The sequence below is a fragment of the Shimia sp. genome (assembly GCF_049116215.1).
In the GTDB taxonomy this organism is placed as follows: Bacteria; Pseudomonadota; Alphaproteobacteria; order Rhodobacterales; family Rhodobacteraceae; genus Shimia.
This window is the reverse complement of sequence record NZ_JAGDZB010000004.1, coordinates 115343-171872: the sequence shown is the minus strand read 5'-3', so window position 1 is coordinate 171872 and position 56530 is coordinate 115343. Positions and strand designations below refer to the sequence as shown.

Annotated in this window: 56 protein-coding genes and 1 tRNA gene (2 of these 57 cut by a window edge); 18 read left to right on the top strand and 39 right to left on the bottom strand. The window is 57.9% G+C overall.

The features are described from left to right. The 3 genes in view from JXR15_RS14240 to JXR15_RS14230 are tightly spaced (at most 2 nt apart) and all read right to left on the bottom strand, a layout consistent with a single transcriptional unit that may run on beyond the window. On the bottom strand, positions 1-1162 hold the 5' portion of the coding sequence (locus JXR15_RS14240) for an MATE family efflux transporter (protein ID WP_422053877.1). 173 nt of this gene lie to the left of the window's left edge; only the first 1162 of its 1335 coding nucleotides appear in the window; the start codon lies at positions 1160-1162; its stop codon lies off the left edge, out of view. Then, a complete protein-coding gene (locus tag JXR15_RS14235) occupies positions 1155-1664 on the bottom strand; it encodes a PaaI family thioesterase (RefSeq protein ID WP_422053876.1) in 510 nt (169 codons plus the stop codon). Before JXR15_RS14235 ends, JXR15_RS14240 begins: the two co-directional genes overlap by 8 nt. 2 nt (positions 1665-1666) lie before the next feature. Further along, entirely contained in the window at positions 1667-2089 is a 423-nt protein-coding gene (locus JXR15_RS14230) for a PaaI family thioesterase (protein WP_422053875.1), read from the bottom strand. 116 nt (positions 2090-2205) lie between these two features. On the opposite strand from JXR15_RS14230, the gene JXR15_RS14225 reads away from it, so the two are divergent. The 7 genes from JXR15_RS14225 (at position 2206) to JXR15_RS14195 (ending at position 9454) form a co-directional block, all read left to right on the top strand. Next, positions 2206-2583, top strand: coding sequence for a MerR family transcriptional regulator (locus tag JXR15_RS14225; RefSeq protein WP_422053874.1), 378 nt, complete (start codon positions 2206-2208; stop codon positions 2581-2583). Positions 2584-2817: 234 nt separating this feature from the next. After that, entirely contained in the window at positions 2818-3219 is a 402-nt protein-coding gene (locus JXR15_RS14220) for a MerR family transcriptional regulator (RefSeq protein ID WP_283427207.1), read from the top strand. 48 nt (positions 3220-3267) lie between these two features. Continuing rightward, complete coding sequence (locus JXR15_RS14215) at positions 3268-5043, top strand: acyl-CoA dehydrogenase C-terminal domain-containing protein (RefSeq protein ID WP_422053873.1); 1776 nt, start codon at positions 3268-3270, stop codon at positions 5041-5043. A gap of 62 nt (positions 5044-5105) precedes the next feature. Beyond that, entirely contained in the window at positions 5106-5318 is a 213-nt protein-coding gene (locus tag JXR15_RS14210) for a hypothetical protein (protein ID WP_295175263.1), read from the top strand. A 37-nt stretch (positions 5319-5355) separates the two neighbouring features. Next, positions 5356-5994: a glutathione S-transferase family protein gene (locus JXR15_RS14205; RefSeq protein WP_422053872.1), complete on the top strand. Its 639-nt coding sequence runs from the start codon at positions 5356-5358 to the stop codon at positions 5992-5994. 25 nt (positions 5995-6019) lie between these two features. After that, the gene (locus JXR15_RS14200; RefSeq protein WP_422053871.1) at positions 6020-7231 is read left to right on the top strand and encodes an acetyl-CoA C-acetyltransferase; all 1212 of its coding nucleotides are present in this window, start codon (positions 6020-6022) and stop codon (positions 7229-7231) included. A gap of 24 nt (positions 7232-7255) precedes the next feature. Then, positions 7256-9454 (top strand): 3-hydroxyacyl-CoA dehydrogenase NAD-binding domain-containing protein, encoded by a 2199-nt coding sequence (locus JXR15_RS14195; RefSeq protein WP_422053870.1) that lies wholly within the window; start codon positions 7256-7258, stop codon positions 9452-9454. Between the two features lie 67 nt (positions 9455-9521). Here the strand turns inward: JXR15_RS14195 and JXR15_RS14190 are convergent, their stop codons facing one another. Continuing rightward, positions 9522-10187, bottom strand: coding sequence for a Hint domain-containing protein (locus JXR15_RS14190; RefSeq protein ID WP_422053869.1), 666 nt, complete (start codon positions 10185-10187; stop codon positions 9522-9524). 346 nt (positions 10188-10533) lie between these two features. On the opposite strand from JXR15_RS14190, the gene JXR15_RS14185 reads away from it, so the two are divergent. Continuing rightward, entirely contained in the window at positions 10534-12162 is a 1629-nt protein-coding gene (locus tag JXR15_RS14185; RefSeq protein ID WP_422053868.1) for an AMP-binding protein, read from the top strand. A gap of 93 nt (positions 12163-12255) precedes the next feature. Here JXR15_RS14185 and JXR15_RS14180 read toward each other — a convergent pair whose 3' ends face one another. Next, positions 12256-13434, bottom strand: a complete 1179-nt coding sequence (locus JXR15_RS14180; RefSeq protein WP_422053867.1) for a trans-sulfuration enzyme family protein — start codon at positions 13432-13434, stop codon at positions 12256-12258. A gap of 262 nt (positions 13435-13696) precedes the next feature. Between JXR15_RS14180 and JXR15_RS14175 the strand changes: the two genes are divergently transcribed. Further along, the gene (locus JXR15_RS14175) at positions 13697-14407 is read left to right on the top strand and encodes a DUF484 family protein (RefSeq protein ID WP_422053866.1); all 711 of its coding nucleotides are present in this window, start codon (positions 13697-13699) and stop codon (positions 14405-14407) included. After that, the gene (locus JXR15_RS14170) at positions 14404-15318 is read left to right on the top strand and encodes a tyrosine recombinase XerC (protein ID WP_422053865.1); all 915 of its coding nucleotides are present in this window, start codon (positions 14404-14406) and stop codon (positions 15316-15318) included. The genes JXR15_RS14175 and JXR15_RS14170 overlap by 4 nt, the downstream gene beginning before the upstream one ends. A gap of 129 nt (positions 15319-15447) precedes the next feature. Here the strand turns inward: JXR15_RS14170 and JXR15_RS14165 are convergent, their stop codons facing one another. From JXR15_RS14165 to JXR15_RS14140, 6 genes are all read right to left on the bottom strand, one after another. Beyond that, positions 15448-16035, bottom strand: coding sequence for a hypothetical protein (locus JXR15_RS14165; protein ID WP_422053864.1), 588 nt, complete (start codon positions 16033-16035; stop codon positions 15448-15450). Positions 16036-16102: 67 nt separating this feature from the next. Next, positions 16103-17050, bottom strand: coding sequence for an NAD(P)-dependent oxidoreductase (locus JXR15_RS14160; RefSeq protein ID WP_422053863.1), 948 nt, complete (start codon positions 17048-17050; stop codon positions 16103-16105). Between the two features lie 84 nt (positions 17051-17134). Beyond that, entirely contained in the window at positions 17135-17878 is a 744-nt protein-coding gene (locus JXR15_RS14155; protein ID WP_422053862.1) for a maleate cis-trans isomerase family protein, read from the bottom strand. Between the two features lie 5 nt (positions 17879-17883). Beyond that, positions 17884-19041 (bottom strand): M24 family metallopeptidase, encoded by a 1158-nt coding sequence (locus JXR15_RS14150; protein WP_422053861.1) that lies wholly within the window; start codon positions 19039-19041, stop codon positions 17884-17886. Then, positions 19034-20086 carry a pyridoxal-phosphate dependent enzyme gene (locus JXR15_RS14145; protein WP_422053860.1) on the bottom strand — a complete coding sequence of 351 codons (1053 nt, stop codon included), beginning with the start codon at positions 20084-20086 and terminating at the stop codon, positions 19034-19036. The genes JXR15_RS14150 and JXR15_RS14145 overlap by 8 nt, the downstream gene beginning before the upstream one ends. Further along, the gene (locus tag JXR15_RS14140) at positions 20083-20499 is read right to left on the bottom strand and encodes an acyl-CoA thioesterase (RefSeq protein ID WP_422053859.1); all 417 of its coding nucleotides are present in this window, start codon (positions 20497-20499) and stop codon (positions 20083-20085) included. Before JXR15_RS14140 ends, JXR15_RS14145 begins: the two co-directional genes overlap by 4 nt. A gap of 187 nt (positions 20500-20686) precedes the next feature. Between JXR15_RS14140 and JXR15_RS14135 the strand changes: the two genes are divergently transcribed. Further along, on the top strand, positions 20687-21151 hold the full coding sequence (locus JXR15_RS14135; RefSeq protein WP_422053858.1) for an Lrp/AsnC family transcriptional regulator: 465 nt from the start codon (positions 20687-20689) through the stop codon (positions 21149-21151). A gap of 293 nt (positions 21152-21444) precedes the next feature. On the opposite strand, the gene JXR15_RS14130 is transcribed toward JXR15_RS14135, so the two are convergent. From JXR15_RS14130 to glpD, 4 genes are all read right to left on the bottom strand, one after another. Next, positions 21445-21585: a hypothetical protein gene (locus tag JXR15_RS14130; protein WP_422053857.1), complete on the bottom strand. Its 141-nt coding sequence runs from the start codon at positions 21583-21585 to the stop codon at positions 21445-21447. 459 nt (positions 21586-22044) lie between these two features. Continuing rightward, positions 22045-22614, bottom strand: coding sequence for a hypothetical protein (locus JXR15_RS14125; protein ID WP_422053856.1), 570 nt, complete (start codon positions 22612-22614; stop codon positions 22045-22047). Positions 22615-22745: 131 nt separating this feature from the next. Then, the gene (locus JXR15_RS14120; RefSeq protein WP_422053855.1) at positions 22746-24962 is read right to left on the bottom strand and encodes an NADP-dependent isocitrate dehydrogenase; all 2217 of its coding nucleotides are present in this window, start codon (positions 24960-24962) and stop codon (positions 22746-22748) included. Between the two features lie 180 nt (positions 24963-25142). Then, positions 25143-26744 carry a glycerol-3-phosphate dehydrogenase gene (gene glpD, locus JXR15_RS14115; RefSeq protein ID WP_422053854.1) on the bottom strand — a complete coding sequence of 534 codons (1602 nt, stop codon included), beginning with the start codon at positions 26742-26744 and terminating at the stop codon, positions 25143-25145. A gap of 126 nt (positions 26745-26870) precedes the next feature. Between glpD and JXR15_RS14110 the strand changes: the two genes are divergently transcribed. Both JXR15_RS14110 and JXR15_RS14105 read left to right on the top strand, forming a co-directional pair. Then, entirely contained in the window at positions 26871-27626 is a 756-nt protein-coding gene (locus JXR15_RS14110) for a DeoR/GlpR family DNA-binding transcription regulator (protein WP_422053853.1), read from the top strand. Positions 27627-27734: 108 nt separating this feature from the next. After that, a tRNA-Arg gene (locus JXR15_RS14105) sits at positions 27735-27811 on the top strand. 21 nt (positions 27812-27832) lie between these two features. On the opposite strand, the gene JXR15_RS14100 is transcribed toward JXR15_RS14105, so the two are convergent. The 9 genes from JXR15_RS14100 to JXR15_RS14060 all read right to left on the bottom strand — a co-directional run bounded on the left by JXR15_RS14100 (position 27833) and on the right by JXR15_RS14060 (position 35699). After that, positions 27833-28450, bottom strand: coding sequence for an exonuclease (locus JXR15_RS14100; protein WP_422053852.1), 618 nt, complete (start codon positions 28448-28450; stop codon positions 27833-27835). Between the two features lie 40 nt (positions 28451-28490). Continuing rightward, on the bottom strand, positions 28491-29750 hold the full coding sequence (nagA, locus tag JXR15_RS14095) for an N-acetylglucosamine-6-phosphate deacetylase (RefSeq protein ID WP_422053851.1): 1260 nt from the start codon (positions 29748-29750) through the stop codon (positions 28491-28493). Continuing rightward, positions 29743-30531 carry a glucosamine-6-phosphate deaminase gene (gene nagB / locus JXR15_RS14090; protein ID WP_422053850.1) on the bottom strand — a complete coding sequence of 263 codons (789 nt, stop codon included), beginning with the start codon at positions 30529-30531 and terminating at the stop codon, positions 29743-29745. Before nagB ends, nagA begins: the two co-directional genes overlap by 8 nt. Continuing rightward, a complete protein-coding gene (locus JXR15_RS14085; RefSeq protein ID WP_422053849.1) occupies positions 30528-31436 on the bottom strand; it encodes an ROK family protein in 909 nt (302 codons plus the stop codon). Before JXR15_RS14085 ends, nagB begins: the two co-directional genes overlap by 4 nt. Next, a complete protein-coding gene (locus tag JXR15_RS14080) occupies positions 31420-32121 on the bottom strand; it encodes an N-acetylmannosamine-6-phosphate 2-epimerase (protein ID WP_422053848.1) in 702 nt (233 codons plus the stop codon). The genes JXR15_RS14085 and JXR15_RS14080 overlap by 17 nt, the downstream gene beginning before the upstream one ends. Positions 32122-32123: 2 nt before the next feature. Then, positions 32124-33398, bottom strand: a complete 1275-nt coding sequence (locus JXR15_RS14075; RefSeq protein ID WP_422053847.1) for a TRAP transporter large permease — start codon at positions 33396-33398, stop codon at positions 32124-32126. A 2-nt stretch (positions 33399-33400) separates the two neighbouring features. Then, positions 33401-33877 carry a TRAP transporter small permease gene (locus JXR15_RS14070; protein WP_422053846.1) on the bottom strand — a complete coding sequence of 159 codons (477 nt, stop codon included), beginning with the start codon at positions 33875-33877 and terminating at the stop codon, positions 33401-33403. Between the two features lie 66 nt (positions 33878-33943). After that, positions 33944-34903, bottom strand: coding sequence for a sialic acid TRAP transporter substrate-binding protein SiaP (locus JXR15_RS14065; RefSeq protein WP_422053845.1), 960 nt, complete (start codon positions 34901-34903; stop codon positions 33944-33946). 46 nt (positions 34904-34949) lie between these two features. Beyond that, positions 34950-35699, bottom strand: coding sequence for a FadR/GntR family transcriptional regulator (locus JXR15_RS14060; protein WP_422053844.1), 750 nt, complete (start codon positions 35697-35699; stop codon positions 34950-34952). A gap of 222 nt (positions 35700-35921) precedes the next feature. Between JXR15_RS14060 and JXR15_RS14055 the strand changes: the two genes are divergently transcribed. Continuing rightward, positions 35922-36818: a dihydrodipicolinate synthase family protein gene (locus tag JXR15_RS14055; protein WP_422053843.1), complete on the top strand. Its 897-nt coding sequence runs from the start codon at positions 35922-35924 to the stop codon at positions 36816-36818. Between the two features lie 877 nt (positions 36819-37695). Here JXR15_RS14055 and JXR15_RS14050 read toward each other — a convergent pair. Both JXR15_RS14050 and uraH read right to left on the bottom strand, forming a co-directional pair. Beyond that, the gene (locus JXR15_RS14050; protein ID WP_422053842.1) at positions 37696-38931 is read right to left on the bottom strand and encodes a urate hydroxylase PuuD; all 1236 of its coding nucleotides are present in this window, start codon (positions 38929-38931) and stop codon (positions 37696-37698) included. Positions 38932-39122: 191 nt separating this feature from the next. Continuing rightward, on the bottom strand, positions 39123-39476 hold the full coding sequence (gene uraH, locus JXR15_RS14045; protein ID WP_422053841.1) for a hydroxyisourate hydrolase: 354 nt from the start codon (positions 39474-39476) through the stop codon (positions 39123-39125). Between the two features lie 181 nt (positions 39477-39657). Here uraH and JXR15_RS14040 point away from each other — a divergent pair, with 181 nt between their 5' ends. After that, positions 39658-40416 carry a sulfite exporter TauE/SafE family protein gene (locus JXR15_RS14040; protein WP_422053840.1) on the top strand — a complete coding sequence of 253 codons (759 nt, stop codon included), beginning with the start codon at positions 39658-39660 and terminating at the stop codon, positions 40414-40416. A gap of 35 nt (positions 40417-40451) precedes the next feature. Here the strand turns inward: JXR15_RS14040 and guaD are convergent, their stop codons facing one another. From guaD to bhcA, 7 genes are all read right to left on the bottom strand, one after another. After that, positions 40452-41810, bottom strand: coding sequence for a guanine deaminase (gene guaD, locus JXR15_RS14035; protein ID WP_422053839.1), 1359 nt, complete (start codon positions 41808-41810; stop codon positions 40452-40454). Between the two features lie 85 nt (positions 41811-41895). Continuing rightward, complete coding sequence (locus JXR15_RS14030; RefSeq protein WP_422053838.1) at positions 41896-43476, bottom strand: xanthine/uracil/vitamin C permease; 1581 nt, start codon at positions 43474-43476, stop codon at positions 41896-41898. A gap of 68 nt (positions 43477-43544) precedes the next feature. Further along, complete coding sequence (locus JXR15_RS14025) at positions 43545-43814, bottom strand: hypothetical protein (RefSeq protein WP_422053837.1); 270 nt, start codon at positions 43812-43814, stop codon at positions 43545-43547. A 214-nt stretch (positions 43815-44028) separates the two neighbouring features. Next, positions 44029-44994 (bottom strand): iminosuccinate reductase BhcD, encoded by a 966-nt coding sequence (gene bhcD / locus JXR15_RS14020; RefSeq protein WP_422053836.1) that lies wholly within the window; start codon positions 44992-44994, stop codon positions 44029-44031. 111 nt (positions 44995-45105) lie between these two features. Continuing rightward, positions 45106-46269 (bottom strand): 3-hydroxy-D-aspartate aldolase BhcC, encoded by a 1164-nt coding sequence (gene bhcC, locus JXR15_RS14015; protein WP_422053835.1) that lies wholly within the window; start codon positions 46267-46269, stop codon positions 45106-45108. A gap of 4 nt (positions 46270-46273) precedes the next feature. Next, positions 46274-47278 carry a beta-hydroxyaspartate dehydratase BhcB gene (gene bhcB, locus JXR15_RS14010; RefSeq protein ID WP_422053834.1) on the bottom strand — a complete coding sequence of 335 codons (1005 nt, stop codon included), beginning with the start codon at positions 47276-47278 and terminating at the stop codon, positions 46274-46276. Continuing rightward, positions 47278-48468 (bottom strand): L-aspartate--glyoxylate aminotransferase BhcA, encoded by a 1191-nt coding sequence (gene bhcA / locus JXR15_RS14005; RefSeq protein ID WP_422053833.1) that lies wholly within the window; start codon positions 48466-48468, stop codon positions 47278-47280. The genes bhcB and bhcA overlap by 1 nt, the downstream gene beginning before the upstream one ends. 169 nt (positions 48469-48637) lie before the next feature. Here bhcA and bhcR point away from each other — a divergent pair, with 169 nt between their 5' ends. From bhcR to gndA, 3 genes are all read left to right on the top strand, one after another. Next, positions 48638-49480 (top strand): HTH-type transcriptional regulator BhcR, encoded by an 843-nt coding sequence (bhcR, locus tag JXR15_RS14000; RefSeq protein ID WP_422053832.1) that lies wholly within the window; start codon positions 48638-48640, stop codon positions 49478-49480. A gap of 48 nt (positions 49481-49528) precedes the next feature. Then, positions 49529-50056 carry a gluconokinase gene (locus JXR15_RS13995; protein ID WP_422053831.1) on the top strand — a complete coding sequence of 176 codons (528 nt, stop codon included), beginning with the start codon at positions 49529-49531 and terminating at the stop codon, positions 50054-50056. Between the two features lie 95 nt (positions 50057-50151). Then, entirely contained in the window at positions 50152-51552 is a 1401-nt protein-coding gene (gene gndA / locus JXR15_RS13990; RefSeq protein WP_422053830.1) for an NADP-dependent phosphogluconate dehydrogenase, read from the top strand. 152 nt (positions 51553-51704) lie between these two features. On the opposite strand, the gene folD is transcribed toward gndA, so the two are convergent. From folD to ftsH, 6 genes are all read right to left on the bottom strand, one after another. Continuing rightward, positions 51705-52607 carry a bifunctional methylenetetrahydrofolate dehydrogenase/methenyltetrahydrofolate cyclohydrolase FolD gene (gene folD, locus JXR15_RS13985; protein ID WP_422053829.1) on the bottom strand — a complete coding sequence of 301 codons (903 nt, stop codon included), beginning with the start codon at positions 52605-52607 and terminating at the stop codon, positions 51705-51707. Between the two features lie 70 nt (positions 52608-52677). Beyond that, positions 52678-52974 (bottom strand): chorismate mutase, encoded by a 297-nt coding sequence (locus JXR15_RS13980; protein ID WP_422053828.1) that lies wholly within the window; start codon positions 52972-52974, stop codon positions 52678-52680. A 59-nt stretch (positions 52975-53033) separates the two neighbouring features. Further along, complete coding sequence (locus JXR15_RS13975) at positions 53034-54710, bottom strand: formate--tetrahydrofolate ligase (RefSeq protein ID WP_422053827.1); 1677 nt, start codon at positions 54708-54710, stop codon at positions 53034-53036. Positions 54711-54894: 184 nt separating this feature from the next. Beyond that, on the bottom strand, positions 54895-55494 hold the full coding sequence (locus tag JXR15_RS13970) for an MOSC domain-containing protein (protein WP_422053826.1): 600 nt from the start codon (positions 55492-55494) through the stop codon (positions 54895-54897). A 152-nt stretch (positions 55495-55646) separates the two neighbouring features. After that, entirely contained in the window at positions 55647-55796 is a 150-nt protein-coding gene (locus JXR15_RS13965; RefSeq protein ID WP_422053825.1) for a hypothetical protein, read from the bottom strand. Between the two features lie 171 nt (positions 55797-55967). Then, a protein-coding gene (gene ftsH, locus JXR15_RS13960; RefSeq protein ID WP_422053824.1) for an ATP-dependent zinc metalloprotease FtsH crosses the window boundary here: on the bottom strand, positions 55968-56530 show its 3' portion. 1354 nt of this gene lie beyond the right edge of the window; 563 of the gene's 1917 nt are visible here — the last part of the coding sequence; the start codon falls outside the window, past its right edge; the stop codon is at positions 55968-55970.

The following is a 56530-nucleotide window of genomic DNA, read 5'->3' as shown; positions in this document are numbered from 1 at the left end:
CTTTGGTTTGAGTGGCGCCAATGAAGACGCCGTCCAACATGAAGGGGGCGACGCCTAGCAAGGGAGACACGATCACCCAGGGCAAAAAATCACGCGCCAATGATCGCAGCGCATCGGAAGTTGTCATCGCGTCGATGATCATTCCGCCAAAAATCCAGTAGATTGCCGCTATTAACAGAGACCCAACCACAGCCCAAATCGATGCCATGTAGGTGGCACGTCGCAGGCCTGCTCGGTCCTTACCGCCAAAGGCTTGTCCCGCGAGGGTTTCCACCGCAAAGGCAAATCCGTCGAGCGCATGTGCGGTGATGTACAAAAACTGCAGCAGCACTTGGTTGGCCGCCAATGTATCATCGCCAAAGTCAGCCCCGAGAAACAGGAACGACATAAAGATGGCCTGTAACATCAACGAGCGCAGCAGAATGTCGCCATTTACGGCCGCCATTTCACGCAGGGCGGCAGGGTCCAGCACACGCGCCTTTTCTCTCCATGCAGGGTTTTGAAACACATCCCGACACAAATAAACCGCCATAGCGCAGCCCGTCACTTCGGCAAAGACCGTGGCAATGGCCACCCCCTCGACGCCCCAGCCAAGCCCCAACACAAACCACAGATCGAGTATGATGTTGACGCCGTTCATCCAAAGCTGAATGACCAAAACAGCCTTTGTGCGCTCCTGTGCAATCAACCACCCTGTAAGGCCGTAGATTGCAATCGCCGCAGGGGCCGACCAAATACGGATTTGGAGATATTGCTGGGCCAGCGTCTCCACTTCTGGGGAAGCCGGGGAAAGCCAAAACGCGGCTCGGAAGAACCACACCTGACCAAGGATCAAAAGCACACCGGCGGCAACGCCGATCATCACTGCGCGGGTGAGCATCGCGGCCACTTCACCGTGCCGCCCTTCCCCTTTCGCACGTGCGGTTAGGCCGGTTGTGCCCATCCGCAGGAAACCAAAAATCCAATAGAGGCCAGCGAGAACAACTGCGCCAATGCCTACAGCACCAATGGGCGCAGCTTCGCCCAACTGTCCAACCACACCTGTGTCCACCGCACCAAGGATAGGCACTGTGGCATTGGACAGAACAATCGGAAGGGCGGTGTGCAGAATGCGCCGGTGCGTGATATCGCCGACGCCACTTGCTTGTGGTGTTTCACTCATCTTTGGATGGCATCAAGAAGTGGCCCGTGGCCTGTGCAAACAACACGTCGCGCTGGTCTTGCCAGGCTTCGACATGCACAGAGGCATAGCGACGGCCCGAGCGGTTCACCCGCGCCCGCGCATAGGCATCGCGAGGCAAACCGGATCGCAGGTAGTCCACTGTGAAGTCGATGGTCTTGGGCAAACGGGGCAAATGGCCTTCGGTCAGGCTTTCCATGGAAATCTGACCGCTCTCGATGTCATCCCACAAGCCAGACCAAGCCAACCCAATCACCGCCGTAGTCTCAAGAAAGCCCGCCGTCACACCGCCATGAATGGCGGGCAAAAGTGGGTTGCCAATCAGCTTGTCATCAAACGGCAGGATTGCTGTGAGTTCATCGCCACGGCGCTCAAACTCGATGCCGAGGAAATTGATATATGGCACACCATGCACAAGCGCAGAGAGCGCAGCGTCACGGCGTTGCTTGACCACTTGAACGGGTTCAGGACGGGGACGCGGCATACTCAGCTCCTCTGCACGGTAAAGGCGCCGGTTGCCGTGGCAACGGGACGAGTGTCGTCATCATCAAACGCAGTAGCACGCACAAAAGCCACCGAACGGGTGATGTGATAACACTCCGCTTTGGTGCGCACATTTTGCCCCGGCGTCGCCGCGCGCATGTAGTCAATTCTCAGATCAATTGTGGCTGTGCCCGACGGAGAGGATGGGTGGCACATGGCGGCCGCTCCACAACACGTGTCCATCAAGGCCGAGACCGCGCCGCCGTGCAAAACCCCAGTTTCCGGATCGCCAACAATTTTGGCGTCATAGGGCAATTCCATCTCTGCTTTGCCGGCGCCAATGTCCGTCAGCCGCATGTTCAACGCCTTGCAATGGGGAATCGCATTGATGAAATGCTCCGCCATTTTTGCCTTATCCGGGTCCATGCCCTGCCTCCGACTGATTTTTATCCTTTATGAGCGCCATTTGTCGCTGGCTTCAAGGGGGCGGTTGCTCTTGCTGCGGATGCAAACTAAGTTTCGCCTCCAAGGAGGCCCCGCAAATGTCTGATACTCGCATGACTTTTAAGGAAATGTGCGCCCGTTTTGACGTCACGCCGAGAACGCTGCGTTACTATGAGTATATCGAGCTCTTGCAGCCGGAACGTGAAGGACGCAGCCGGTTTTTTGGCCCCCGTGAGATCGCCCGCATGACCCTTATCATGCGCGGACGCCGTTTCGGTATTAAGCTGGAAGACATCCGCCAGTGGCTCATGATTTATGAAAACGATGGCACCTCCGCACAGATGCAGGCTTTTGTAGAAATGGCTGACCGCCAGATGGCAGAGCTTGAAGAGCAGCGCCAACAATTGGATGAGGCGATGCGGGAATTAAAGGAACTGCGGGACGAAACCGCGGGTTTCCTCACCAAAGCCACCTAAGCGGTCATCTCCTCCTGAAACACATTGACCAGCCATCAGGGCGCCCATTGGGCGCCTTTTCTTTTGCCACCCCGCGCTGCTTTGATGCGCAGGATATCGCTTAAGCTGAAAAAACTGATCCTACGTCACTTCAATTTGTGACGTGACGTCTTACTTACGTTAACGTCAAGCTGTATAGTAACCCAGCTCCCGAAGCCCATTTTGTTCCCAACTTCCGTAAGAAAGGACGCAACGATGAGCGAAGAAACGATGACCATTCGCGAGATGTGTGACGTCTATGACGTGACTCCTCGCACCCTGCGTTTTTACGAGTCCAAGGAACTTTTGTTCCCCGTTCGCGAGGGCCAAAAGCGTTTGTTCACCAAACGTGACCGCGCCCGTTTGAAACTGATCCTACGTGGCAAGCGTTTTGGATTTTCTCTCGAGGAAATTCGCCAGCTGCTCGACCTCTATGACATGGGCGATCAACAGGCGACGCAGATGCAACGCACCTATGAGGTGGCCAAGCACCGCCTCAAAGACATGGAAGAACAACGCGACGAGTTGAACGAAGCGATCGACGATCTGCGCGAACAACTCAAATGGGGTGAACAGTTCCTCACCGATCTCACAACGCAAAAAGACGCCGCTCAGTAAGCGACGCACACCAAATTCCGTCTCGGATCATCCAAAGGGAAGAGCTATATGCCGATCTATACCGCGCCCGTAAAAGACCTGCAGTTTGTACTGCACGACGTACTGAACGTCTCCAACTCAGACATTCCAGGCTATAGCGACCTGGACGCTGATTTCACCAACGCCGTGCTTGAAGAAGCTGGCAAGTTGACCGGCGAAGTTTTGGCCCCTCTCAACGTCGTTGGCGATCAAGAAGGCTGTCGTTTGGAAAACGGTGTTGTCTATACACCAACAGGTTTCAAAGCGGCGTTTGAGCAAGTGAAAGAAGGCGGCTGGCCGGGTTTGGACATGCCCGAAGAATACGGCGGACAGAACATGCCGCAGGTGCTCGGCACCGCTGTTGGTGAGATGTTCTCCTCATCCAACCAGGCGTTCACCATGTATCAGGGCCTGACCCACGGTGCGGCGGCGGCGATCCTAGCCCACGGCACCGATGAGCAAAAAAACAAATGGCTGCCAAAGATGGTCTCTTGTGAGTGGACCGGCACCATGAACCTGACCGAGCCACACTGTGGTACAGATCTGGGTCTGATGCGCACCAAGGCAGAACCACAAGACAACGGCACTTACAAAATCTCCGGTCAGAAGATCTTTATCTCCGCAGGCGACCACGACATGGCCGACAACATTGTGCACCTGGTGCTGGCGAAAGTGCCCGGCGGCCCGGAAGGCATCAAAGGCGTGTCCCTCTTCATCGTGCCCAAGTTCATTGTGGATGACGAAGGCACCATTGGCGCCCGCAATGGCGTCTCCGTTGGCAGCATCGAAGAGAAGATGGGCATCCACGGCAACTCCACCTGCGTGCTGAACTATGATGAGGCCGAAGGCTACCTGCTGGGCGACTTGAACAAAGGCATGCGCGCCATGTTCACCATGATGAACGAAGCGCGTCTGGGCGTGGGGATGCAAGGCCTCTCCGCCGCTGAAGTGGCTTATCAAAACGCCGTCGACTATGCGAAAGACCGCCTACAGGGGCGCGCCGTGACCGGTGTAGAAAATCCGGATGGCCCGGCAGATCCGCTAATCGTGCACCCGGATATCCGTCGCTCCCTGATGGATCAGAAATCCTTTGTCGAAGCAGGCCGCGCGTTCATCCTGTGGGGGGCAAAACTGCTCGATGAATCCCACCGCATAGGTGACAAAGACGCGGACGGTTTGGTATCCCTGATGACACCGGTCATCAAAGGCTTCCTGACCGATGAAGGCTACGACATGACTGTCAAAGCGCAGCAAGTTTACGGCGGCCACGGTTACATCGAAGAGCACGGCATGAGCCAGTTCACTCGCGATGCGCGTATCGCGATGATCTACGAAGGTGCCAATGGCGTTCAGGCGCTGGACCTAGTGGGGCGTAAGCTGGCGGCGGATGGCGGCAAGCACGTTATGGCCTTCTTTGAACTGGTAAAAACTTTCTGCAAGGAAAACGGCGAAGACGAAGCGCTGAAAGACTTTGTTGGGCCGCTGAAGCAAGCTTCTAAGGATCTGCAGGCCGCTGGCATGTACTTCATGCAGGCTGGAATGAAGAACCCGAACGATGCGCTGTCCGGTTCCAACGACTTCATGCACCTCTTCGGTCATGTCTGCCTCGGCCTAATGTGGGCGCAGATGGCCAAAGCTGCAAACGCAGCACTGGCTTCTGGCGCTGAAGACAAGGACTTCTACGAAACCAAGCTGATCACCGGCCGCTACTACATGGCGCGCCGTCTGCCAGCGACCGGGATGCACCTTGCGCGTATCCAATCCGGTGGCGACACCGTGATGGCGCTGGCTGCAGACCAGTTCTGATCCGGTTGGGCGGGGACCTCCCCGCCCTCCCTCTCATTTGCTGGCGTCATAATGGAGGACAGATGCCCAAACGTTTTCGACTGACCCGCCGTTTCCCTGTTGCCATGACAGAGGATGGCTATCGCAAGCTCAGAAGTTTTGCGACGGAGGCAGGTCTGGACGAAGGTGAGGCGCTGTCGTTTCTATTTGAGAACTTCGACGCTGTAACAGACGACGACCAACTGGCGCATCGGTTGCGCCAGTTCAACGCGACTTTGGATGACCGCAAACGGTGATCAAGCCCGCGCAGAAATTTGCCAAGGGGAGGACGGCATGACAATCAAACTCTACTGTTTTGGAGAAAGCGGCCATTCTTACAAAGCCGCTTTGGCATTGGAACTTTCCGGCCTCGACTGGGAACCGGTGAAGGTGGACTTCTTTGCAGGCGAAACCCGCTCCGATGAATATCGCCAAAACGTCAATGAGATGGGTGAGGCGCCTGTGCTTGTGGATGGCGACTTTAGCCTGACACAGTCCTCGGTCATTCAGGATTACATTTCAGAGAAAACCGGGAAATTTTCTGGCCGTGACAACGACGAACGCCGCGAAATCCTGCGTTGGCAGTTCTGGGACAACCACAAACTGAGCTCGTTTGCGGGCATGACCCGGTTTCTGCTCAACTTCATGCCAGAAGACAAACAGCCCAAAGAGGTGATTGCCTTCAACCAAGGCCGCCTCAAAGGCGCCTATGACATACTGAACAAACATCTTGAGGGACGTGATTGGATTGTGGGCGACGGCCTGACTAACGCGGACCTGACCTGCTGTTCTTACCTCTACTATCCAGAGCCCTTTGGCTTTGACCGCGCCGAGTGGTCCAACATCGACCGCTGGCTGACCAATATTTCCGACACGCCGGGGTGGAAACACCCCTACGACCTGATGCCCGGTTCCCCTGCGGACCGCGCCTGATCTCGCCTGATAATAGGAGACCACAATGACTGAAGCCTATATCTATGACGCCGTGCGCACCCCGCGCGGCAAAGGCCGCAAAGATGGCAGCCTGCACGAGGTGACCTCTGTTGCCCTGTCCAAAACGGTTCTGAACAGCCTGAAAGAGCGCAACGGCCTGGAAGGCCACGCCGTTGAAGACGTGATTTGGGGCAATGTGACTCAGGTGAAAGAACAAGGCGGCTGCCTCGCGCGGACCGCCGTTTTGGCGTCTGACCTAGACGAAATCATTCCAGGCCTGTCGATCAACCGCTTCTGCGCTTCTGGTATGGAAGCCGTGAACCTCGCGGCCAACCAGGTCAAAGGCGGCGCAGGCGATGCCTATATCGCCGGTGGTGTGGAAATGATGGGGCGCGTACCGATGGGCTCTGACGGGGCTGCCATTGCCGTGGACCCGTCCGTCGCAATGGACATGTATTTTGTGCCGCAGGGTATTTCGGCGGACATCATCGCAACTGAGTACGGTTTCACCCGTGATCAAGCAGACCAACTGGCTGTAGAATCCCAACGCCGCGCCGCAGTGGCCTGGGACGAGGGCCGGTTTGATAAGTCCATTGTGGCTGTCAAAGACATCAACGGCCTGACCATTCTCGACAAAGACGAGTACATGCGTCCGGGCACCGACATGCAGTCGCTTGGTGGCCTGAAAGCTGCGTTTAAGGAACAAGGCGAAGTGATGCCGGGCTTTGATAAACTGGCGATCATGAAGTACCCGCATCTTGAGAAGATCAACCACATCCACCACGCCGGGAACTCCTCCGGTATCGTGGACGGCTCTGCGGGCGTGCTGATCGGCAACAAAGAGTTTGGTGAGAAATACGGCATCAAGCCACGTGCGGTGATTAAACAGACCTGCAAAATTGGTCTGGACCCAACCATCATGCTGACCGGTCCGGTGCCTGCGACACAGAAGATCCTGAAAGACGCAGGCATGGCAATCAGCGACATCGATCTGTTTGAGGTCAACGAAGCTTTCGCTTCGGTTGTGATGCGCTTCCAGCAGGCGTTTGATGTTGATCCGGCGCTGGTAAACGTGAACGGCGGCTCCATCGCCATGGGTCACCCTCTGGGCGCGACCGGCGCAATTATCATTGGTACATTGCTGGACGAGTTGGAGCGTCAGGACAAAGAAACCGGTCTGGCCACTCTTTGCATCGCGTCCGGCATGGGCGCGGCCACCATCATCGAACGCGTGTAACCGGCTGACGTTAGGATAAAAGACATGACTGATTTCACAATGAAAGTCGGCGACAATGGTGTCGCCATCATCACCTGGGACGTGAAGTCCAAATCGATGAACGTGCTAAGCCGTGAGGCCTTTGGCGACCTGGAAGCCTGCATCGACGAGGTGCTGGGCAACGACGACATCAAAGGCGCGGTGATCACCTCTGGCAAAGACACCTTTGCCGGCGGCATGGACCTGAACGTGCTTGGTTCCATTCGTGCGGACGCCGGTGATGAACCTGCGCAGGCGCTGTTTGACTTCACTATGATGGGTCACAAGTTCTTGCGCAAAATCGAGCGTGCAGGCATGGACCCAAAAACCAACAAGGGCGGCAAGCCAATTGCTTCCGCGCTGCCCGGCACCGCACTTGGCATTGGCCTGGAACTGCCTTTGGCAACCCACCGCATCTTTGCTGCGGATAACCCAAAAGCCAAAATCGGCCTGCCGGAAATCATGGTTGGCATTTTCCCTGGCATGGGCGGCACCACACGTTTCATCCGCATGATGGGTGCGATGGCGGCCTCGCCGTTCCTGCTGCAAGGCAAGATGGTTGATCCTAAGAAAGCCAAATCCGCGGGCATCATCCACGAAGTGGTCGACGATCCTGTTGCGGCCGCGACCGAGTGGGTGCTGAACGCCACGGACAAAGACATCCTGAAGCCTTGGGATGCCAAGGGCTACAAAATGCCGGGCGGCGAGCCTTATCATCCTGCCGGTTTCATGACCTACGCTGGTGCCTCGGCCATGGTGAACGGCAACACCTGGGGCGTGTACCCAGCGGCCAAGGCGCTGCTGTCTGCAGCCTACGAAGGCGCACAGGTACCGTTTGACACCGCGCTGAAGATCGAAGCGCGCTGGTTTGTAAACGTGCTGATGAACCCATCGTCTTCGGCGATGATCCAATCCCTGTTCATCAACAAAGAGGCGCTGGAAAAAGGTGCCAACCGTCCAGACGTGCCGGATCAGTCCGTCAAGAAAGTGGGCGTTCTGGGCGCAGGCATGATGGGTGCAGGCATCGCGCTGGTCTCCGCACAGGCCGGCATGGATGTTGTGTTGATCGACACCAACCAAGAAGCGGCGGATCGCGGGAAAGCCTACTCCGAAACCTATCTCGACAAAGGCATTAAGCGCGGCAAAGTCACGGCGGAGAAGAAAGAGGCCATGCTGGGCCGCATCAACGCTACCACCGATCTGGACAACCTGTCTGATGTCGACCTGATCATCGAAGCCGTCTTCGAAGATGTGGGCGTGAAAGCCGAAATGACCAAGAAGGTTGAGGCGATCATCCCTGAGGATGCGATCTTCGCCTCCAACACCTCCACCCTGCCAATCACTGGCTTGGCGGAAGCTTCTGTTCGCAAAGAGCAATTCATCGGCATCCACTTCTTCTCCCCTGTGGAGAAGATGGCGTTGGTGGAGATCATCAAAGGCAAGGAAACAGGCAACCGCGCCGTGGCCAAGGCGCTCGACTACGTGCGTCAGATCCGCAAGACGCCAATTGTTGTGAACGACGAGCGCTTCTTCTACGCCAACCGCTGCATCATTCCGTACATCAACGAAGGTGTGATGATGGCAGGTGAAGGTGTCGGCCGTCCGCTTCTGGATCACGCCGCACAGCTTCTGGGCTTCCCTGTGGGGCCAATCCAGTTGGTGGATGAGACGTCCTTGGACCTTGGTGCCAAAATCGCGAAAGCCACCAAAGCTGCGATGGGTGATGCCTATCCAGCGTCTGTTGCGGATGACGTGACTTTCTGGATGGTTGAAGAAGGTCGCTTGGGCCGCAAGGCAAAGGCTGGCTTTTTCGACTATGACGAAAAAGGCAAGCGCGGCGATTACTGGACCGGCTTCAACGAGAAGTTCCCGCTTCTGGAAGAGCAACCGGACCTGATCGAAGTGCAGCACCGCCTGATCTTTGCGCAGGTGTTGGAAGCTGTGCGCGCGCTTGAAGCTGGTGTTCTGGAAGACATCCGTGAAGGTGACGTGGGCGCAATTCTGGGCTGGGGCTTCATGCCATGGTCCGGCGGGCCATTCAGCTGGCTCGACATCGTTGGCGCGGCCTGGGCGGCGGAACGCTGTGACCAACTGGCGGAGAAGTTTGGCGACCGCTTCGCCTGCCCACCATTGCTGCGCGAAATGGCTGACAAAGGTCAGACCTTCTATGGCCGCTTTGGACCACAGGCTAAGGCCGCGGCCTAAGATGCTCTAAGAAACACGCAAAACGCCCGGGAGCTTTCGCTGCCGGGCGTTTTCTTTCGAGCATCCTCTAAGCTGCGGCGAGCATCATCTCTGGCTTCACGGATACATTCCGCACGGCGCCAGTCTCCAGCATTGTCATCGCCCTTTGCACCGGCACCATATTGTAGTTGGCCGCAGTGCCAAACCGAGGCCGCACCCCGGCGCGCACGCCCCAGATACACTGGGAAAACAACAACGCCCCGCCGTTGACAAACACCATCTGATCTTCGGAAAATACCGGGAGGATTGCGTTCAGCGGTGTAGCCGGCTCGACACGGTATGTGCCGTCAATCACATCCAATGCGGCACCTGGAATGACCGCATAGGGGTCTCCCCATTTGTCACGGACCGTTGGGCTTTCCACCAAGACACCCTCTCCCGGTTGCACCAGAAGATCACGCCGATTTTCCAGTGCCCCGGCAGGGACAAACACCGGCCAGAGATTTCGCGGCGTCACGTGATCGTGGCTAAAGATCGGATCAAACACCATGGCCATGATGCGCTGAAATCCAGCATCAAATGTGAGCACCTCGTCACCGACATGCAAGCTGTCCACGGTAGCCCACCCGCCCGGCGTGGCCACGCGGGTGCCTGCCACAAACCCACACCCCGTGGTTGTGATCACCGGCCGCAAGTTAGATTGGCGACGCCTGGCCGCCAGTGCCACCCGGGCCTTGTCGCGAAGTGTTCCCACCGTATGTTCCATCGAGTATTCGGCCCCATCCAAATAGTCATACGGCTCTTCATTGGTTTTGAGCCGCAGGTCCGATTGTTTGGTGCCAGCCTCTACAATTCGTAAACAATCTCAGAAGGCTGTCCTGCATTTAGTTCAACTGAGAGAAGGCTCAAACTAAATGAAATTTGAAACAGCGACCGCTTGCCCATACATTTGCTGCAGCGCCGCGCCCGACCTTGGAAATGGCACCCAAAACGCATGATTGTTTCAATAATACCAACTTCTGCGTGCGTATTATTACCGTCTTCCCTTTTGAAACGACATCCGCAAGATTGCATCCAGCATGAAATGGGAGGGTTCGCCGATGGGTTGGATGTCTGATGAAACTGGTTTGGAAAAATGCGCGGCAAATTATGTGCCCTTGTCCCCGCTGTCGGGGCTGAAGCGTGCGGCAAAAATCTTCCCGGACCGCCTCGCCTTGGTCGATGGCGAGATTCGCCGAACCTATCGTGACTACCATGACCGATGCAGCCGACTGGCCAGCGGCCTTGTCAGTTTGGGTGTGAAACCCGGTGATGTGGTTGCTGCGCTGCTGCCCAACACGCCTGCGGCTTGTGAGGCGCATTTTGGAGTGCCCGCCTGCGGGGCTGTGCTGAACGCGATCAACATCCGCCTGGATGTCGCCACGGTGACCTACATCTTTGAACATGGCGAAGCCAAAGTGGTGCTGGTGGACAGCGCGTTTTTGGAACTAGCAGAAGCAGCTTGCGCTGCGATGAGCACGCCCGCGCCCACATTGATTGAAGTGGCGGCACCAGAGGCTGAATTTCCGGCATCTGGGCGGCATCAGACCTATGAAGACCTCTTGGCGCAAGGCGACCCTAGTATTGACTGGTTCATGCCACAGGATGAATGGGAGAGCATCGCGCTCAACTACACCTCCGGCACCACAGGCAAGCCAAAAGGCGTGGTGTACCACCACCGAGGCGCCTATCTGAACGCCATGGGACAGGTGTTGAGCTGGCGCATGACCTTGCACCCGGTCTACCTGACAATTGTGCCGCTGTTTCACTGCAACGGCTGGTGTCATACTTGGATGATGCCGATGGTGGGTGGCACCATTGTTTGCTGTCGGGACATCACCGCGCCGGCGATTTTCAACGCGATTGCCGATGAGGGCGTGACCCACTTCGGTGGTGCCCCAATTGTGTTGAATATGTTGGTCAATGCGCCTGAAGAGCAGCGCCGGGCGTTTGACCATGTGGTGGAAGTTTTCACCGCTGGTGCTCCCCCTGCCCCAGCCACATTGGCCAAAATCGAGCCTATGGGCTTCCACATCACGCAAGTCTACGGCCTGACCGAAGTTTACGGTCCAGCCACAGAATGCCTGTGGGATGACACCCGCTGGGACACCTTGGAAGGCCATGACCGCGCCGCCATCAAAGCGCGTCAGGGTGTGGCAATGCCCTTCATGGAAGACATGACCGTGATGGATGACCAGATGGCACAAATTCCGATGGATGGCGCCGCAGATGGCGAAATCATGATCCGTGGCAACGCAGTGATGAAAGGCTATCTGAAAAATCCCGACGCCACCAAAGAAGCCTTTGCCGGTGGATACTTCCACTCCGGCGACATCGCAATTCAGCACCCCGACAGCTACGTGCAGATCACAGATCGCGCCAAGGACATCATCATTTCTGGCGGCGAGAACATCAGTTCTGTGGAAGTCGAAGGTGTGCTGATGCATCACCCTGCGGTGAACCTGGCGGCGGTTGTGGCCAAATCGGACGAGAAATGGGGAGAAATTCCCTGTGCCTTTGTCGAGCTTCTGGACGGTCAAACAGCAGAGGAGAAAGAGGTGATTTCCTTTGCGCGGGAACACCTTGCCGGGTTCAAAACTCCCAAGAAGGTGGTGTTTGGCGAGTTACCTAAAACTTCAACAGGCAAGATTCAGAAGTTTGCCCTGCGCGAAAAAGCCAAGAGCCTCTAGGGATGCTAGGCAAACGCCATCGGTGACCTCAATTACCAAGCGACCTTATCAAGGCGACAGACAGCACCTGTCGCCTTGATCACAGAAGGCTTACTAAGCCGTCCGCAAAGCCGCATCCAGATCTGCAGCCAAATCATCAAGGTCCTCACACCCCACCGACAAGCGAATGAGATCATCGCCGATACTGATTTTCTCCCGATGCTCTTCGGTCACTGCAGCATGGGTCAAAGACGCAGGGTGCTGAATCAGGCTTTCGACACTGCCCAAGCTGACCGCGAAGTGGAACAAACATGTCGACGTCAGCACCCGTTCTACGCGGTCAAGCCCGCCCTCCAATCGCAATGATATCAGCGCCCCAAAGTTTGTCATTTGCTGCGCTGCGATGGCATGGCCCGGGTGGGCTTCCAAACCAGGATACACCACCTGAGAGATGCCATACACGTTGGCGTTTTCAGAAAGCGTTTTCGCGAGAGACGCGGCTGAAGAGGTCTGTCGCTCCACCCGCAGCGCAAGCGTGCGCAGCGACCGCAGAAGCAGTGCACAATCGCTGGGGCTCATCACCGCACCAAGTGCATTTTGCAAGTAACCAACACGTCCCACCAGGCCTTCCGGCGCCCGTTCCGACACCGACAGCACACCACCGAGAAGGTCGGAATGTCCGCCAAGAAATTTGGTTGCGGAATGCATCACCACATCAATGCCGTGATCCAGCGGCAGCTGCCCGCATGGTGACGCAAAGGTGCTGTCACAAACGGTCACCGCCCCAACATCGCGCGCGATTTGCGCCACCGCCTGCAGGTCTACAATCTTTAGAAGCGGATTGGACGGGGTCTCAAACCACATAAGATCAGCACCTTGCGCCACTGCGCTCAATGCTTCGGCGTCAGAGAAATCAACCAGTTCAACGTCATAACCAGCCATTGAGGGACCAACCTGCGCCAACAGACGATAGACACCGCCGTAGAGATCTTCATGCGCAACGATTTTGGCGCCCGGTTTCAGTGTTGCCAGCATGGTTGACGCGGCAGATAGGCCAGACGGGAACACAAAAGCCGCCTCCGCGTTTTCAAGATCCGCCAGACAGCTTTCCACCCGCTGCCGCGTTGGGTTGCCAGAGCGAGAATAATCATAGCCGCGGTTTTTGCCGATGCCGTCCTGCACGTAGGTTGTGGCCGTGTAGAGAGGAGGCACCACCGCACCGGTGGCTGGGTCGGGCTCATGACCGGCGTGGATGACGCGGGTTGCCAAGGAGGTGCGGTTTTTGGTGTTCATGGTTTTCTCTCTGCGGGTAAAGGCTTAGCGGGACCGGCTCGTTATCTCAGAGGTGCCAAAAAGAGCAAGCCGTAACTGCTGCGCAAAACCATCCATCATCTTCCCCGGATAACAAACAACACTGCGCCCCCTGTGGGCAGACCTCCTCAAACCGGACACCGCAGGCAAAAGCTCGCAGGCGCAACGCTGCAGTGCAAAAAAGTTGCGGCATTTTGGGAAACGCTCTGATAAGGTTGGCGCAACGACCAAAAATGGCGACGACATGAGCAGTACTCCAAAAATTGAAGATGACATGCGCGAGAAAATCATCTCGCAACCCGATGTAATTCTGGAAGACCGGGATTTAATGCGCGCATTGATTGCGGCCAATGAAAAAACCATGGGCGGCAACATTGTGGACCTGCGCGGCATCGCCATGGAGCGACTGGAATCGCGTTTGGATCGGCTAGAAGACACACATCGCAGCGTGATTGCCGCCGCTTATGACAACCTTGCAGGCACCAATCAGGTACACCGGGCCATCCTGCGGATGCTGGACCCGGTGGAATTTGAAGGCTTTTTGCATGATTTGGGCGGCGAAGTGGCCGATATTCTGCGCGTGGATGCGGTGCGTCTGGTGCTGGAAACCGAGGCGGAAACCGAGGGGGACGCCAATATCGCGCGGCTTGGGGATGTTTTGTCGACGGCAACTCCTGGGTTTGTGGAAGACTATCTGACCGGTGGACGTAATATACCACAGCGACAGGTGACGTTGCGCCAAGTGCAGGGTGGGGGGTCGGTGGTCTACGGTGACGACGCGGATTGGATCCGCTCTGAGGCCTGCTTGAAATTGGACCTTGGCAGCGGTCGTTTGCCCGGTTTGCTGGTGATGGGCGCAGAAGATCCGCATCAGTTCACCCCGCAACAAGGCACTGATCTGTTGACGTTTTTTGCCGGTGTGTTTGAGCGTGCCATGCGCCGCTGGCTGGCGTGATCAGCGCTGCGGCCAGTGACACGGTTGCGCGATTTCTGGCCCATAAGACGGCGTTGCAAGCGATCTCCGAAAACACCGTCACAGCCTATCAGACGGACCTGATTGAGTTTCTGACCTTTATGACGCTGCACAAAGGCGAGCCGCAGGGGCTTGCACCTTTGATGGAGCTGGGTGTGCCGGACATGCGCAGCTGGATGGCAAGTGCGCGATCCAGTGGGATTTCCTCACGTTCCCTGGCGCGTAAACTCTCGTCAGTAAAGAGTTTTTACCGTTGGCTGGCAGAGAAAGAAGGTTGTGATCCGACAGCCGTTCTGGCGACACGGGCGCCAAAGTTTCAGGCCAAACTGCCGCGACCATTGAGCGAAGACGCGGCCAAGAATGTGATTGAAACGGTGGAATTTCAGTCACAAGAAGACTGGGTCGGCGCGCGCGATATTGCTGTGATTACAATGCTGTACGGCTGCGGCTTGCGGATCTCTGAGGTATTGGGTCTGACATGTGCGGATGTGCCCTTGCCCAATGCGCTGCGCATTGTCGGTAAGGGTGGTAAAGAGCGTGTGGTGCCGGTGATCGACGCGGCGCGCAATGCAGTTGCGCGGTATATTCGTCTTTGTCCTCATACACTTAGAGAAAACCTCCCGCTGTTTCGTGGCGTGCGTGGTGGCGCGCTCAGCCCGCGCCAAGTGCAGAAGGTCATGCAGCAGACACGACAGCAGCTGGGCTTGCCCGCGAGCGCCACGCCACATGCCATGCGGCACAGCTTTGCCACCCATTTATTGAGCGCTGGTGGGGACTTACGCGCCATTCAGGAACTTTTGGGGCATGCGTCCTTGTCAACGACGCAGGCCTACACCCAAGTCGACGCGGCGCGATTGATGGAAGTATATAACAAGACCCATCCGAAGGCGTGAGTTAACTTCTCTATTTTGGCCCCGAATTCACGTCGGTATTCTGTCGGTATCACGACTGTTTTGCAGAGGTGCGTTTTGTTGCGTGCAAAGGTTAAGGCTGCGCGCGTTGCGTGACACCCTCAGGCCTCATTAGCGCATGGATGGCCGCTTGTAGGTGTGATGCCGCAGCATGCGCCCGGCATTTGCATCCCGCCGGCGCCGATCCGGGACGCGCAGTTCAAGCCATGTCGCTTGCGGGTCAACTGTCAAAGCCCCTAGCAGATGCCCTTCGGCCTGAATGGTGGCCACGAACCGCAGATGGTCGTGCGCCAACACCGCGTGGAGCCGCGCATCGGCGCGTTTCTTTGGCGGAGCGATTTCCACAGCGTCGCCCGGACCGTAGAGCCGCAGGGTTGTGGTTTGATGCGCTAGAATAGGCAGGGTGGCGCTTTGCGGCAGCGCAATGGTCAGCGCCATGGTGGCATGCCCGCCCTGCATCAAGCCCCCACCGGGGTGCGCCGTGTACATCAGGAGCAACATCAGGTCGCCAAAAACCAAATCCTGCGCACTTGGGTTGCGGACCTCCGCCCAAAGCGAGGGGCCGTTGACCCCGCTTTTCTTCTGCCACAGCTTTAGGATTTCGACCTGCGGCACCTCTTGGGCCGACGCAGACCTCTGCCTGCCCGCGCCATTTGGGGCAAACAAGCTGCTGAGAAACTGCCACAGGTCTTTGAGCATGCAACTCGCCCTCTCTGTCATTTCTTTTCAAAAAGCATGACAAAGAGTGGCGCGCAATAAAACCGGGTTATCGCCCTTTGGGGATCACTTCGTAACCGGGTTCTTCGGGTTCATCGTCAACCATCTCCGGCGGGAAGCCGGGCGCGAGAACAGACAGGCCTGTGGCCTCTTCCAGGCGTCTGATGATGTTGGGGCTCAACTCGCGTTCGCCAAACCGCGCAATGGCGTCGTCAAACATAGAGATCATCAACGGATTGAGTTCCAGCGGCACCCCTGCCCTGTTGGCGACGTCTTGGAATAGGCCGATGTCCTTTTTGACCAGATCCATGGTGAAAGAAATGTCGCGCGAACCATTGAGAATGACCTGGCTCTCTGTTTCGTGACTGAAGGAATTGCCGGAGCTGACGCGGATCGCCTCGTAAGCAGTGTTGAGATCCATGCCTGCGGCTTTGCAGGTCGTGAGCGCCTCGGCACTGGCCACGAGATGCGCGGTGGCGAGGTAGTTGGTCACCACTTTCAGCACGGAAGCAGAACCAAGCGGGCCGGTGTGCAGGATGCGGCGGCCCATGGTGGTTAGCAGCGGCAGGATGCGCTCAAAGGTGGCGCGGTCACAACCTGCGAAGATGGCGATGTTGCCGGTGTCGGCACGGTGACAGCCGCCGGAGACTGGACAATCCACCGCCGCGCCTCCTCGATCAATCACCAAGGCGCCGAGGCGTTTGGCCTCGGCCTCGTCCGTGGTGGACATTTCCATCCAGATTTTGCCCTCGGTGACCTCGGGCAGCATCTCTTTCATCACCGCGTCAGAAGCGGCAGGAGATGGTAGACAGGTGATGACCGCATCACAGAGGCGCATCATTTCTGCAGGGCTGGACACGGTTTTGGCCCCGGCGGCGACCTTCTCTGCCACCAAATCTGGGTTGAGATCGTGCACATAGAGGTCTTTGCCATTGCGCAGTAGGCTGCCGGACAGCTTGCCGCCGACGTTGCCCAATCCGATGAAGCCGATTTTCATGAGGCCTAACTCCCTGTTGTTGCGTTTAGACTGCGCAGCATCAATCAGAGCGGCAGGTCTGATACCGACAGGGAGTGGACGTTTTTAGCTTTTGAACAAACGGCCAGGGGCGTTGGCGGCCAGTTTTGCACCGGAGAGCTGTGCCATATGCCAGGCAAGTGCGAGGTTGCTGCCAAACACCGGCTTGTCGAGGTCGGTCTCCAGGCTGTCGATCACATCCAATGTTTGCAGGTTGGTACAGCTGAGGAAAACGGCATCGACGTCATGGTGGCCCACTTGCAAGGCGGCAGTTTTCACCGAGGCGGCATCAATACGGGCGACGTTTTCTTCACCGGCTTCTCCAAAAGACACCAGATGTGGCACGGAGATGCCAGCAGCCTCAAAGGCTTGTTTGACCGGCAGGGAAACACTTTCAACATAGGGCGTGACCATGCCAAGACGGGTGATGCCCAGTGCGTGGCAGGCGGCGATGGAAGCCGTGAGCGGGTCGGTGACATCGGGGGTTTGTACGCCCTGTTTGACGAGGTTGGCCACTTTGGCGGCGCCGATCATTGTGGTGCCAGATGTGCAACCGTAACCGACGACATCAAAACTGGCCGCAGGCGGGAAAAGGGATGCGCTGGCAGGCAGGGTTTTGGACATCTGAAGCAACGTGTCTTGGGTGACTTCGGGGTCAGAGGGCACGCGGCTGGTGTAAATCGAGAGATCGCGGGAAGGGAACAGGCGGCGGAAGTCCTGTTCCAGAGTTTCGTCAAACTTGAGCACAATCAGGCCCAGAGTGGTCTGACCGGACGCCGGGGGGCCAAGGGTGAAAGGGACGGTCTCCATGGGTGTTACCTCAGAATGGGCAGGGATGCGGCGGCGCGAGTGGACAGGAGTTCCGGGCCGTCGTCGCGCAGGACGATATTTTCTTCATGAACCTGAAACAGGCCGGGGGCGATCTCGACCCCTGGTTCCAGAGTGAGCACCATGCCCGCGCGCAGCTCGGTCTGGTCAAATGGCGTGAAGCTGGGCCATTCGGTGAGCGTGATGCCCAAACCATGACCGAGTCGACCGCCACCGGGCGTGGCGCCTTGCTTGGTCAGGCTGTCGACAAACATGGCGTGCACATCGCACGCTTTGTGGCCGGGGCGCAGCGTGGCAAGCACGTGGTCGGTGGCTTGAAAGAGCTGATCATAGGCGCGTTTGGCGGCGTCATCGGCGCGACTGATAGCGAAGTTGCGGTCAAAGTCGCAGAAATAACCGTCCAGGACGGCGCCGGTGTCGAGCATGAGGATGTCGCCTGCCGTGAGGCGTTCATCACCTGCCGGAGAGATCACGTCACCGTAACCGCCCTGCCCGGCGCCGCCTGCGGTGTAGCTGACCCAATCCGCGCCTTCCTCAAGCAGGATACGCTGAAAGTCTCGGAAGACCTTTCCGTGAGTGGTGTTTTCGGAAGCGTATTCAGAAATGCGAGAGAAGGCGCGGTCGGCCACGGCGCAGGCGGCGCGGATTTTGGCGACTTCGCCATCGGATTTGATTTCTCGGGTGCGCTGCACCGTATTGGTGGCGTCGACAAAACGACGCGGGGCGAGGGCTTGGGTCAGCTGTTGGTAATCCGCAAGCGGCATGCGCAGATGGGTTTCCAACCCCATGGGCAGGCCAATGCTGCCGGTGTCTGGCACGAGGTCGGCGAGGGTTTGCGTGAGCAGGCTGACGCCGTCGTCTCCGGGAAAAGGCGCGTCCCAGGTTCGGATATCGGCTACCCAGGTTTTGGACATCAGGTCCGCACCTATGGAGGGGATCACGGCGACGGGGTCACCATGCGCCGGGATTATGACAAACCACGGGCGGGCGGGGCTTTCCCAGAAGCGGGTGAGGAAACCTGTAGTGTAGAAAATGTCGGCTTGTGAGGTCAGCAGGAGTGCAGTTTCGCCCGCTTCTGCCATGGCGGCTTGCATGCGAATGATGCGGGTGCGGAACTCTTCAGGTGGAAATCCACGCTCAGGCATCTTCGGGACCTTCCGAAACAAAGCACAACACGCGGGCATGGGCAGGCAGGTCAGGACGCTTGAGAAGCGCAGCCGCGACACCCGCGACACCGGAGGGCGTGCTGGCGATGCCGTGGGATTTGAGCGTGTCCACCGTGCCCTGCGCCTCTTGCTCAGAAATGGTGACAAAACTGTCGGCGTCCATCGCAAGCCCGTTGAGCGCCACCATAGAGGCGGTCTTGCAGTCCAAACGCCCCATGTCTGACACAGGTCCAGCGGTGTCGACCAGTTGGCCAGCGCGAATGGACTCGATCAGCGCGGGGGCGGCTTCGGGTTCCACCACTGTGATATGTGGCGCATCGCCCCACGTGGCGCGGGCATAGGCGGCGACAGCGGCAGCCAGACCACCTACGCCCGCTTGCAGGAAGATATGTGTGGGCGGCGCGGGGTTTTGCGCGGCGGCTTCAGAGGCCATTTGCAAATAGCCCTCCATGACGCGGTAGCCGCTGTCCTCATAACCGTCCCATGTGCTGTCAGAGAGTAAGGTCCAGCCGTTGTCTTTGGCGGCGTTTTGCGCTGCAACCATGCTGGCCTCGTAGTCGTCTCCGGCCCAAGCCACGGTGGCACCTTGAGCCTCCAGACGTTTGCCAAAAGCTTGTGGCACGGTGTGCGAGAGGTAGATCACAGCTTTGGCGCCAAAGATGCGGGCCCCAGCGGCAACGGACATGCCGTGGTTGCCAGCCGACGCGGTGACATAGGTGCGACCCGTTAAGGCGGTGGTCCAGTCGGTGGGCTCCATGCGGGCGGCGTCATGAGCGATGGCGTAGGCGGCACCGAGGGCTTTGAAAGACCCAAGCCCCATGCGGGGGCGTTCGTCTTTGATGTGGAAGCTGGCGACGCCCAGTGTGGCGGCGAGGTCGGACATGTCCCGCAGTGGGGTCTCGGAATGGGCTGGGCACAGGGCGAGCAGTTTGGCTACGGCTGTGGCGTCCCGGCTCGGGAGGATTTCGGAATCGCGGGTCGGCAGGCCGAGGCCGCGATGAGGGTTGTGCAGGGTTTCGGTCATGGCTCGGATTGGCTTTCGAGAAGAGTTTTAAGACGAGAGACCTCCCCTGCCCGCATGCGGCCGTCGCGATGTTCAAACAGCGCACGGACCTCGGTACCTTCAAACGCCAGGTCGTCACCAACATAACCGCGATGGATCAGCCGGTAGGATTTGGCGGACCACTCTATGATCTCCATGCGGATGGTGAGCGCATCGCCATCGGTCAGTGGCCGGCGATATTTGGCGTTGGTTTCCATCAAGCCAAGCCCCACGGCATCGAGGTGTTCACAGACAACGGCGTGGCCGCCAAACTGCTGCAAAAAGCGCTGAAAGGTGCCGTCCATCCACCGGTAGATGTTGGGGTAGTAGACAATGCCAGCCGGATCACAGTCGCCAAAGACAACGTTGTGGTGGTGTTCGAAACTAAAAGGCATGGCGAGGGTCCGACTGAGGTTTCTTTGACGGCCAGAGTGGGCGGGGTTGCAGGGAAAGGCAATGGGCTGCGCGGGGTTGACAGGAGAGGGTTCAACCCCAAAGGCTAACGCAAAGATTTGGGCAGAATGCTCTGAAACCTTCACAGGTCGAGCGAATTGCCCTCAGTTTCCCAACAGGAGCCCCAATATGGCCGCCAATTTGGATGACATCGACCGTCGCCTGCTCACCGCCATTCAGAAGAACAACCGGCTGACAGCGGATGAGTTGGGCGAGGTCGCAGGCATCTCGCGCTCTGCCGTGCAGCGGCGGCTGAAGCGGTTTCGTGATGAGGGGATTGTGGAGGCGGATATCTCTGTGGTCTCCGCCAAAGCTGTGGGGCGCCCCATGACCTTTGTGGTGGAGGTCGAAATGGAGCGCGAGCGCACGGATCTACTTGATGAGTTCCGTCGCTCGATGCTCAAGCTCGATGATGTGCAGCAGTGCTACTACGTCACCGGTCAGGCCGACTTTATTCTGGTGGTGACCGCGCCGGACATGACCGCCTACGAGGAGTTCAGCCGCCACGTGTTCAATGACAACCCAAACATTCGCCGGTTTCACAGCAATGTGGTGATTGATCGGGTGAAGGCCGGTTTACAGGTGCCGGTGTAGGGCCAACGTACCGTTTGAGGCGTCACGGTGCGGTGGCCAAAGTATTTGGAAATGACTTGAGCACCAACAAGGCGCCGCCTGCTGCAATGGTTAAAAACACAAGGGCGACCTTCAGATCGCCCCACCATGAGTGTCGTTGTATGTAGTTTTTCATCCTTTTCATGTCTGTCCTCGCGTTGTGGTTACAGACAAGAGATGGCGGCAGATTCAGAGATAGTATTTTGCGAAGAGGACAGAGTTTTGGGGAGCTGTGCCAAAGGCAAAGTTTCGTTGATTTGCGGACACGAGGCGCTTCAGGGCGGGCTGTCAACATTATTTGGCACCGAATAGATCACCAAAGAGGCCACGCCATAAGCGATGCCGAGGAACATCGCCGCCAGCAAAATGTTGCGACATAAGTCGTGTTTCTCACAGAATTTTTGAAAGCGCCCCATGATCGTTCCTAGTGCCAAGGTCCTGTTTGACGTCAAACCTTCCCCAAAGGCGCAAAACTCACAAACCAGACAAGTTACGAGAGCAACGTGCCGGTTTTACGTGGGATGCGACATGGGAATGGGAGGGAGGTGATCCCCAGAACCGGAGGTTGTGGGGGTGCGAGAGGAGGTCGCGTGAAAAGCAGTTAGGCGCAATACGTATGGTTTTGGATCAGAGCCGCTGGGCTGTGTGAGTCTGCGACGGCTTTAGGCGCAACCCCAATTGATGGTTTCAAGCTTGGTCAGCATTGGACAGGCGAAATTACGCGCTTTGCGCACAGTTTTGACACGCTGGGTATGGATGGTGAGCCTTGCTATGGGCGTGGAGTATCTATTGCTAATGATAGAGCGTTTCTCAAAGATGTAGGAAAGAGATGGGACGCCAGTTCCCGAACCGTGTCACGACACCATTTTCGGGATTTAGTGAGAACGAGTACTACTGAACAAGGTTTGACTTTCCGCCAACAGCTCAACGTATGTCTGTCGCCATGTCTCCGGGTCAAAGCCATCTACGCTGCCCTTTACAAATTTGTACAAACCAGCAGTGAGGCATTGATACATATGATCTGGTGCCTCGCTATCTTCCCTATGAACAACCAAAAGAACCCAGCGATTTTGCGGTTCAAGGACAAAACTTTGAACATAGCAGTGCTCCGAATTGGTTGGCAGTTTCTTGATGACAGCTGCTACCTCTTCGTCAAATTCAGTCAAAGCGTCACTTTTTATACGCTCTTGCACGATGAAATCTTCCCCTGAAGCAAACACAAAGTTTGGCTTTGCCTGAATCCAAGGTTCATCTGAAACAACCGTGTCGCGCATTTGGCCAACTGTGCGAAAAAGCGACAGCAGTTCGCCCGCTTTCTTTGTGGTGTGAGGATCATCCGAAACCACCGCTGCCATGAGAACTCTTACCGGGGAAAGGTCAGAAGCAAACCCTTTTACGGGATGCAGTGCCAAGACAACTGCGGCAACAACAAAACCTAACCTCAACATATCACTCCTCGAATGGCGCTGACTGTACAGTCGTAACCGTACCGTTCACCCTGTGAAATGGCGATCCCAATAAACGAAAAAACCGCCCCTTTCAGGGCGGCTTCCTTGTTTCAAGCTGTCACTCAGCCTTAGCCGATGATCGCGTTCAGGGTGGCGCTTGGGCGCATGACTTTGGCTTTCAACTCGACCGATGGGCGGAAGTAGCCGCCGATGTCGGCTGCTGGACCTTGGGCCGCTGCCAGCTCGGCCAGGATGGCTTCTTCGCCGTCCGCGAGCGCTTTGGCAACGCCTGCGAATTCGGCTGCGAGGTCGGCGTCGTCAGACTGTGCCGCCAGCGCGTCGGCCCAGTAGCGGGCGAACCAGTAGTGGCTGTCGCGGTTGTCAGGCTGACCGACTTTGCGCGATGGGCTGCGGTTGTCGTCCAGAATGCCTTGGGTCGCTGCTTCGGCAGCCACACCCAGAACACCGGCTTTGGCGTTGCCTTTGACGTCCGCGAGGAAGTTCAGGCTTTCCCCAAGGGCACAGAACTCACCCATTGAGTCCCAGCGCAGGTGGTTTTCTTCGACCAGCTGCTGCACGTGCTTTGGTGCGGAGCCACCGGCACCGGTTTCAAACAGGCCGCCACCTTTCATCAGCTTCACGATGGAGAGCATTTTGGCAGAGGTGCCGAGCTCGAGGATCGGGAAGAGATCGGTCAGGTAGTCGCGCAGCACGTTGCCGGTGATGGCGATGCTGTCGTTGCCAGCGGTGATGGTTTTCAGAGACTGAGCAGTCGCCTCACGAGGCGCCATGATCTGGAACAGGTCGGTTTTACCAGCCGCTTCCAACGCAGGCGTCACGTATTTGATCAGCTCGGCATCGTGGGCGCGGTTTGCATCCAGCCAGAAGATCGCCTCGGAACCGGTCAGACGCTGACGATCCAGCGCCAGCTCAATCCAGTTCTCGATTGGGGCTTTCTTCACGGTGCAGGAGCGCCAGATGTCGCCTGCCTCCACGTCGTGGGAGTGCAGCACGTCGCCGTTTTCCAGAACGATGCGGATGGAACCCGCCGCTGGGGCTTCAAACGTGGTTGGGTGGGAACCGTACTCTTCAGCCTTCTGCGCCATCAGACCCACGTTGGCCACGGAGCCTGCGGTGGTCACGTCAAGCGCGCCGTTGGCTTTGAAGAAGTTGACAGTTTCGTCATACACAGTGGCGTAGCAACGATCCGGGATCACACAGTTGGTGTCACCTTTGTTGCCCGCCTCGTCCCAGCCTTTGCCGCCTGCGCGGATCACAGCTGGCATGGAGGCGTCGATGATCACATCGGACGGCACGTGCAGGTTGGTGATGCCTTTGTCGCTGTCGACCATGTACATGGACGGACGGTCCAGCGCGGCGATCTCACCTTTGATGGCGTCGGCGTTGTCGAGCGTGTCGATCGCGGCCAGAACCGCACCCAGACCGGAGTTCGGGGAGCCGCCAGCAGCCGCGATGGCGTCGCCATGTGCGTCCCAAACCGGACCCAGCCATGCTTTCACCGCGTGGCCAAAGATGATCGGGTCGGAGACCTTCATCATGGTGGCTTTCATGTGCAGGGAGAACATGGTGCCGTCGGCTTTGGTGTCTTCAATCGCATCTGCGAGGAAGCTGCCCAGCGCTTTGGCGGACATGAAAGTGGCGTCTGCGATGGTACCTGCGGCCAGCGGGTAGCTGTCCTTGAGCACGGTCACGGAACCGTCTTTGCCAACAAATTCGATCTTCGCATCACCGGCTTGCGCCTCAGAGATGGTGGCGGATTTTTCGTTTGCGTAGAAGTCGTTGCCCGGCATGGAGCTGACTTTGGTTTTGCTGGAGCCTTCCCATGTGCCCATGGAGTGTGGGTTGTTTTGGGCAAAGTTCTTCACAGCACGGGCGGCGCGGCGGTCAGAGTTGCCTTCTCGCAGCACTGGGTTCACAGCGGAGCCTTTGATGCCGTCAAAACGCGCGCGGATCGCCTTCTCTTCGTCCGTCTGTGGGTCTTCTGGGTAAGACGGGATGTTGTAGCCCTGCCCCTGCAGCTCTTCGATGGCCGCAACCAGCTGTGGCACGGAGGCGGAGATGTTTGGCAGCTTGATGACGTTGGCGTCAGGGGTCTTTACCAATTCGCCCAGCGCGGCCAATTCATCGGACTGACGCTGATCAGCAGTCAGGTTTTCCGGGAAGGTGGCGATGATGCGACCGGCAAGGGAAATGTCTGGGGTGCCCACGGTGATACCAGCGGCGGACACAAACTTGCGAATGATCGGCAGGAAGGAGGCGGAGGCCAGCTCAGGCGCTTCGTCTACAATGGTATACAATATGTCGGGCGATTTTTTATCAGCCATGTTTCTCACTACCTTTTTTGCGTCAGGGGTGTTCTGTGACTTGCGGGATCAGGTCGGGATGACCTGACAAAATCCGAATGGTTCTCCTCCGCCCTCGCGCAGACTCAAAAGCCCGCACAACAGCAGCGTGCGGGCTTCGTATAGGCCGATGGGGCGCAAAGATCAATTCTCGGTTAGGCCTCAGGCGGAGGCTTTTTGCCGCGCCGCAGCCATATAGCTGTCGATGGCGGCAATTTGTTGCGCGTTGAGGCACAAACCGAGCTTTGACCGGCGCCAAACCACGTCGGCGGCGGCGCGGGCGTATTCCTTCGCCATGAGCCAGTCGACCTCGGCGGCGGTGAGCGTGGCGCCAAAGCCTGCGCCCAAATCAGCAGCGGATTTTGCGGTCCCGAGCATCTCTGGCGCTTCGGTGCCGTAGGCACGGATCAGGCGCTTGGCCCAAGCATCGGTCAAGAAGGGGTAGTCGCGTTGCAGCTCGGCAATCTTGTCACCCACCTGATGCACTTCAAAATCACCGCCGGGCATCGCTACGCCCGCAGTCCAGGGGGCTGTGGCCTCCGGGAAGAATGGCGTGAGCTTTTCCATCGCCGCTTCGGCCAGCTTGCGATAAGTGGTTATTTTACCGCCAAAAATGTTGAGCACCGGCGCGCCGCTGTCATCCAGTTTTAACACATAGTCGCGGGTCGCGGCCTGTGCCGAGGACGCACCATCGTCATAGAGTGGGCGTACACCAGAGTAGCGCCAGACGATATCTTCCATGGTCACCGGTTTTTTGAAGTAGTTAGACGCGAAGTCGCAGAGGTATTGCGCCTCTTCATCAGTGCAGGTTGGGGCCACATCGGCGTGGGTGTGTTCCTGATCAGTGGTACCGATGAGAGTGAAGTCTTCCTGATAAGGAATAGCAAAAATGATGCGCCCATCGGTACCTTGGAAGAAATAGCAGCGGTCGTGGTCAAACAGGCGTTTGGTGACGATGTGGCTGCCGCGTACAAGGCGGACACCGGCGGAGGAATTTTGTTGAATCACGCCACGAATGACGTCCGCCACCCATGGGCCACCGGCATTCACCAATGCTTTTGCGCGGGTGGTATGGCGCGCGCCGGTGTCGACGTCTTCCATCTCGATGTGCCAGAGGTTGTCGCCGCGTTGCGCGGAGATCACCTTGGTGCGGGTGCGAATGGTGGCGCCACGTGCCTCTGCATCCCGCGCGTTCAGCACCACAAGACGGCTGTCTTCAACCCAGCAGTCAGAGTATTCAAAGGCTTTAACAAACTTGTCCTGAAGCGGCGCGCCTGCTTCATCGATTGTCAGATCCACGGAGCGGGTTCCAGGTAGGATTTTCCGCCCGCCGAGGTTGTCATACATGAAGAGCCCCATGCGGATCAGCCAGCTTGGGCGGCGACCTTTCATCCACGGCATGACCACGCTCAAAAGTTTGGAGGTCGGCGTGTCATTTTCAAAACGCATGTCCTTGTGCATCGGCAGCACAAAGCGCATCGGCCAACTGATGTGCGGCATGGCGCGCAGCAGGGTTTCACGCTCGATCAGCGCCTCGCGCACCAAACGCACTTCGAAATACTCGAGGTACCGCAGACCACCGTGGAACAGCTTGGTCGAGGCCGAGGATGTGGCGGAAGCCAAATCGCTCATTTCTGCCAGCTCAACAGAGAGCCCCCGCCCTGCAGCGTCGCGGGCAATGCCACAGCCGTTGATGCCGCCGCCAATGACAAAAAGATCCACCGGATTTTCGGATTGCGCTTCCATAAGAACACCCTCGAACATTATCGCACCCTTACGAACCCAAAACGCACATTTCGTCAAGGAAATTCCGCGTGATGTGGACAATTTTCATTGAAAATACCCCACCCGCCTGCCACTGAGGGAAAGCACAAACGAAAAGTAACGAACATGCTGAGCAATTTTCGCGAGAGAGAAATCCTCGAAATCGCCCGCGGCGAGGGCAAAGTCACCGTTGAAGGGTTGGCGGCGCATTTTGATGTGACAGTGCAAACCATTCGCCGCGACCTCAATGAAATGGCCAATGCAGGGCGGCTGGAGCGTGTCCATGGTGGCGCGGTTTTGCCCTCCGGTGTGCGCAATATTGCTTATGAGGAACGCGGGCGCGTGAACGCGGATGCCAAGGCGGCGATGGCAACGCGGTGCGCAGCGGACATCCCCAATGGCTCCGCCCTATTTATCAACATCGGCACCAGCACAGAGGCCCTGGCAAGCGCATTGCTGGGCCACGATGGCCTGCTCGTGGTGACCAACAACCTCAATGTGGCGCGGATATTGTCCGGCAACGCGCGCTGCAATGTGCTTTTGACCGGCGGGCGCCCACGTGAAGAGGATGGCGGACTGGTTGGCCCGGTGGCCGCGCGCATGGTGGCGGACTTTGCCTTTGACTATGCCATCCTCGGCTGTTCAGCGGTGTCTGACACTGGCGTGGCTTATGATTTTGACATCGACGAGATTGCGGTGTCGCACGCCGCATTGGCCGGCGCCCGCGAAACCTGGCTATTGGCGGACCACTCCAAATTCCAGCGCAACGCGCCGGCGCGGATTTTGGACTTTGCCGACGTGGCCAGACTCTACACCGATGCCATCCCCGACACCTTGGCCGAAGTTTGTGCGGCGAAAGAGACTGTGGTTCTGTCTGGATAAGCCAACCGGTTGCGATGGATATTCGTTTTTCCCACCCGCGCCGTTGACAAGCTGGCGCGGCTATAAGAAAGGTGACGGCGCAGGGAGACCTGCTGGCCATTTGGCGATGGCCCCTTAGCTCAACTGGATAGAGCAGCTGACTTCTAATCAGCAGGTTGAGGGTTCGAGTCCTTCAGGGGTCGCCAAGGCAGTGTCACGCCGCTTGCCTATGCACCGTTGAAAAGATCTGCGCGGTTAATTTTTGCGCTGTCCAGTTGGTGCAGCACGGCCGCACTCAGGGAAAACGCGTCATCAAGTGCATCGTGGTCCCGAAGCAAGCCAGTCTCAACCCCAAAAAATGTGCTGAGATTGGCACTGTTGGTGTTGGCGATATCATGCACTGACATCGACGCCTTTTGAAAAACCGATTTCAGGTTGCCAAATCGGCTGGCCGGAATGCTTGGCTGAACCCCTTGCACAAAGCAGCTCACGCCCAAGGCAAAAAGCTCATCTTTTCCCCAGCTCCACAGGCGGCTTCCGCGCGAAAACCTGTCCAAAGCTTCAAGCGCCGCTTCTATTCCAACACCCTCTGCCCGCAGTCTTTCGTTGGTGATGCCAGTCAAAGCAACAAAATAGGGGTCAAGCGCGCATTGCGCACCAAACCTGTCATTGGGCAAGACAAGGACATTGAGACTGTCCTCAACCCTGGCTGGCGCGTCCAAATCGATCAGAACGGCGCCGATCTGAACCAGCAGGGGGTCTGGATCGTCTGCGGCGGACCAAAGCCGGTGCATTGCGCCCTCACAGGACAAATACTCTGTGTCAAAAATCACCAGTTTTGACATGTGAGCCTTCCACCTTTGGCCGATCTGAAAACCATCTGGGTCACCCCCTTTCTGTGGCGTGATGTGAGGCTGTCTGACAACCGAACACTGATGACAGGTCAACGCTCTGACCGCGCGCGAAACCCTTGGGTGCGGACTGGTCAAACAGCTGACACCTGCCGTCGCGCAATATGCCCAGACCGTCCATCCCTGAAGAGAGCAGAGACATGGAGGCGCTCATGCCGGGTCTGATCTGGCCATAGTTGTGCTGTAGGCCCACGGCCTGCGCCGGGTTGGCACTCGCAAATATCGCGGCATCGCCAAGGCTGGCATCGGTGTGTTGAACAAGAGTTTGCACCGCGTTTGCCATCGTCAGGTGGGCGCCTCCAAGGGTGCCGTCATCCCCAGCCAATCGCCCCTGTTTCAGGCGAATGCGCCTGCCATACAGCGTCATTTCCTGAGAGGTACCATTCATGGTTTGCATGGCATCTGTCACCAGACAGAGGTGATCAGGCAAGGCCTGCACGGCCAGGTTCAAATTGTGCGGATGCACGTGATGACCATCCGCCACGATGCCCGCGTAAAACGCACCACCACCCAAAACCGCACCAACGGCGCCAGGCTCTCTCGGGGTGATCTGGCTCATGGCGTTGAAGAGATGTGTGACCCCGGTGACACCGGATTGCGCCGCCTGTGTCATGTCATCACATGTTGCTTCGGTATGCCCTGCAAAAAGTGTCACACCATTTTCTTTGAGTTGTTTCAGCAAGTGCGGCGCCTGCTCTTCCGGTGCCAGCGTGACAAGAAGCGGCATTTTCGCGGCAGCCTCACACAGCAGGTCGACATCACTTTGGCACAACGGCCGAATGAAGTCCTTTTGATGGATGCCAGGCCTTTGGCGGGAGATAAACGGCCCCTCCAGGTGAAGCCCCGCAATTCCGGGAACCCCCATTTCAATCGCCTCGGCCACAACCTCAATTGCTTGGCGATAGTCACTGTTCGGTGCGGTTGTAAACGTGGGAAAGATGTGAGTGGCCCCACCAAGGGCGGAGGCGGCGACCATGGTTTTGAGACCGGAAATTGTCAGGTCAAAATTGAATTGCACATCCCCTGCACCATTGATCTGCAAATCGAGAAAACCCGGCATAACAATGGGCACACGGAGCGCATTTGAGGGGACGTCGTTTTTCGGCACGTCAGCATGAACTGTGGCAATCCGGCCTTCCGCCATTCCAATCAGTGCGTGGGGCTGGCCGCGCCGGGACACGCCATCATACAACATATCTGCATAAACAAAGGCGCAGGCTTGCTGGTTAGCCATCGGACACGGCACTTTCTTGTCCGTCCGGATGCACCAGCTGGTAGTAACTGCGCAGCTCGAGATCGCGCGCAGCGTCCTCATCCAGCATCACCGTCACTTTCTGGTGCATCTGCAAAGCACTTGCCGGACAGCTTGCCGCGAGCGGGCCTTCGATCATTGCCTGTACCGCCGGCGCCTTGGAACTGCCGGTGGCAACCAACAGGCATTCTTCAGAGGCCATAATTGTTCCAATGCCAACGGTGAGCGCGTATCGCGGCACCTGCTCCATCGTGTCAAAGAAGCGGCGATTGGCATCGCGTGTGCTTTGGGTCAGCGTTTTGAGCCGTGTTTTTGACGCCAAGCTTGAGGTCGGTTCATTAAAGCCAATGTGCCCGTTCACCCCGATGCCAAGCAGCTGAAGATCTATCCCGCCAGCCCCGGATATGCGCGCTTCATACTGCGCTGCGGCCAGATCGGGGTTCTCTCCCTCCGACGGTGGGATATGAGTTGCGTCCAGATCCACATTGATGTGGTTAAAAAGATGGTGGTTCATATAGGTGCGATAAGACGCAGGGCTGTCGATCGGAATGCCCCAATATTCATCCAGGTTGAAGGTTGTTACCTGCGCCCAACTGGCGGCGTGTCGGTGGGTCTGCTTGACCAGCTCGGCATAAACATCCTCCATCGTGCCGCCTGTCGCCAAGCCAAGCACCGATTGGGGGGTGCGCTGTACTGACATCAACAACCGCCGCGCGGCCTGCGCTTTGACTTCTTCAGCTGTCTTATAAATCAACACCTTCATGACAGGCTCCCTTCGCCGACCGCTGCGGACAGCGCACCGTACATCGCGCTGTGTTTGCCCAACCCTGCCGGTACGATTTGTGGTTGAAATTGCTCCGGCTCCCGAGACAGGTGACGCCGCACGCCGCTGAGGAAATCATCCGCCAGTCCAACGCCTCCGCCAAGAACAACCCGTTCCACGCCTAAAACGGCGGCTAGATTGGCACAGAGTTCCGCGATGGCGGCGCAGGCATTGTCCATCAGGGTTTGCGCCCACAGCTCCCCTGCTGCGGCTGCGGCAAAAACTTGATGGCATGCAAAACCGGGATAGCCCTGCTCAGCTGCCATGACCTCTATGGCACGGCCGGAGGCAATGCTCTCGTAGGTTCCAACACGCCCACATCCGCAGTTGCGATCTCCGGTTCTGCTCAGCATCGCCCCCACATGCCCCAACATCCCGTTTGGCGACTGTAGGGGCTGGCCGTTCAACATAAAGCCCGCCGAAATCCCAGTTGATACAGTCAGATACGCCAATGAGGCTACGCCCTGCCCGGCACCAAAACGATACTCGCCAATGGCGGCAGCCTGGGTGTCATTGAGCGCGACAACACCGGGCCCCATCGCGTTGGACAAACAGTCCACCAGAGGCAGCTTGTTGAGATCTTTCAATATCGTGTGGTTGACGGAGGACCATAAGCCGTGCTCATCCAGTTTGCCGGCAACCGCCACGCCAATTGGTGCGCCAGCCGTGTACCCAATGTCACGGGAAATATGCGCCAGGTCGCGCACCAGAGCATCCGGCCCATCTGCGCTCCTTGTCTTGCGCTCAAGCACGTCTTGAACTTTGCCTGCAACAATCGACACCGCCGCCAGCTTGGTGCCGCCCAAGTCCACCGCATATCCATTCAAATCAGCCAACGCGCACATCACCATTGTCTCCATCCCGCTTTGGCAGAGCTTCATGAAATTTGGCGGTGTTCACCTCCAGACGTGTGAGAACCGTGCCGACAGTTACACAATCCGCCCCGGCCTCGAGTGCCTTCCGCGCCCATTGCGGCGTGTCATAGCGCCCTTCCGCCATCACAAAGTGGTTCAAAGCACGTAATTCCGACACGAACTTCAGGTCTGGAGACGTGTTGTCGCCTGCGGTCTCAACCGTGTACCCCGACAAGGTGGACCCGAGGATTTGCGCGCCATCGGCGGCAGCGGCTTTGGCATCCGCCATTGTGGCGCAATCGGCCATCGCAAGGCATCCCCGCGCCAATATCTCCCGCACGAGCTCCGCACAGGCTGTGGGGCGCACGCGGTCTGTTGCGTCATAGGCAATCACATCGGCACCTGCCTGCGCCAAATCCACAACGTCTTGCACCCAGGGTGTGATACGCACCGGACTGTCATCCAGGTCGCGTTTCACAATGCCAATGATCGGCTGTGTGACACCGGTCCGCACAGCCGCCACATTGTCCGCACCCTCGACGCGCACACCAACAGCCCCGCCAGCAATGGCCGCTTGGGCCATGGCCAAGATGATATCAGGGCGATCCATTGGGCCGTCATCGACAGGCTGGCAGGACACCACCAAACCGTTTTGCAGTTGTTTCAGTATCGTCATGCCTACCTCATCAGACTTGGCAGTCCGGTGGCCAGAATTGGGAAGGTACACACCAGGATCAGGACAATCAGCGGCGGCAACAGCCATGGCAGAATGGCTTTCGCCAGGCGCTGGTAGGGAATCTCCCCCACCTGGGCGACCACAAACAGAGCCATCCCCATGGGCGGCGTCAGGATTGAGATCATCAGATTAAGAACCACGATGATGCCAAAGTGCACCGGATCGACGCCAAAACCCAAAGCCACGGGCACCAGAATGGGCACCACCACAAGCAGGATCACCAGAGACTCGATGAAGGCACCCAGCACAAAGATCATGAGGTTCACCGCGATCAGAAACGTCAGCTTGCTATCGGCGATTGCCAGAAACAGGCTGGCCAGTTGCTGCGGCGCCTGTTCGCGCGCCAGAACCCACCCCAACAATCCAACACCGGCGATGATCGTGGCAATGGCCGACGAGGTCACCGTGGTGTCGTAAATCGCATCCCACAGCCGGCGGAAGGTGAGTTCGCGGTAAAACAGCAGGTCGATTAGGATGGCGTACAGCACGGTGATCGCCGCGGCTTCGGTTGGCGAAAAATACCCGGAGAAAATGCCGCCGACGATGACAACAGGTGTCAGCAAGGCAGGGAGCGACTTTACAAACATGCCTGCGATCTCGCCGGCGGGCTTCACGGGATCCGTCGGGTATTCCCGTTTGCGGGCAATGAAATAGACCATGCACATCAAGGCCCCGGCACACATGACACCCGGCACAATGCCACCCAAAAACAGTTGCCCGATGGATGTGTTGGAAATCACCCCGTACAGAACCATCGTGATGGAGGGCGGCACAAGCGGGCCAATCATTGACGACGCTGCGGTGACGGAGCCTGAGAACTCATCGTCATAACCAGCTTCCCGCATAGCTTCGATTTCCATTTTGCCAAGGCCTCCAGCGTCAGCAATAGCGGACCCCGACATGCCGGAGAAAAACAGAGAGGCCAGAACATTCACATGGCCCAGACCACCTGTAACGTGTCCAACCAAGGCGCGGGCAAAGCCAAACAAATGATGTGTGATCCCGGCGGAGTTCAAAATGGCCGCAGCCAGAATGAACAGCGGCACTGCCAACATCGGAAAGCTGTTAAGCCCGTCCACCATGCGTTGGGCGGCAAAGGTCAGCCCAAGGCCGGAATAATAGAAGTAGCCCATCGACACAAAAATCATGCCGATGCCAATGGGGACATTCAGCAGGACCAGCAGGAGCCAGCCCACAACAACACATAACAGCACCATGTTCAGGCCCCCTCTTGTTCGACTGATTTAAATGACGTGATGTTTTGGAGCAGGCGCCAAAAAATGCGGTGTACGATCAACACCAGCGCCACAAAGGCAGAGGCGTAAAGAACCGCATCCGTTGTCGGCAGCGTCACCGTTTCATTGTTCCATGTGCGCAGGATCGTTTTGTAGGCGATCCAGACAAGGTGACTGGCCAAGGCGATGTAGACAATGTCCACAAGGATCGCCCAGGTTTTCTGAACAAGAACCGGCAATAGGTCCATCAGGAAACCCATGCGCAAATGCGCGTCGTCCCGCTCAACCGTGCCAATGCCAATCAAGGCCATCCAGACCCAAAGCCACCGTGCAAGCTCCTCAGTCCAAATTGGCCCAACCACCAAATTGGTCCGGCCAACAATCTGCAACACCATGATAAAAAACAGAACGACAAACAAAACGGAGGCCATCGAGGCTTCAAAACCGTATTTTCTTTTCATTCTTTTCGCCCCATGAGTAGAGAATTGGAGGAGGCGTCGCAGCCTCCCCCAACAGCTTTTAGTGGCTTACTCGCCGCGCACTTTTGCGATTGCGCCCGCGCCAAACTCACCTTCCAACTCATCGTAATACGGCTTCATCGCCGCACGGAATGGGGTTGTGTCAGGCTCGGTGATGGTCAAGCCACGCTCTTTGAACGTGTCCACCAGCTTGGCTTCGGCTTCAAACGTCAGGCTGTCGGACACTTCGCCACCTTTGGCAACGGCGGCCTGAACCCAACCTTTTTCTTCATCGGAAAGATTGCTCCAGGTGGAGGTGCCCATCTGAATGGCGCCTGACGCAATGAAGTGGTTGGTCATCGCGATGTGGCTCTGCACCTCATAGAACTTCATCGCCTCAATAGTTGGCAGCGGGTTTTCTTCCGCGTCAACCTGATTGGTTTGCAGCGCAAGATAGACTTCTGCAAAGGCAACCGGAGCTGGTGTGGCGCCAGTGTTTTCCGCATAGGCGATCAGGAATGGCACGTTTGGCGTGCGCAAGCGCAGGCCAGCCATGTCATCCAACGAGTTGATCGCGCGGTTGGACGTGGTTTGACGTGTGCCGTAGTACCAAACGTCCAGCAGATGGATGTTGGCGTCATTCATCTTTGTCGCCATGTCCTGCCCCCAAGGGCCAGCCACAATTTCCTGCAGGTGATCAAAGCTGTCGACCACATAGGGCGCGCCAACCAGTTTCAACTCCGGAATGATGTAAGACATGTCCGGATAACCGGTCATCACCATGTCGAGCTCGCCGGCTTGCACCTGGGCCACCATGGCTTTGAAATCGCCCAGCGAAGAGGATGGAAAAAGATTGACTGTCATCTCGCCACCGGAGACTTTTTCAAGCTCGTCTTTGAATGCAAGCGCACCCTGATACACATTGGACACTTCATTGTCCTGCATACCAAATGTCAGTGTTTTTTCGGCAAAAGCCGCACCTGACATCAATAGAGAGACAACGGTCCCGGTGATTAGTTTGTTCAGCATCTCATATCCTCCTTGCTGTTTGTTCACGGCTTAACGCCGCTGTGTTTTAGGTTTCCTCGATTGATTGGGCCTCACTCTGCAGCGATTTTGGCGCTGCCAGACGCGACCGATAAGATCGCTCAAGGTGGCCGTCCATTTGCTTGGTGGCCGTGACGACATCCCCGTTGAGCACCGCCTCATAGATCGCGCGGTGCTCTTCATAGACCAGCGCATCCATATGGCGGGGGCTTGGGGAATTGGGGCGATGCGCCAACATCGTGCTGACAAACATGTCGTGCAGCTTCAAAATGATCGGATTGCCCACCACGGCGACAATCGAACGGTGAAACGCAATATCTGTGGCCGGAAAGGCATCTGTGCCCACCGATTCCAGGTTCTTTTCCAGGGCGGCCTGCATCTTGGCCACCTGGATATTGGACGCGTTTTCGGCGGCGACCCGCACGGCGCCAGCTTCGATAAACTGTCGCATTTGCTCCAGATGCGCTGCGCTTTCGGCATTTCCGAGGATTTCGCGAATGTGGTCGCCAGCCAGCGTAAACACATCCTCAAGAGAAGGGGTTGTGACCCGGGGACGTTTTCCCGTGCCAGTCGAAAGAAACCCGCGCATGTGCAGATTGGACAACGCTTCCCGCACGGTGGGGCGAGAGGTTGAAAACTGGTCACATAATTCACGTTCAGTTGGCACTGCATCCCCAACCGACAGTGTTCCATCTTTGATCTGCGCAATGATCGACTCGGCGATCCGGTCTGCGGTCCGCTTGGGGGTGTCGTTTCGCATTTCCAAATCTGGCGACATTCCAATTCTCCTGAGCTTGGTGGGTCATTTGGCGAAAGACCTAACAAAAGGATCTCCAAACCACCACCTGAGCTATCAACTTGCCACGTTTGGTATTTCCAAAAATGCTTTTTGTCAAACCATACTTTACCAAAAGTTTGATTTGGGATACCAAAAGGCCAATATGGAGTCAGCGGGGATGACACACCTCCCCAATGAACGCGAAGCAATCGTGAGGAAATTATGGGTAAATCACTTGAGGGCATGTATGCCGCACTGTTGACGGGCTTTTCTGACAGCGGCGCCTTTGATGCAGGCAGACAGACGGCAATCACAGATTATGTTCTGCGGCAGGGCCTGCAGGGAATTTACATTGGAGGCAGCAGCGGCGAGTCGGGATTGATGTCCACGGACGAGCTGCTTGCGCAACAGGCCGTCATTGCGGGACTTCCGAACGCCCGAAACGCACAGGTGATTGCACACGTCGGGCAACCCAACACCCGTGATTCCATCGCTTTGGCAAAATCCGCTGAGCAGTTTGGGTTTGATGCCCTGTCGGCGCTGCCACCGCACTCCTACCCGTTTTCCGATGAAGAAATCTTTCACTATTACGCAGAGCTTGCCGCCGCGACTTCACTGCCACTGATTGTCTACGAAGTACCGGTCCGCACCGGACGGCCGCTGCCGCTTGCGCTGCTGCAACGTCTGCTGGATTTGCCCAACGTCGCGGGGATCAAATTCACCTCCACCGATCTCTTTAAACTGTCGATGTTGCGCCGAAGCCGGCCGGACAAGACCTACTTCTTTGGGTTTGACGAAATCTTCGCTGGCGCCGCGGCTTTGGGCTGTGATGGCGGCATTGGCACAACATACAATGTGTTCGGCAAGCTCTATGTCGAGCTCTACAAAAGCGTACGGTCATCCGATTTGCGCCAAGCGCAGGAACTTCAGGACATCTCCCAGCGCTTCGTGGAAGTTCTTTTGGAAACAGGCGTGATACCCGGGGTCAAGGCTGCACTGAGATCCATTGGAGTCGACGCAGGTTTTGCGCGCGGGCCGCTCATCGAACTGGACACAAAGACGGAAGAACGCATCGGTGCCTTTTTGCGATCGGCGCCAGTTCAGAGCTGGTTGTCCTAAGACGGAAGCCTCACTCACCAAAAAAGGGCGGCACTTTGGATGCCGCCTACCCCCTCCTGCAAGGCGCGATTTTCGCACTCACCCAATCAAACAGTGCTTTGTGGCTGAGCAGCGCCCGCCGCCGCCTCATCGACCCTAGAGGTTCTCGCGAAAACGTCATCCACGCTTACCGAGCAAATACAGCCAACCCCGCAGCGTTGTGATACGCTGAATTACCGTTGCAAGCGGGAGCGCGCGCGCCCGACGTCTGGAGGGCACAGGGAACAAAAAAGGACCGAACAGCAGAGACAACACTCAATGAACACCAATACCTTCTCGGTCGCGACGCTCGAGCCGGAGCTGAAGCAGCTGTATTTTTTGCGGCGATCCGCCGCTACGACCGCGCCGCTGCCACAACTCAAAAACATTGGGCTGCTTTTCCTACAAGCCCCATCCAGTATCCTGTCAATATATGAGATTTTGCGGTCCCACACCGGGGAGCCTGTCGACTTCAAAGGGCTCTATGTGCGCAGCAAACTCAACAAAACGCTGAGCAAAACCTTCACGGGAACCTGGCTGTCCGATCACATAGGCAAAGGCCCAGGCTCCAAGATGTGGGGCGCGTTTTTTGCGGACGGCAACACAGCCCTTCCCGCTGAACATCACCCTGCCTTACACAGGTCCGCTCAAGAACTATCACAGCACGTCCGAGCTTTACTTACCTGTTTGCGGAGACCGACACACGGTGGATTTTGTATTGGTGGGCGTGGTTCTAAAGCGCGCCGACTATGGACAAGTGGTTGATTTCCCAGGACACCGGCAAAACGGGACGCAGTCCTGATTGCTAGAAAAAAGGGCGCCTGTGGCGCCCATCTTTTGCAACGGCTTGAACCCTGTGTCAGCCGCCTTGGCGCACTTCCTTGATCCAGGCCACGATCAAATTGCGGCTTTCCTGATCCATCTCAATGGCATTGGGCGGCGGCATGGCATGGGTACGGCCGGCCTGCAGATAGATCTGCTCAGCATGGCGCGCTACATCTGCTTCGGTTTCCAACACCACACCTTTGGGCGCCCAGTGCAGGCCCTCCCAGGAAGGCTCACGCGCGTGGCACATAGAGCAGTTGCCGGTGACCGCATAGTAGGCGTCTTCAAACCCGTCGGCAGAGGCAAACTTTTGCTCGTAGGCGGTCAATTCGCGGGCCTCGGACTCCTCGTAGGTCTCGCCGCTCTGCGCGGTGGAGAGCCAGGCGATGGCCACCATCAGCAGCGCGGTGATCAGCCAGGTCCAGAGCGGGCCTTTGCCGGTGCGGTGCATGGTGTTGAAGTAATGACGGATGGTGACACCGGTCAGGAAGATCAGGCTGGCGATGATCCAGGCATACTCGGTGGCGAAGGCCAACGGGTAGTGGTTGGACAGCATCAGGAACACCACCGGCAAGGTCAGGTAGTTGTTGTGGGTGGAACGCACCTTGGCGATCTTGCCGTACTTGGCATCCGGCGTGCGGCCGTTTTTCAGATCGTCCACAACGATGCGCTGGTTTGGCATGATCTGGAAGAACACGTTGGCGGTCATGATGGTGGCGGTGAAGGCCCCAAGATGCAGCAGCGCAGCCCGGCCGGTGAAGATCTGGTTGTAGCCCCAGGACATCACCACAAGGATCACAAACAACAGCAGCATCAGCAGGGTTGGCTGCTCGCTGAGCTTGGATTTGCACATGAAATCGTAAGCCAGCCAGCCAATGGTCAGGGAACCGCCAGAGATCAGGATGCCCTGGAACAGGGTGAGATCTGCTTTGGTTGGGTCCAGCAGGAAGAGTTCGCCGCCCACCCAGTAGACAATCATCAGAAGCGCCGCGCCGGAGAGCCATGTGGTGTAACTCTGCCATTTATGCCAAGTCAGGTGCTCCGGCATTTCGGACGGGGCCACGAGGTATTTCACGGTGTGGTAAAAGCCGCCGCCGTGCACTTCCCACTCTTCGCCATAGGCGCCTTCGGGCAGGTGTTTGGCTGGCTTCAGCATCAGGTCCAATGCGATAAAATAGAACGACGCGCCAATCCATGCCATGGCGGTGATGACGTGTAGCCAGCGCACCGAGAACGCAATCCAGTCCCACAAAATAGCCATATCGTACATGGCGGTCTCCCCTAGATTCGAATTTTAACCAGTCTACGCGACAGGGTCTTTTTTCGAAATTCCCTCTAAATGCCAAGCAGTATCAAATTTTTCAGAACAATAGAAACCCGCCACGTTGGCACAAGTCGCATAGAAAAAAGGCGCGCCCGGAACCGGAGCGCGCCTCTTCGAATGTGTTTTGTTTTAACGCCTTAGCTACCACGGTAGGTGGAGTAGCCAAACGGGGAGAGCAGCAGTGGCACGTGGTAGTGCGAGGCTTCGGACATGCCAAAGCGGATCGGCACGATGTTCAAGAAACGCGGCTCTTCCGGCGGGGTGCCGCAGGCGTCAAGGTAAGCCCCGGCGTGGAAGATCAGCTCATATTCACCAGTGGCAAATTCGGCAGCGGGCAGGATTTGCTCGTCTGTGCGGCCATCATCATTGGTGACCAAAGATTTGAGTTTGGTGCGGGTCTCGCCTTCGATCCGGTAGAGATCAATTTTCAGGCCCTCAGCAGGGCAGCCACGGGCGGTGTCCAGAACATGGGTGGTCAGATAGCCGGTCATGGTTGTGTCTCCTGATTGTTTGTATTGGTTTTAGTCCGGTTGGGGCGTTCGAGGCAAAGCCTGTCTGAGGCGATGCACTTTCCACTTTTTCTTGAAAAACAAGTGCGATTATCTGGCATATCCAGCAATGCGCGCTACGGTGGGCCAACAGCCAGACCAAATTTGATAAAGAAAGACCCCGATGACGATTTTGGAACTCTGTGTGCTGGCTTTGGCCGGATTTGGCGCGGGCGTAGTGAACACCATTGCGGGGGGCGGGACGTTTTTGACATTCCCTGTGCTGGTCTGGGCCGGGGTGCCGCCGGTGGCGGCCAATGCCACCAGCGCGGTATCGGTGTTCCCCGGCTATCTGGGCGGGGCCATAGGCTTTTTGTCAGAACTCAAAACCTTGTCGCGCGCTCAGATGATCCGACTCACCGTCATCACTTTGGCAGGCGGATTGGCGGGATCGCTGTTGCTGCTGGTGTCCTCCAACGAGGTGTTTTCCTACGTGGTGCCGTTTCTGTTGATGTTTGCCACAACCGCGTTTTTGCTCGGGGCCAAACTGCAGGTCTGGGCGCAGGAAAAGGCAAAATGGTTTAAGCCGGAAGGGGCCGTGGGGCTGTTTCTGGTCAGCGTTTATGGCGGGTATTTCAACGGCGGATTGGGGATTGTGCTGTTGGCGCTGTTTGCCATGTGGGGCTGGCGCGACATTCACCTGATGAACGGGGTGAAAAACGGGCTGTCCTTTGCGCTGTCCGCCATTTCGGTGGTGACCTTTGCCGTGGCGGGGCTGGTGGTTTGGCCGATGGCGGTGCTGATGATGGTGTTTGCGGTGTTGGGGGGCTACAGCGGGGCCTTTGTCGCCAAGGCCATTCCGGCTTCCGTGGTGCGCTGGATTGTAGTCGTGATCGGCTACGGCATGAGCGCAGTGTTTCTGGCGCGGCTGTTTGTCAGCTGACCCAAGTGAGGCCAGCTGACAAGTTTTTTCGGAAATCAGGCGGATTTGAGCACCGGCGCTGGTGCCGCGGTGTTCGCCACCGTCGCCGCGCCGTTTTTCTGTGCCACGCCAGCGACATAAGTCTCTGACACAGCCCGGTCATCGCCCAGGGTTTGCAGGATGAACAGCTCTTCGGAGAGGCTTTCCGCCCGCTGCATCCGCAGGTCCATGGCGTGGGTCGCGTGGGAATCCAGCACCACAACATCCGCATCCGAGCCTGCCGCCAGCGTGCCAATCTTGTCCGACAGACCCAGCACCTCGGCGTTGCCACGGGTGATCCAATCAAAGGCGCGCAGCGGGTGCAGTTTTTGCTTCTGGAGTTGCAAGACTTTGTAGCCCTCATTCAGGGTTTGCAGCATCGAGTAGCTGGTCCCTGCCCCGATGTCGGTGGCGATGGCGTTCTGAATGCCACGGGCGCGCAGCCCGCCGTCGTCAAACAAGCCGCTGCCGAGGAACAGGTTGGAGGTTGGGCAGAACACCGGTTTCGCCTGAGTTTCCGCGAGCACATCAATCTCGCGTGGGGTCAGGTGGATGGAGTGGCCCAGCAGGGTTTTCGGTGTCAGCAATCCGTAGCCCTCATACACGCCGAGGTAATCCGGCGCGTCTGGGTAGAGCTCTTTGGTGAAGGCAATCTCGTCGTGGTTCTCGCTCAGGTGGGTCTGCACAAAACACTCGGGGTGCTCCGCCACCAAAGCCTGCGCCATCTGCATCTGCTCCGGCGTTGAGGTGATGGCAAAACGTGGGGTAATCGCGTAGTGCGCGCGGCCTTTGCCATGCCACTTGGCAATCATCTTCTTGCTGTCGTCGTAGCTCGACTGCGGCGTGTCGCGCAGCGCATCAGGCGCGTTGCGGTCCATCATCACCTTGCCGCCAATCATGCACATATTGCGCTTCTCGGCCTCGGCAAAATAAGCCTCCACCGACGCGGTGTGCACAGAACAGTAGGACACAGCCGTGGTGGTGCCGTGACTGGTCAGCAGGTCATAGAAATGTCCCGCCATGGCCGTGCTGTGCTTGGGGTCTTCAAAGCGGATTTCTTCGGGGAAGGTATAATTGTTGAGCCAATCCAGAAGCTGCTCTCCCCAGGAAGCAATCACCTGCACCTGTGGGAAATGCACATGGGTGTCGATGAAACCGGGCAGCAGCAGGTTTGGCCGGTGGTCTTTGACCGTCGCCTGCGGCGCCTGGGCCGCAAGGTCCTGATAAACGCCGGTGGCTTTGATCTTGCCCCCTTCGATCAGGATCGCGCCGTCCTTGATGTAGGTATAGGCGTCGGTGTCCATCTCATCAGTTGGGGCGGCGTGGAAATCCAGAATACGGCCCCGCAGGAGCGTTTGGGTCTCTGTGTGTGACATGGTCGGTCCAATGTGGAGGAATGAAAAGGTGCGGGCCGCCGAAGGACAAGGCTGGCCCGCACAAGGGCGTCCGGGGAAGTGGACGTTATTCAGCGGGTGCCGGAGCCTCGTCCACCACCGCGTTTTCGTTCACGAGGTCGTCCTCTTTGTGAAACAGCGGGTAGATGTAGAGGAAGGCGGCCGCGATCAGGTAGCCGGAAGTCACACCGTTAAGCGCAGGCCACTGCAGGCTGGCACCATGGATGATACCAAAAGCAGACATCACAGCAGCTGCGAGGGCAAAACCACCGGCGTTGCGGAAGCGGCCGTCAATGACACTGGCAACAATGGCCCCCCAGATCAGGCCGGTCAGGATCGCGCCCTGTGAGAGAGCCAGATGGCCTTCGAAGTGCGCCCCTTGCTGCAACAGCGCGGCGGTCAGGGCGTCGTCGCCGAGGTTCGGCAAACCAGACACACCCACGGCACCCAATGCGCCCATCAGCGAGCCCCATTTCACCATCAGGAAAGACGACACATGTGGCATCATCGCGATGGTCACAGCGGCCATGTGATCGGTTTTCACCGAATGCGCGGTGTTGGTGATCAGGCTGAGCGCGACAAACACCAGCACCGGGGCCGCGGCTGCGGTCGGGATCAGGTTGTTGAGGAAGGCCAGCAGACCGAAGAACGCCGCCAGCGGGATCACCGCGCCCACGCCAATGATGTAGCCCGCATGTGCGCCCATGCGCTTATACGCCGGGTGGCCGATGTAAGCCGTGGTTGGGAAAGGTGAGCCAAAGACCGCGCCGACCATCGTGCCCAGACCGTCGGTGATCTGACAGGTGGCCACTGGGTAGTGGTCGCCCGCCGCTTCGGCGCTTTCTACGTTGTTCATGGTTTCGATGAAGTTGTAGATCTGCACCGGCACCAGCACCAGGAACAGCTCCGGGTTGGCAAACAGATACAGGATGCCCGCGATCAGGTCACCGAAGTAGGGCAGCGGCGGGTAGAAGCCGACGCCATCCAGGCTGAACTTGGCTTCGCCGATGCCAAAGGCCACCACGGTGCCGACGATCAGCGCCAGAAGTCCGGCTGGGATATTAAATGGCAGGCGGAAGCGGCCAACCAGGCCCCAAAGGATGATGATCATCGAGGCAAAGCCGATGAACGGGTTTTCAAACACGGTCGCCAGCGGCACGGTGCCGATGAACACCAGCGCGATGCCGCAGAGCGTGCCAAGCATACCTGCGCGCGGGGTCACGCGTTTCAGCCACGGGCCAATCACCGCGCCCAGCGCAGCGACGATGCCGCCCATGAAGCCAGCGCCGATGCCCACCTGCCAGGCCAGCATTGGGTCGTTGGTGGACCAGTAAATCGGACCAATCACGCCAAACAGATAGACAAACATCACCGGGGTCGAGATACCGTACGGCAGCGCGGTCACGTCGCGGCCATGTTGAGCGGCGGCACGTTTGGCCAAGCCCACATAGACGGCGATCCCGGCCAGAATGGCCACGGCTGCGCCCGGCACGATGCGGCCATAGACAATCTCGGCGGGCATCTGGAACACAAACTGACAGACGCCAGCCAGCACCATCAGGTTGATCAGGTTGTCGGTGAACAGCGCCCAAAAGGCACTAAAATCGCTGCGGTCAAACAGCTTGTAGGTATAGCTACCATCCCTCATGTGGGACCTCCATTTGCTAACCGAAGGGATGCCGCCCTCTCCTCAAGGTGGCATCTCCCGGCGTGAACTCACTGGGCTGCGAAATGCGGTCCAGTGCCCCGAAGTTGGGGAGTTGCGGCAGGTTCAGAGGTCAACGCCGGGGCCACTTCAGCCACGCGGTGCGTGGCGACCACAGCAGGCCGCATTTTGCGGCTACCGCCTGCCCACAAGGGGCAGATCAAGGGCGCGACGGACAGGCCGTCGCGGTATTGGGTGCGTGAGGGAGACAGGAACAGACCAGCCGCGGACCGCGCGTGGGCGCTGTCTTTCCGAGCCGTCATGTCCAAGCGATGTGCCATCTGGCCTCCCCATTTGCGCAGGTATCGCGCGCGTGTAACGCCTGTTTTAGCGACTGTGACTACGGGGCAAAACGGCGTAAATCGGGAGATACTTTCAACGGAATTTTGAATAAAACGTCGCGTAAGGCTGAGGGCGGCAAACGCCAAAAACAAAGCACCCCCGCAGCCCAATGGGCAACGGAGGCACGTGATTTCAATCGGTTAGAGGACGTGCTTAGAAATCGACCTCGATGGCGATGCCTTTTGCTACCGCCAGATCAACCACGGATGCGGCAACAGCTAAGTCCTGCAAGCCCACACCTGTGCCATCAAATAGTGTTATTTGCTCCGCCGAGGCGCGGCCCGGGTTGGTGCCGTTGATCACCGCGCCAATTTCACCCACGTCGCTCTCCTTGATCAGCCCTTCGGCCACGGCGTGCTGCGCCTCACCAATGGAGATCGATTGCGCCACCTCATCGGTGAAGACAGAGGCTTTCGCCAAAAGCGCGCTCTCGACCTCCTGTTTGCCTTTGGTGTCGGTGCCCATGCAGGCGATGTGCGTTCCGGGCGCTACGTGATCCGCCATCAAGGACGGGGCAAAGGCGGAGGTGATCGAGATGATCACATCGGCCTCTTTCATGCCGTCCAGTTCCACCGCCTCAAATGGCAGGCCAGCTTCGGTGGCGACTTTCTCAATGTTGGGAAGCATCTCGGGATGGTAGTTCCAGCCGATGACTTTCTCAAAGTTGCGCTGCTCCAGCGCGGCGCGCAGTTGGAAAGTGGCCTGATGGCCCGCGCCAATCATGCCGATGACTTTGGCATCTTCACGGGCCAGATGTTTGATCGACACCGAAGACGCCGCCGCGGTGCGCAGCGCGGTCAGGAGGTTGCCGCCGACCATCGCTTTGGCCTTGCCTGTGTCCGGGTCAAACAGGAACACGGTCGACTGGTGATTGATCAACTCACGTTTTTCAAGGTTGTTTGGCCAGTAGCCGCCCGCCTTCAGGCCCAGCGTCAGACCCGCCTGATCAAAGCCGCCTTTGAATCCATAAAGCGCGTCCTCGTGGCCGATGGCTTCGCGCACCACCGGAAAGTTATATGCGTCGCGCGCAGCCATCGCGGCAAAGACTTTTTCAACCGCATCAAACGCCGCCTCGCGGGTCATCAGATCGGCAATTTCGCGTTCAGGTACAATCAGCATGGTGCTCTCTCATCAGAAATTTGAATGCCCGCGTGTCGATGCCGGAAGGGAAAGCAGACACGCGGGCACAAATCCGGCGCCCCATACGCCGGAAGTGGTTTTTGTCGAAGGTCAGTAGGCGCGGCCGCGGGCGGACACAGGCCAAACCGTTTCCACTTTGCCGTCGCGCACCCCAACGTACCAGTCGTGCACATTTGCGGTTGGATCGCAGTGTCCCGGAACCAGCTTAAGCTTGTCGTTGACCTTCAGCGCGCCGGTTGGGTCCATGACCACGCCATGCTCATCAGAACATTTGATGTATTCCACATCGTCGCGCCCAAAGATCACTGGCAGGCCGCTGTCCACGGATTGTGCTTTCAGACCTGCGTCGACGATGGCTTTGTCGGCTTTGGCGTGACTCATCACACTGGTCAGGATGAAGAAGGCATTTTCCCACTCACCTTGGTCGATGCGGTTGCCGTCTTTGTCCAGAATACGGCCGTAATCTGCGTCCATGAAGGCGTAGGAGCCACATTGCAGCTCGTTGTACACGCCCGAGTTGCTCTCAAAATAGTAAGAGCCGGTGCCGCCGCCAGAGACCAACTCGCAGGCAATGCCTTCAGCTTTCAGACCGTCAACAGCGTCTTGCACCTGCGCAATCGCCACGTCGAGTTTGGCTTTGCGGTCCTCATAGCTGTCCATGTGCTGCATCGCGCCCTGATAGGCCTGAATGCCGGTGAACTTGAGGTTTTCGGCAGCTTCAACCGCTTTGGCAATTTCCACCACAGCTTCGGTTGTGGTCACACCACAGCGGCCTGCGCCACAGTCGATCTCGATAAAGACTTCCAGCTCAGTGCCGTGCTGCATCGCCGCCGCCGAAAGATCGGCCACGTTGGCAACGTCATCCACACAAACGATGGTGCGGCTGCCAAACTTCGGCAGGCGGGCCAGGCGGTCGATTTTTGCCGGATCACGCACCTGGTTGGAGACCAGAATGTCTTTGATGCCGCCACGGGCAAAGACCTCGGCCTCCGACACCTTCTGACAGCAAACGCCAACAGCGCCACCAAGTTTTTCCTGCAGCTTGGCCACATCCACCGACTTGTGCATCTTGCCGTGCACGCGGTGACGCATGCCGTGGGCCTTGGCGTAGTCGCCCATCTTCTTGATGTTGCGCTCCAGCGCATCGAGGTCCAGCACCAAGGCCGGGGTTTGAATGTCTGCGGCGTCCATGCCCGGCTTGGCCGGAATGTCATAGCCCACTTCATAGGTGTCGAGATTGGTCATGTCTTTCATGTCCTTATCCTCTGTCAGAAATCGTATTTTGTGTGTTTCTGGCGGTTGCCAGCCAAGGCAGCTTGTCCAGATCGACGTTGCCGCCAGTGATGATCAGGCCCACGCGTTTGCCCTTGAAGGCGTCTGGATTTTTCAGAACCGTCGCCAACGGCACAGCAGAAGACGGCTCCATCACGACGCGCAGGTGCTTCCAGGTGAGCTTCATCGCATCGATGATCTCTTGCTCAGACGCGGTGTAAATTTCACTCACGTGGTTGGAGACAAAGTGCCAGGTGCGTTCTTTCAACGGCACCAACAGCCCGTCAGCGATGGTTTTGGGCGCGTCATCGGCGATGATGTGTCCGGCCTTGAAGCTGCGGTAAGCGTCGTCCGCCTGCTCTGGCTCCGCCGCAATTACCTGCGTTTCTGGCGCCAAAGTGGAGAGCGTCAGGCAGGTGCCGGAGATCATGCCGCCACCACCAATAGGCGCGACCACCATGTCCAGACCGTCGGTCTGCTCGATGAATTCCTTAGAGCAGGTCCCCTGCCCCGCAATCACGCGATGGTCATTGTAAGGATGCACAAAATCGCCGCCGGTGGCCGCTTGCACTTCGGCAAAGGTCGCTTCGCGCGAGGTGGTGGAGGGCTCACATTCGGTGATCTTACCGCCATAGCGGCGCACTGTGTCCTTTTTGGCCTGTGGCGCGGTGCGTGGCATGACCACGTTGCACGGGATGCCGCGTTTCATGGCCGCGTAGCTCAGGCAAGACGCGTGGTTACCGGAGGAATGTGTCGCCACACCCTTCTTGGCTTGCTCGTCATCCAGTCCAAAGACCGCGTTGGCCGCGCCACGTACTTTGAATGCGCCGGGTTCTTGGAAGTTCTCGCACTTGAAGAACAGCTCTGCGCCGGTCAGCTCGTTGAGATAGTCCGACACACGCACCGGGGTGCGGCGGATGTGGGGCTGGATGCGCGCGTGCGCCTCCAGCATGTCCTTATAGGTTGGGATATACATATCGCTGTCCAACATCAGGCCGCGTCCTTCTGCGCCGTGGCGGTGTTGCCGCGGTAGACCTCCTGCGCGGCGGCCACGCCGCTGCCCAGCTCGATGTTGAGGCCAAGATCGACCATGCACATTTCAGCTGTGGCGATGCCCGAGAGCGCCATAACGTCGGTCAGGCTGCCAAGGTGACCGATGCGGAAGACTTTTCCGGCCACCTCACCAAGGCCCACACCAAAGGCGACGCCGTATTTCTCCGCCGCATGGGTGACGATGTCGGTGGCGTTGAATCCTTCCGGCGTTTTGATCGCGCTTACAGTGTCCGAGTAAACCGATGGGGTGGCAGCACAGAGCTCCAGCCCCCACGCGCCCACAGCAGCGCGTACGCCTTCGGCGACGCGGGTGTGACGGGCAAAGACGTTATCTAGGCCTTCATTCAGCAGCATGGAGCAAGCTTCGTTCAGGCCGTTCAACAGACCCACGGCAGGCGTGTAAGGATACGCGTTGGCGGCATAGCCTTTGGCCATGTCGTGCACGTCAAAGAAGGTGCGTGGCAGTTTGGCGGTCTCGGTTGCGGCCATGGCTTTGGCGCTGAACCCAACGATCGCGAGGCCTGCGGTCAGCATGAAGCCTTTTTGCGAGCCGGTCACGGCAACATCCACGCCCCACTCGTCCATGCGGAAGTCCATGGAGGCAATTGAGGACACGCCATCCACAAACAGCAGCGCCGGGTGGCCTGCCGCATCCAGGGCACGACGCACGGCTGCGATGTCAGATTTCACGCCAGTAGCCGTCTCGTTGTGGGTGGCCAGTACAGCTTTGATTTCATGGTTGGTATCAGCGGTGAGGATTTCCTCGTAACGGTCCGCTGGCAGACCTTCGCCCCAAGGGGTTTCCACAACCTGCACATCGAGGTCGTGGCGCTGGCACATGTCGATCCATCGGTGGCTGAACATGCCGTTGCGCGCGGCGAGGATTTTATCGCCCGCAGACAGCGTGTTGGTGAGCGCGGTTTCCCAACCGCCGGTGCCGGTGGAGGGGAAGATGAAAATCTCCGCGCTCTCACTTTTTAGCACTTTGCGCACACCTTCACGGGCCGGGTGCAGGATCTGGCCAAACAGCGGTGAGCGGTGGTCGATGGTGGGCATGTCGCATGCCTTGCGCAGACTCTCCGGGATATTGGTTGGACCGGGAATAAAGACAGGGTTTTGGAAGCTCATGGTTGGTCTCCTTCAAGCGTTGCAATCAGGATAGCGGGTGCGCCTCAGGCTGAAAATTTTTTTGAAAAATGATTTCAGAAAAAGATTCTTCAAAATTATTCAATGTTGTCAGATGCTTGATTTTTTCATATTGTGAATGTGTTTTTCAACAAATTCGAAGGGGCTGTTTATGGTTTCTCAAAGGAATGGCGAAAATAGCGGCCCCAAGGCCCGTGGGCGGCCACGCGACTGGCATGACAAGACGGCTCAAAACACCATCAAATCACTCGATCGCGCGATGGAGGTGTTTGAGTTTCTAAGCGAAGAGCAGGGCAAAACCCTGTCGCAAATTGCTGACGAGATGGGGCAATCCCCAGCCACAGTGTACCGTATTCTTGTGACGCTGGAGACCCGAGGCTTGGTCGAATTTGAGGGCCGCGAGCAGCTTTGGCACATTGGTCCCCGCGCGTTCATCATTGGCGCACGGTTCCTGCGCCGCACCAGCCTGGTGGACCGCGCACGTCCAGTAATGCGCAAGCTGATGGAGCTGACCGGGGAGACCGCCAACCTTGGGGTGGAGCGCGAAGGACAGGTGCTTTTCCTCAGCCAGGTCGAAACCCACGCCAGCATTCGGGCGTTTTTCCCGCCCGGCACGCTGTCGCAGATGCATGCCTCCGGCATTGGTAAGGCACTGCTGGCGCATATGGAAGCCGGGCGGCGCAATCGGCTTTTGGCCAACGAGCAGCTCTCGGAGTTCACCGAGCGCACCATCACTGATGTGGATGCCTTGCTCGAAGACCTGCTTACCATTCGGGAACGTGGTTATTCCGTGGATGACGAGGAACGCAATATGGGCATGCGCTGTATCGCGGCGCCGGTGTTTGATTTTAACGGCGAGGCGGTGGCGGGCATTTCCGTATCCGGTCCAGCCAGCCGTGTGAGCGGTGAGGGAACCGAACGACTGGCGCGAGCCGTGACCTCCGCCGCAAAAGAACTGACCCTTGCGATTGGAGGCGAGGCCACAACGCCTTGATTTATGTTTGCGCTACCATTTATGTGGGAACAGAGCGGGAGGCGCGGCGTGACCAAGGCAATAACAGGCAAGGCGATCATTGTGATGGGCGTGAGCGGCGTGGGCAAAACCACGGTGGCGCAGACTTTGGCAGAGCGGATTGATGGGCGCTACATCGAGGCGGATGAGTTTCATCCGCCGGAAAACATCGCCGCCATGGCCGAGGGTACTGCGTTGACGGACGCGATGCGCCAACCATGGCTGGAAAGTTTGGCGGTGGCGATGCGGCAGGCGCGCACGTCCCAGCCGGACACGCCCGTGGTGGTCGCCTGTTCAGCCCTCAAACGCAGTTACCGGGATATTCTGCGGGCGAAAAACCCTGAAGCGATCATCGTCTATCTCGCGGCCGACCCAGAGATGATCCGCGCCCGCATCACCGCCAGAACAGACCACTTCATGCCACCCAGCCTACTGGACAGTCAGCTGGACACGTTAGAGCCCCCTGCCCCAAATGAGGCCTGTGTGACCGTTGACGCCAGCCTGTCGCCTGCAAGCACCGTGGCCATGGCCTATGATGGTCTACTGCGGATGCATTGACATCGTCCTGTCGGCGCAGGACATAGAAAGCAGCGCACCGCAGCTTAGGGCGGCACGGCCAACGCAGTTACCCCTTGCAAACAAGGAACACACCGATGACGCTTGCAAACTTTGGCCTCTACGGACTTGGCACAATGGGCACCGCCCTGGCGCACAACATCGCCGAAAACGGTTTTAATCTTCATGTGGCGTCTTATCGCAAAGCCGATATGGAGCAGTTTGTGGCCGCGGCCCCCAGTTTTGGCGGAAGCTTCAGCGGCCATGACAGTCTGGCCGACATGGTGCGGGATATGCCCGGTCCCCGCGCAATCATTTTCCTGATCCCCGCGGGTCAGGCTGTGGAAGAGGCAATTGCCCAAGCACGCCCCCATATGCAGCCAGGCGACGTGCTGATTGACGCGGGCAATTCGAACTTTCGGGACACCCGCCGCCGCGCCGCTGACCTTGAGGCCAGCGGGTTGGCCTATATGGGCATGGGGGTCTCAGGCGGCGAGTTTGGCGCACGCACTGGTCCATCCATGATGGTTGGGGGCACGGCCTCGGTCTGGGAGGCGATGCGCCCCATGCTGGAAGCGATCTCGGCCAAGTTTGAAGGTGCGCCTTGTGTGGATCATGTGGGCCCGGACGGCGCTGGGCATTTTGTGAAGACGGTGCACAATGGAATCGAATACGCCGACATGCAGCTTCTGGCGGAGAGTTATGGCCTGATGCGCCATGGCTTGGCGCTGTCGCCAGCCCAAATAGGCGCAGCGTTTGAGCGCTGGAACGATGGACCAATGCGCAGCTACCTGGTGGAGATTTCTGCAAAAGTTTTACAGACCGCTGATCCACAGACAGACAAGCCGCTTGTGGATGTGATTGTCGACACGGCGGGCCAGAAAGGCACCGGCCGTTGGACCGCAATTGAGGCGCAGAAGCTGGGTGTGGCGGCCAATACGGTGGAGGCTGCGGTGGGTGCTCGCGTGTGGTCCGCCGGTCGCGAGGCGCGCGCTGCTGGCGAAGAGATTTTTGCGCCGGCGCGTGGTGCGGTGGCTTTGACAGCCGCACAAATGGAGCAGGCGGCTTTGGCCACGCGCATCATTGGCCACAGTCAGGGGTTTGACCTTCTGGCCAGCGCGTCTGAGGAATTTGACTGGAGGTTAGACCTGTCACGCTGTGCCGAGATTTGGCGGGCGGGGTGTATCATTCGGTCAGAACTGCTCAACGGCATCGCAGAGGCCTTCCGCAATGCCCCACCGGCGGGATTGCTTGCCTATGCGCCAGAAATGGTGGCAACGCTCAAAGACACGGTTCCCGCCTTGCGGGCTGTGGTGGGCGCCGCCATCGCCGCAGGCCATCCGGTGCCGGTGATGACAGCGGCGCTGGCGTGGTTTGATGGCATGACACAGGCGCGCGGCACCGCAGATTTAATCCAGGGGCAGCGCGATTATTTTGGCCGTCATGGCTTTGCGCGGGTCGATGGGGGCAGCAGCCATCACGGGCCGTGGGCGGACTAACAGCAGAATACCATCGCGCCCGAACCGAGGGGCTGGAAGCGAAGCGCCCGCCCCGTGGGGCGGTTCGGGCGCTGCCAAATCAGGGATTTGGCAAAGGTGAAAACAAAAAGGGCCGCCAAAGCGGCCCTTTCCATCTCAACTCAGCGCGAGCCTTACGCCGTCAGACCCTCTGGCTCGGCCAGACCGTTGGCCCGGCAACAGGCCGTCACGGTGTTGGCCAGCAGGCAGGCAATGGTCATTGGACCAACCCCACCCGGCACAGGCGTGATTGCACCGGCCACAGCAGCGGCGCTTTCAAAATGCACGTCACCCACCAGACGGGTTTTGCCTTCACCTTTTTCCGGCGCGTCGATGCGATTGATGCCCACGTCGATCACGGTGGCACCTTTCTTGATCCAGTCTCCCGGCACCATTTCAGGACGGCCCACAGCGGCCACCACGATGTCGGCGCGGCGTACGACCTCTGGCAGGTCTTTGGTGCGGCTGTGCGCGATGGTCACGGTGCAGCTGTCGCCCAGCAAAAGCTGCGCCATTGGCTTGCCCACAATGTTGGAACGGCCAACAACCACCGCATCCATGCCGGACAGCGAACCGTGGTGGTCGCGCAACATCATCAGACAGCCCAGCGGCGTGCAGGGCACCATGGATTTCTGACCGGTGCCCAGAAGGCCCACGTTGGAAATGTGGAAGCCATCCACGTCTTTGGCCGGATCAATCGAGTTGATCACCAGATCTTCGTTCAAATGGCCAGGCAGCGGCAATTGCACCAGAATGCCGTGCACCGCAGGGTCATTGTTGAGCTTGTCGATCAGCGCCAGCAGATCTGCCTCGGAGGTGTCGACGTCAAGCTTGTGCTCATAAGAGTTCATGCCCACTTCGACGGTCTGCTTGCCTTTGGAGCGCACATAGACCTGCGAGGCTGGGTCCTCGCCCACCAGCACCACGGCCAGACCGGGTGTGATGTCGTTTTCTTCTTTCAAACGTGCCACATGGCCCGCCACTTTCTCACGAACTGTGGCCGAAAAGGCTTTGCCGTCAATAATCTGTGCGCTCATCACGCTCCCCTTTATGATCTGCCCGGGGCGCGCCCCGGTGGGTGCTCTCACACGCGCCGCTCCTTGCGCGTCAGTCTAATTTGATGGTTTTGGCTTCCCGAGCAATGGACCAGTCAATCAACTGACGCCACAAAGTCTCGGCAATCTCGGTGTCCAGACCCTCTTGCGCAGCGGTCTCTTTGACCTTGGCAACAACGTCTTCGACGCGGGCTGGGATATTGGCAGGCAGGCCTACGCCAGTTTTGATTTCCACAGCGCGGTCGATGTAGGTGGTGCGCAGCGCCAACAGGCGGACCAATTCGCGGTCCAGCGTATCAATCTGCGCACGCAGGGTTGGCATATCAGGACAATCGGCGGGGCTCAGCATGGCATCCTCTCGCAAGTGTTGCGCATGCCCTACCCCGCCTAAGTCCAAATCGCAATGCGTCAGAACAGTCCCTCGACCAGACCTTCGTCATTGATGCGGATATTCTCCGCCGCCGGGTGACGTGGCAGGCCCGGCATGGTCATGATCTCACCGCAAATCACCACGATGAAGCCGGCACCGGCGCTCAGTCGCACTTCGCGAACAGGCACGGAGTGGCCTGTGGGCGCACCGCGCAAGTTTGGATCCGTCGAGAAGCTGTACTGTGTCTTCGCCATACAGACCGGCAAGTGACCGTAGCCCGCATCTTCCCAGGCCTTAAGCTGATCGCGGATTTTCTTATCCGCCAGCACTTCGTCCGCACGATAGATCGAGGTTGCGATGCGTTCGATTTTCTCAAACAGCGGCAGCTCGTCTTTGTAGAGGGGCGCAAACTGGCTCACACCGGCGTCGGCGATCTCCGCAATACGGGTTGCGAGCTCTTTGGTGCCTTCCGAGCCTTTTTCCCAGTGCTGACACAGGATCGCTTCAGAGCCTTGGCCTTCGACATAATCTTTGACCGCTTGCACTTCAGCATCCGTATCGCTGACAAAGTGGTTGATCGCCACAACAACTGGCACACCGAATTGCTTCAGGTTGCCAATGTGACGACCCAGGTTGGCACAGCCTTCGTTCACTGCATCGACGTTTTCCGCGCCGAGGTCAGCCTTGGCGACGCCGCCGTTCATTTTCATCGCACGGATGGTGGCCACCAGCACAACCGCATCCGGCGCGAGGCCTGCTTTGCGGCATTTGATGTTCATGAACTTTTCGGCACCCAGATCGGCGCCAAAGCCCGCTTCGGTCACTACATAATCCGCAACTTTCAGAGCGGTGGTGGTGGCGATTACGGAGTTACAGCCGTGCGCAATGTTGGCAAATGGACCGCCGTGCACAAAGGCCGGGTTGTTTTCCAAAGTCTGCACCAGGTTTGGCTGCATCGCATCTTTCAGAAGAACGGTCATCGCGCCATCGGCTTTGATGTCGCGCGCATAAATCGGGCTGCGGTCACGACGGTAAGCGACAATCATGTCACCCAGACGTTGTTGCAGGTCGGCCAGATTGTTGGCCAGACACAGAATCGCCATCACTTCGGAGGCCACGGTGATGTCAAAGCCTGTCTGACGTGGGAAGCCGTTGGCCACACCACCAAGCGAGGTCACGGTGTCACGCAGCGCGCGGTCATTCATGTCGAGCACACGACGCCAAGTCACACGACGCTCGTCGATTTCCAGCTCGTTGCCCCAGTAGATGTGGTTGTCGATCATCGCCGACAGCAGGTTGTGTGCGGAGGTGATTGCGTGGAAGTCACCTGTGAAGTGCAAGTTCATCTCTTCCATTGGAACGATCTGCGCGTAGCCACCGCCTGCGGCGCCACCCTTCATGCCGAAGTTTGGCCCCAAAGACGCCTCGCGGATACACACAGCGGCTTTTTTGCCAATAGCGTTCAGACCATCACCCAGGCCCACGGTGGTGGTGGTTTTACCTTCGCCTGCTGGCGTCGGGTTGATCGCGGTCACTAGGATCAGCTTGCCGTTTTCACGGTCCTGCACGGAGTTGATGAACTCCTGGCTGATCTTGGCTTTGTCGTGGCCGTAGGGCAGCAGATCGTCGCTGCCAATACCCAGCTTGGCGCCAATGTCTTGGATAGGCTGCTTTTTCGCCTCACGGGCGATTTGAATATCGGTTTTGAAGCTCATGGTGGTCCCTGTCATAAAATTTGACGCTCTCTCACCTCATTTGTAGCGCCGAAAAAACGGCAACGAGATGCGTTTCCGACATATCCGGCGCTTCTAGCGTCGACATAAGAGGCGCCGGTTTCGTTTTGGAGACGTTACGTCAGGATCGGGGACAGAGGCCACCCTTAGTGGAATGCCTGCACGGTCAGGATTTGCGGGCGCGCTCCAGATGGCTCCAGACCGGTTGATCCGGCACAAACAGACGCATGGTATCGCCCACAGACAGCGTGCCTGCACGTTCCACCCAGGCTGTCACACCCCGTTTGCCAGTGGCGGCCGTTTTGAACTTGGGGCCGAAACCGGGATGCGCCCCTTCGATCACCCGACCGGGCAACACGCAGGGGCGGTTTTCCATATCTACCGTGATGGTCACCCCGTCCGGTCCTTGCAGGCGGGCATTTGGCGGCACATGGGTAAAATCCGGAATGCCTTTCACCACAAGGGAGGCGCCGACCCAAGCCGGGTCAACAGCCTCAAGCCCCATCTCCTTGGCGATCATGTCCAGCTCTTCCTGAGACAGCACCGACAGTTGGCGCACGTTCATGATTTCGGTGCCTCGCTCATAAAGCGCTTTCACGCGCACACAGGAGGGCCGTGTGATGCCCGAGTGAAACTCACCTGCGCCTCCGCCCAAAGCCAGATCCAAAGACGGCACCGGCACGGCGCTTAGGTTTTCTTTCGAATTGGCCACCCGGCCAAGCCAGACCACGTCGGCTTCAAAGGTTGTGGGTTTTAATGCAGGCATGTTGCGTTTCCTCATCACAGTGCTTGGCAGATACCTAGAGGCAGTGCCGCGATCAAACAATCAAAGATGGCTGATGGAGATGTTCAGCATCTGTGAGCTGCCAAGTTTTTGGGAAGTAAAAACTTGGCAGAGTTACTTGAAAACCAAAGGCGCTACTTTGATTTCGCGATTTCCTCTAGAGCATCTGCAATACGCACGCGCTCTTTGGCTTTCCGCTGACTACTTCGCACAATCAAAAATATTGGCAGAACGACCAATACGAAGACGAGAATTAATCCTGGCAGACCAATGTTGTTGAGCATCGATTTCTCCTTGGAGTTTGCCCCCCTGAGGCAGATATGGCCTCTCCGTATCCTATTAAAAGGCTTAGGCTCAGCCTTAACTTGATCTGCGCAAAAACTTGCCACCTCAAAGAAAAACCCCGAAGCGCCCTCACGCTCCGGGGTTTCATAGTCTTGGGCCTGTCCCTCAGGTTAGGCGGTGGGTTCCGGCTCTAGTCCGCCATCCCCACTTGGTTTATTCCGTGGCTTGGTCTTCGGAATGGCGGTCACGCTTGGGGCGTTGCCCTCGTCATTGCCATCATCGTCATCGCTGGCATGGGGTGGTTCGCCATTCATGACCCGTTTGATTTCATCACCGGTCAGAGTTTCGTATTCCAGCAACCCTTGTGCCAGACGTTCAAACTCTTCGTTCTTGTCTTTGATGATGCCAACAGCGCGCTCATAACCTTCGTCAATCAAACGCTTCACTTCGGACTCGATCATCTCTTTGGTGGCCGCAGACACCGAGAAACCACCGGTGTTGCCTTGGTAACCCGCCGCAGCTTCCTGATAATCGATGTTGCCAACTTTGTCAGACATGCCCCACTGCATCACCATGGCGCGCGCCAGACCGGAGGCCTGCTGAATGTCGCCAGCCGGACCGTTGGACACTTCGTTTTCGCCGTATTTGATGATCTCAGCCGCTTTGCCGGCCATCGCCATGGCCAGACGCTGATGACACTCTTCTTTAAAGAGGTTCAGGCGATCCATCTCTG

Bases quoted from the DNA above. Each gene is read 5' to 3' on its own strand.
- JXR15_RS14235 (WP_422053876.1), bottom strand. From the start codon at position 1,664: ATGCCGCGTCCCCGTCCTGAACCCGTTCAAGTGGTCAAGCAACGCCGT.
- JXR15_RS14230 (WP_422053875.1), bottom strand. From the start codon at position 2,089: ATGGACCCGGATAAGGCAAAAATGGCGGAGCATTTCATCAATGCGATT.
- JXR15_RS14225 (WP_422053874.1), top strand. From the start codon at position 2,206: ATGTCTGATACTCGCATGACTTTTAAGGAAATGTGCGCCCGTTTTGAC.
- JXR15_RS14220 (WP_283427207.1), top strand. From the start codon at position 2,818: ATGAGCGAAGAAACGATGACCATTCGCGAGATGTGTGACGTCTATGAC.
- JXR15_RS14215 (WP_422053873.1), top strand. From the start codon at position 3,268: ATGCCGATCTATACCGCGCCCGTAAAAGACCTGCAGTTTGTACTGCAC.
- JXR15_RS14210 (WP_295175263.1), top strand. From the start codon at position 5,106: ATGCCCAAACGTTTTCGACTGACCCGCCGTTTCCCTGTTGCCATGACA.
- JXR15_RS14205 (WP_422053872.1), top strand. From the start codon at position 5,356: ATGACAATCAAACTCTACTGTTTTGGAGAAAGCGGCCATTCTTACAAA.
- JXR15_RS14200 (WP_422053871.1), top strand. From the start codon at position 6,020: ATGACTGAAGCCTATATCTATGACGCCGTGCGCACCCCGCGCGGCAAA.
- JXR15_RS14195 (WP_422053870.1), top strand. From the start codon at position 7,256: ATGACTGATTTCACAATGAAAGTCGGCGACAATGGTGTCGCCATCATC.
- JXR15_RS14185 (WP_422053868.1), top strand. From the start codon at position 10,534: ATGGGTTGGATGTCTGATGAAACTGGTTTGGAAAAATGCGCGGCAAAT.
- JXR15_RS14180 (WP_422053867.1), bottom strand. From the start codon at position 13,434: ATGAACACCAAAAACCGCACCTCCTTGGCAACCCGCGTCATCCACGCC.
- JXR15_RS14175 (WP_422053866.1), top strand. From the start codon at position 13,697: ATGAGCAGTACTCCAAAAATTGAAGATGACATGCGCGAGAAAATCATC.
- JXR15_RS14165 (WP_422053864.1), bottom strand. From the start codon at position 16,035: ATGCTCAAAGACCTGTGGCAGTTTCTCAGCAGCTTGTTTGCCCCAAAT.
- JXR15_RS14160 (WP_422053863.1), bottom strand. From the start codon at position 17,050: ATGAAAATCGGCTTCATCGGATTGGGCAACGTCGGCGGCAAGCTGTCC.
- JXR15_RS14155 (WP_422053862.1), bottom strand. From the start codon at position 17,878: ATGGAGACCGTCCCTTTCACCCTTGGCCCCCCGGCGTCCGGTCAGACC.
- JXR15_RS14150 (WP_422053861.1), bottom strand. From the start codon at position 19,041: ATGCCTGAGCGTGGATTTCCACCTGAAGAGTTCCGCACCCGCATCATT.
- JXR15_RS14145 (WP_422053860.1), bottom strand. From the start codon at position 20,086: ATGACCGAAACCCTGCACAACCCTCATCGCGGCCTCGGCCTGCCGACC.
- JXR15_RS14140 (WP_422053859.1), bottom strand. From the start codon at position 20,499: ATGCCTTTTAGTTTCGAACACCACCACAACGTTGTCTTTGGCGACTGT.
- JXR15_RS14135 (WP_422053858.1), top strand. From the start codon at position 20,687: ATGGCCGCCAATTTGGATGACATCGACCGTCGCCTGCTCACCGCCATT.
- JXR15_RS14130 (WP_422053857.1), bottom strand. From the start codon at position 21,585: ATGGGGCGCTTTCAAAAATTCTGTGAGAAACACGACTTATGTCGCAAC.
- JXR15_RS14120 (WP_422053855.1), bottom strand. From the start codon at position 24,962: ATGGCTGATAAAAAATCGCCCGACATATTGTATACCATTGTAGACGAA.
- glpD (WP_422053854.1), bottom strand. From the start codon at position 26,744: ATGTTCGAGGGTGTTCTTATGGAAGCGCAATCCGAAAATCCGGTGGAT.
- JXR15_RS14110 (WP_422053853.1), top strand. From the start codon at position 26,871: ATGCTGAGCAATTTTCGCGAGAGAGAAATCCTCGAAATCGCCCGCGGC.
- JXR15_RS14100 (WP_422053852.1), bottom strand. From the start codon at position 28,450: ATGTCAAAACTGGTGATTTTTGACACAGAGTATTTGTCCTGTGAGGGC.
- nagA (WP_422053851.1), bottom strand. From the start codon at position 29,750: ATGGCTAACCAGCAAGCCTGCGCCTTTGTTTATGCAGATATGTTGTAT.
- nagB (WP_422053850.1), bottom strand. From the start codon at position 30,531: ATGAAGGTGTTGATTTATAAGACAGCTGAAGAAGTCAAAGCGCAGGCC.
- JXR15_RS14085 (WP_422053849.1), bottom strand. From the start codon at position 31,436: ATGTGCGCGTTGGCTGATTTGAATGGATATGCGGTGGACTTGGGCGGC.
- JXR15_RS14080 (WP_422053848.1), bottom strand. From the start codon at position 32,121: ATGACGATACTGAAACAACTGCAAAACGGTTTGGTGGTGTCCTGCCAG.
- JXR15_RS14075 (WP_422053847.1), bottom strand. From the start codon at position 33,398: ATGGTGCTGTTATGTGTTGTTGTGGGCTGGCTCCTGCTGGTCCTGCTG.
- JXR15_RS14070 (WP_422053846.1), bottom strand. From the start codon at position 33,877: ATGAAAAGAAAATACGGTTTTGAAGCCTCGATGGCCTCCGTTTTGTTT.
- JXR15_RS14065 (WP_422053845.1), bottom strand. From the start codon at position 34,903: ATGCTGAACAAACTAATCACCGGGACCGTTGTCTCTCTATTGATGTCA.
- JXR15_RS14060 (WP_422053844.1), bottom strand. From the start codon at position 35,699: ATGTCGCCAGATTTGGAAATGCGAAACGACACCCCCAAGCGGACCGCA.
- JXR15_RS14055 (WP_422053843.1), top strand. From the start codon at position 35,922: ATGGGTAAATCACTTGAGGGCATGTATGCCGCACTGTTGACGGGCTTT.
- JXR15_RS14050 (WP_422053842.1), bottom strand. From the start codon at position 38,931: ATGTACGATATGGCTATTTTGTGGGACTGGATTGCGTTCTCGGTGCGC.
- uraH (WP_422053841.1), bottom strand. From the start codon at position 39,476: ATGACCGGCTATCTGACCACCCATGTTCTGGACACCGCCCGTGGCTGC.
- JXR15_RS14040 (WP_422053840.1), top strand. From the start codon at position 39,658: ATGACGATTTTGGAACTCTGTGTGCTGGCTTTGGCCGGATTTGGCGCG.
- guaD (WP_422053839.1), bottom strand. From the start codon at position 41,810: ATGTCACACACAGAGACCCAAACGCTCCTGCGGGGCCGTATTCTGGAT.
- JXR15_RS14030 (WP_422053838.1), bottom strand. From the start codon at position 43,476: ATGAGGGATGGTAGCTATACCTACAAGCTGTTTGACCGCAGCGATTTT.
- JXR15_RS14025 (WP_422053837.1), bottom strand. From the start codon at position 43,814: ATGGCACATCGCTTGGACATGACGGCTCGGAAAGACAGCGCCCACGCG.
- bhcD (WP_422053836.1), bottom strand. From the start codon at position 44,994: ATGCTGATTGTACCTGAACGCGAAATTGCCGATCTGATGACCCGCGAG.
- bhcC (WP_422053835.1), bottom strand. From the start codon at position 46,269: ATGAAAGACATGACCAATCTCGACACCTATGAAGTGGGCTATGACATT.
- bhcB (WP_422053834.1), bottom strand. From the start codon at position 47,278: ATGTTGGACAGCGATATGTATATCCCAACCTATAAGGACATGCTGGAG.
- bhcA (WP_422053833.1), bottom strand. From the start codon at position 48,468: ATGAGCTTCCAAAACCCTGTCTTTATTCCCGGTCCAACCAATATCCCG.
- bhcR (WP_422053832.1), top strand. From the start codon at position 48,638: ATGGTTTCTCAAAGGAATGGCGAAAATAGCGGCCCCAAGGCCCGTGGG.
- gndA (WP_422053830.1), top strand. From the start codon at position 50,152: ATGACGCTTGCAAACTTTGGCCTCTACGGACTTGGCACAATGGGCACC.
- folD (WP_422053829.1), bottom strand. From the start codon at position 52,607: ATGAGCGCACAGATTATTGACGGCAAAGCCTTTTCGGCCACAGTTCGT.
- JXR15_RS13980 (WP_422053828.1), bottom strand. From the start codon at position 52,974: ATGCTGAGCCCCGCCGATTGTCCTGATATGCCAACCCTGCGTGCGCAG.
- JXR15_RS13975 (WP_422053827.1), bottom strand. From the start codon at position 54,710: ATGAGCTTCAAAACCGATATTCAAATCGCCCGTGAGGCGAAAAAGCAG.
- JXR15_RS13970 (WP_422053826.1), bottom strand. From the start codon at position 55,494: ATGCCTGCATTAAAACCCACAACCTTTGAAGCCGACGTGGTCTGGCTT.
- JXR15_RS13965 (WP_422053825.1), bottom strand. From the start codon at position 55,796: ATGCTCAACAACATTGGTCTGCCAGGATTAATTCTCGTCTTCGTATTG.